The sequence below is a fragment of the Mesorhizobium sp. B2-4-3 genome (assembly GCF_006442815.1).
In the GTDB taxonomy this organism is placed as follows: domain Bacteria; phylum Pseudomonadota; class Alphaproteobacteria; order Rhizobiales; family Rhizobiaceae; genus Mesorhizobium.
This window is the reverse complement of the sequence record NZ_VFVL01000007.1, coordinates 168,467-211,622: the sequence shown is the minus strand read 5'-3', so window position 1 is coordinate 211,622 and position 43,156 is coordinate 168,467. Positions and strand designations below refer to the sequence as shown.

Genomic DNA, 43,156 nt, shown 5'->3' with positions numbered 1-43,156 from the left:
ATCGAAAGCTTGACCCCAGCACCGCGGTGCTCATGGTCGCCGAATACGCACGCCTGCGGTCTTCACCGGATGAGTACATTTCAGGTCGTTTCGACCTGAAATCATCCGGCTCTAGCACGGCACTACCAGCGCCTGCGCTTGGCGTTGTTCCGTGGAGAGGTCGCGCTCTGAGGTTACGCACCCGTCAGATGGTGAACTTCTTTACGCCAAGCGAACGTTTGAGTCTTGGAGCAACGAGGTGTGATCTGACCCATAAGTCGTGCACTTGCCTCCAGCGTTTCCGGGGGTTGTCACCTCGTCCGAGACCCATATGCTGAGACGATCCTGACCCAAAAGAGGCGAAATAATCCGCCAGTGACCCATAAGCGTGTTTAGGTCAGGTTGCTTTTCCTGCACGCAGCCTCTTGGCGGACTTCTTCGCCGCGACCGTAGCGGCGCTAGGCGTTCCTCGCCGACCAGGCACCTTGACGATTAGAACTCCCCACTCGGCTGCGTCCTTCATGAGATTCTCGACGCGTGTCTCGTACCACGTGTCCATATGTGCAGTCGTGACTTGATGCCTCGACAGGTCGAGAACAAGCATAACCCCGAGCTTCAGGTTCGTGATCTGGTACATGAGGGTCTGCTCGCCATACAACTCGAGGAGGCGGTCGAACGAAGCGTCCGTGAATTCCCGCTTCACCTCGATGGTCAGACGGTGTCGTCCATTGTCGTACCTTATGTCTGCCCGCCCCCCAGCCACACCCTTGACTTCGTCTTGGATCGGCAGACCCGATGATTTCCCGTGTCGAAGAAAGTCCTGCTGGAGATCCTTCTCGACTGGGAGATCGTCGCCGTGTCGAAACAGATACGCCGAGAATTTGTCCTGCTCGACAGACGAGTTGAGTTTGTGCTCCAGGAAGGTACCGAGGCCAAATACCAGCGCGTTGAAGTCGATACGCGCCCTTGGGCTTTTGTAGTCGGCAACGCCAGAAAGGCCGGCATCCACCCGTTCGAGCATTCTGATGACGGAAACGCTGGTGTGATCCTTGATCAGCGTGGCCCTATTTTCTGCGACCTCATCGAGCAGTTGGTTCGATGCGGCCTCGTCAGTGGCGCGTACCCTTTCTAGCAGCGCGGGGTCCAATGGGTGGGTGGAACCCGCGTCCGGAGGGAAACTTCCGTCCCCCCGGTAGACGCGCTCGATCGCCTCCTTCAAATCCCGCGTCAGATCCCCATCGAATTTTTCGGCGTGCCGGCGAAACCACACGGTCAAATGTTTCAGGTGATCGCGATTGCCGAACACCCGCGTTTCTATCTCTGGCCGTATGATGCGATCAATGCCGTGGGCCGACGTTCCGGCGAAGACGGACCTATTCGCTTCATAGGCGACGAGGAGATGCCTCTCGATCAAGTTGATGGCATCGAGCCAGATATCGTCCGCGGCGTGCTCGATGATGGCGACCAGGTTCCAGGACAACGATACGAGCGCGGCTATCTGGCTGGCTATCGCGCCGAGTATCGGGTTCGGCCGCCCCGCCAAGGAATATTCCGTGTAGGCGAATGCGTCCTGCTCGAGATTGGCGACCCTTTCTGCGAATGCTGTCGGGATGGCCCTTTCGTGGAAGCCGAGCAGAAGGTCGATCGAGTTCCTGAAGAGGCGGGCATCGTACCTGCTTTCACGTAGTGATGCCGCACGTTCGAAATCCGACAGTGCGATGCGCAGGTTCTCGATCACCGTGTCGGTATCTGATGCCTCGATGGCTCGCTGAAGCGACATCAGCCCCAGCTCGAAACTGACCTGATCTTCGGCACCTTGGATTTCGGCCATTCTGGCTAGAAACTGCGCCAGGGCTGGATTGCGCGACCTGGCCGACAGGATTCCGGCGATGCGCGCGACATGTGTAATATAAGTCGAATCGTCTTGTGGTTCTGTGTCGATGAGTTCCGCCTCGAGCCTAGTCAGCCGTCTTGCATCATTCCTTGCTAGGGCAAGCGCGCCCTTAAGCGCAGCATTCCTGAGCGGCACTGGTCGGCCGCGCTCGCTGGCGATTGCGAGGAGCTGCCGGAACACCTTGGTCCCGGCTAGACTGTCATCGAAGCTCAGGGCGAAAAGTCTGTCAGCGATGGCGTCAAGTTCCGGTCCTCGAGCGACGACACTCACGACATCGACTAGAAAGCCATCTACCTCGGCCCGGCGCGCGTCTCGGTAGGGAAGCACAAGTGCGACGAACTCGTCGGAGTATACGGACGCGCCATAGACAGCGCCCTGCTCAAGCACCCGATCGATTCCGCCGAATGCCTCCACGTCAGGGAGCACTCCCTTGCCGAGCAGTCCTTCCATGATGTCGTCGTGATGCATCTGCGCTCTACCAGAGGTATCCGTCCTCTCGATTCTCGACCACGTTACCGCAAGGCACATGGTCCAGGATGGCGTCGCTCTTCACGCCTGCGACGAAAATCTGAACGGTTGGCAGGCTGTCGGAAAGGCTGGAAAGGCCAACGACCATCTTCGCGACATCCTGCTTCACCACTTCGTTGTTGCCGACAGAGTCGATGAGAAGTACGCCGGGATGCCGGCCGATCCCGGTCTGCTCGGCGACCTGGATCATGGCAAGCGTCGCCGCCAGTTTCAGCCGCATCCTTTCACCAGGGGTGCTGTCGCCGAAGTTCTTCTTTCCCCCACGCATGTGCAATTCCATATGCGTGTTTCCCTTTAGCCGCATGCCTCGCAGATCGGTCAGGCCAAAGGCTTGGGCATATGTCACCGCCAGTTCCGAGACCTTACTGAGGACAGTGTCCTGTTCCTCTTCGTACATCGTCTTCGTGGCTTTGATTGCAGCCTCAAGAAGATCGGCCTCAGTCGTTTCGGCCTGCCGCTCCGTACCTGCCATGAGGGTGAGTTCCTCAATCTGAGCGTCTAGCTTAACGAGTTCGAGCCTCCCGTCCGGCGCTGACCGGAGTTCATCGAGCTGCTTTTCCAGCTGTTCCAAAACGCGCGCCTGCGCGTCCCTAGTCGCTTCAAATCCAGTGCTTTTCCGCCGTGCCTCGGCGAGACGCTTCTGGAGTTTGCCCGCGCCCTCTTTGGCAGATGTAACGTCCGCGACCAGCCGCTCTTCCACACCTGCGGTGCTGTCCGGTTCCAACCGTTCGGTCCGACCGCAGACGACGCAGTCATGGTTGCCATGTCGCGTTTCGCGGACCTCGGCGGTGTAGACTTCGTCGCAGCTTGGGCAGGATATCGGGTTCAGCCTGCGGAACACGTAACCTGCCGCCAGGTTCTCTCGGAATGCATTCAGTTCCCGAGTAGCTGCGGCTACGGCAGCCTCTGCGTGGCGGTGTTCGGCCTCGAGTTCTTCCACGACCGACACGTTTCGCCTGAGCTTGTCAGCGTAGGAAGCATACTCTGCTGTCGCCACGGCCATATCGGCCCGTAGCTTGCCCGCCGACGGTCTGCCGTCTGCTTCGGCCACGATGGCCTCGCGCTTCTTCTGGAGTTCGTTCAGACGGGTCCTCGCGGCATCTGAAACCTGCTTTGCCTGCCGCGCTTCCTGCTCGGTATCTATCCTGGCGCGCTTCTGCGCCTCCATGAGCTTTGCGCGAGTCGTGATCCAGGGAAGGCCAAGATACATCTGCATGGCTCGTGTCGCCTTGCCATGCGAGGTGTCGTCGCCTCCGAAGACCGCCTTTGGATCAGGGGAAATCCACATGACTCCGAAGAGCCAGTTCCAGCCATGGCGTTGATCGACACCCTTCCCGTCCCGTTCCGCGATCACCTCGAGCGGTTCCAGACCAAGCTCCGAGAGGAAGAAGCTGTCCATGGCCGCGACGAATCCGGCCGTGTCCGCAAATTCCGCCACCACGAACTCCCGGCCTCTCATCTGTTTGACGAGCAGGCCGGATCCGAGTTCCGCGTCAAGAAGACGAACCTCGTACTCGTCATTGTCCAGGCTGAAACCGAGCTTGAGGGTTCGAAACCAGCCGGACATGTCGGGGGGCAGGCTCCGCGTTCCAGTCAACGCCCATCGGATCATCGTGAGAAGAGATGTCTTTCCCTTGAGGTTCGCGTCCGACACGAAGGCGTGCATCCCGGGTTCAAGTCCGGAGCGCGCAAAATCGATGATCTTGGTTTCATAGTCGCCCGTCTTCTCCCCCGTGAAGGCGAGACTGCGGAGCTTGAGCCTTTTGGGAATGGCATGCGTCAGCTTCGGCTCGATTCCGAGCCGTTTCAGCAGCGCCTCGACATCACTCGCGGGCTTTCCCGTTTTCCTGGCGATCTCGGCAACCCATTGATCACGTGACAGCGCGCTCATGCTCTCAACTTCTCCAGCTTTGCCCGGACGGCTTCGGCGATTGTGGGAATTAGATCGTCGACCCGCGCGTCGTGGTATTCCTTGCGCTCGTGCTGCCGCTTCTTCAGCGGGCCGCCGCCCATGCCTCTGGATACGCGTAACACCAGTTTCGCCCGCGCCGCATACCACCCAAATACCGGGTGCTCGCGCAGTATTCGATCCCGTAAGTCGAAGGCAGCTTCTGAGAGCAGGAAGTGCTGGGGGCTTGCCGTCGGGTGCTCGATCGTGATCGCCTTGGTCAGCCCGGCGACCCCGAGCATGGTCAGCACCGTGTCCAGAGGCTCATAGGCACCGAAGTACCTGCGGAGCATCGGAATCGACCGCTCCGAAGGTTCGTTGTCATCGAAGATGGCACGAGCTGCATCAAGGAGGCTCAAGTCTCCTGTCTCCTCGTATTGCGCGACCAGCTCGTCGGCTAAGTAGTCAGGATACCTGATCCAGAAGTCGAGCGCCTGAAGTCTGGTCTCGCCTTCGAATCGGCGCGGGTATGCCGAACGCGTCGAAAGATCTCCGTTGTCGACGGAACCTTCAACCAATAGGAACAAAATGCGGACTGCGTCCCGGTACTCCGTATTGGCCATCTATGCCCCTCCCCGCACTACAGTAGGCGTCCGAGGCAATGGCAGTAAACCCCTGACAGTCCGCAGGCACCTCTAGGCGGGTTCCAGAAACCTCTGCTTGTTGGACTTCCGCTCCGGCAACTGAGTTCGGGCAAAGAGGGCCTCGGCATCAGCACGAGGGAAGAACTTCCGGTCCACAACGGGAGGGCCGAACGTTGCCTGAATCCCATGCGTATCCAAGAATGCGTTGAGGTAGTTCGCGCTTGTGCCAAGTTTCCCCGCATACTCGACCATCCGGGCGTTCTCACGGAAGAACCTTTCGGCCGAGTCCCGGTCGGCTAGCCAGTGGTGGCCTTCACGCTCTGAAACGATAGCTCCTGCCTTCAAGAGGGCGATGGAAACATCTTCCTTCACGCCGAACGTTGTTGCGACATCGCGGGCGGTCATCGTTGGCGTACGAGATCTCCTGTAGTCGGATCGCCGTCCGTTCACGTCCAGAATGATCGATGCCAACCCATGACTGTCTCCGATCTTGACGACGGTCAAGCGATCATCGAGCACTTCCGTGATCACCTTCGCCACTGGCATACAGAGCGACTTCGCGGCGAGTGGAATGCCCATGGAGCCTTCCGGCACGCCACCGTGACGGAGTTTCCCTCTTAGCCTCCCAAGAAGTGAGCCGGCAGCCTCGCGCTCCATCAGTGGTTTCACGCCCTTGCCTGCGACGAGCAAAGTGAGATGGCCTTCGGCGATGATCTCGTGGAGGACTCTCGGAGCGATACCGAGTTCGGCTTCAACAGCCTCGACGTCTACGGCGTTCCTGAGCTTTTCGATCAACTCGAGCACTGCCTGAGCATCCAGCTTCGTCGGCAGGCCGAGGCTCGTCTCGTGTGGCACGAGACCGTGCTGCTTGAGGATGTTCTTCATCCGGCTGGACGTGAAACCGCAGGCCGCCGCCGCTTCGGTGATCGTCATGAAGTCCTGCGAAACGATCTCGTTCAGGAGCGGACGATTTCTGCAAAGCGTGAGATGACGGTTCGCGTGGTCGCGCACCTCCCGCGACAGCGCTCCATTCAGTTTCTGCGGCTCCTCCTGGACCAGCCAGGTCATGAACTCATCGCCGTAAACCCGTCTCGATCCGAACTTGCCTTGCGGGACTTCCGCTGCCTCGACTGTCCGGTCAAGCAATGCCTGGAAGGACCGCGGGAAGTCCGCTAACGCGGCGAAGCCTTCCGACATGATCCTTCCGAGGCCGTGCTTCTTTTCGATCGCCCGCACGAGCAGATGCGGATCGAGCGCGAAATGCCCGACCCTCCTGATCGTATCGATGACTTCGATCAGCGGCAGGCAATCAAGCAAGGGCACGCTGATCGGCTCGACGCCCGTCAGTCTCCCGATCACGTACGCGTCGGCGGCGCATTCCTGATCGGACGCGGGAGCAGCCACTTGGTCCGCGAGGCTGCGGCGGCAACGGCAGAACGAGAAGCCGGTCCTGCTCTTCCAGCCGACCTTCTGGCCGCACACACACTGATCGATCAGAAAAAGGCGGTGTCGCGGGCAGGTCGCGACGAAGCGGATGTCCCACCACGCGAGATGGGCGCCGTGATCGGAGAGACAGGCGGGGCACCACTTGCGTCTGCCGACCGAGAAGTCATCGCTGCGGAGCACATGTCCAAGGACGCGCACCTTCTTCTGTGTCCGCTCGCTCGGGGTGGCATGAGCAACCGCGGCCAGGTCCGCAGCGGAAATCCGAGCGGCGTGGGAGACGGAGACCGCGGTCACCGCGTGGCCGCCGTAGGCTCCAAGGCTTGAGGCAACGCGAGGGAAATCGCCGGGCACGTTCCGTTCGACGGTTCGCGACAGCAGACTGTATGACGGCTCTTCGGGATGGTGGGGCACCCACAGGGGAAAGGCCGGGACCGCCGCCATTTCCTCGTCGGTGACCTTGCGATTTCTGGTCGAGACGCTCATTTCGAGAAACTTGCGCGTACGGGCCTCTCCTTCCGCTTCGAAAGGCCGGAATCCTCCTCGTAGATGTAGTCGACAGGCACGCCGAGGGTGTCCGGGCACTTGCCTCGGAAAGGATTGATCTTGATGCCGCGCCGCTTCAATTCGTCGAACCCCACGGCGAGGTGCTCGAGCGTCACGGTGGCGGCACCTTCGAAGAGCGCGTACTCCATTCCTTTCGCCACGAGATTCATGGTGATGCCGATCAGCCCGTCGGAACTCCTGTGCAGGCGTTCGGCAACGTCCACGTCATCCACGGCGGGCCGTCGTTGGAAGGGCATCTGATCGGCAACGGCCGTCAGGAAGTCGACGTAGTTGCCCTGGTCCTCCTCGTCGAACCAGTTGTACTCGGTCATGGGGAACCGAAGTGGCGACCTCCTGTTGAGTTGGGGGTTTACCTCCAAAGCCATGATCGCCGAGTCCAGCCCGGCAAAGACCATCTGGCAGCAATTGCTCGAAAGCAGGTCCTTCAGGATGTCGGCCGAGATATACTGGAAACGCTGGGTGCGCTGATCGATGAGGTGCTGCATCTCGTCGAGGATCAGCAGCTCGACCTTCTGCTCGCGCAGGTGATGGAGCACGTCCCGCATCAGAATGTCGGTGTCTCTCGCATTCGTTACAGGAAGTCCCATCTCGGACAGGATGCTGCGCAACAAGGCGGCCTTGTTCGCCTCCGGAGGGACCCTCACGTAGACGACGGGCCTGATCCAGCCGCTCTCGCCCTTGCGCGCAGGATATTGCCGTGCGTAGTACCTGAGCGTGTTCGACTTGCCCGAACCGCTCCTTCCCAAGAAGGTCATCACCCCGGCTTCTGCCGCAGGGCTCCTGTCCAATCCAGCGTGGATCGTGCGAAGGCGAAGGATTCCTTCACGGAACCGCTCGTGAGGAACCATGACCTTCCTTAGCTGCTTCACCAGCCCCGCGACTTCGTCAGGATTCCGGATCGGCCTATCCGCTCCGTGCTGCTTCAGAATGGCGGCGATGGAGTCCGGAACAGGCGAGAGGCCGCCCTCGGAACCAATGCCTTCATGCGTATGCTCATCCATCGATCACTCCCAGCTTTCTGCGCGGACGAGGCTGCACCGCAGCGGCGTACACCTGCGTGCCGATTGCCGATTCAGGTGCCAGGGATGCGGCCGGCTCAGGCTCCGCCATCGCGGATTCAGGTTTCGGCTCGGCCGCGGGCAGCGCTGGAATCGGCTTTCCGTGCCTGGCGGCACGCTCGTCGCCGACCTCCTCCTCCAACAGCGAACGCCGGGACTCCTCCTCGTCGTATTCTCCCGAATGGTCGGTCAGGTAAGACCGCCCCATGTTCAGGTAACGGGCGATCTTCACTTGACCGCCGTGTTTCTGCCGCTCGCCAAGCATCCGCTCGGCGATCTCGTTAAGCTGGGCTTTCGCGGTCAGAAGCTGGTTCATGGAAATCCTGCCCAACGGCGCGTCCTCCTTTGCAAACTGCTTGATGACGAGGTGCTGATGCTCGCTAAGTCCCCGAGCGTAATCCGGCCGGGTGCAGTACGCGGGCTCCGCGATGATGAGGCCGGGGCGGTCCGGGTCCTCCACAATCGCCCAGACCGGATCGATGTTAGCGGGATCGTACTTGATGGTGACGCCGTGCAGCTTGCCCTCGGTCGTCCCCTGGAGCTTTCGGAGCAATGTCATCCTCGGCGAGTTGTACTTGAGCCCGAAGATGCGAATGCCCTGCTCGTCGATGGTCCGGGTCTCGTACTTGCCGACAAGCAGCACGAGATCATCCCGGCGACGGGGAGGACGCACTGGCATGTCCTGTGTGGATTTCGCCCATGCCTCGTGCGGCGTCTTGCCGAGGCTGGTGTGGACCGTCTGGTGATAGACGTCGACGACCCAGTAGGTAAGCAGGAGGCGAAGCTCGTTCAGCGTGAGAAGGAGCTTGGCGCCTCGCATCCCTGAGCTTTCCGCGCGCTTCCTGGGGAGCAGTCCCAGGATGTCGCCAAGCTGTCCATGCTTCAGCGTTCCGATGAAACGCTCCACGTGCCCCTTCATCTGAGGCATCCCGGGAGGAAGCGGCAGAAGCGTCATGCCGAGGCGGTAGGCGGCGTCGCGCATATGCCCGGAAATGAAATCGGATCCTTGGTCGCACTTCACGTTGAAGGGAGTGCCGAACATGGGCCAATGGTTTCGGATCAGGGGCGTGCCGTCGGGGCGGAATCCAGTCCACGACAGGTCTTTCGGCATGACGGCGTGACGCAGGCACTGCGCAACGGTATCTCCGCTCGGCGGCATGAAGCCGATCTCCATCCCGAGGACGGCGCGGCTCGCCACGTCCAGCAGGAGGGACACCCACGGATAGCCAAGGGGCAAGCGTTTCTCGTCATCGACGACAAAGATCGGGAGAACGAAGTTGTCGATCTCGGTGATGCTCAGCGGCTTCCTCACCACAGGCCCGGAGCCGACCGTCCTGAAATAGGCCTCCCCCTGCTCCGGTCCGTAGATGCGGAGCGCGCGGTCATAGGCTGACCGACGGCGAACGGCTTTGACCACCATCGGATAGCTGACGAGTTCGTTCCAATCGATCCCGCCGCCTTCCAACCGAGGAATGGCTGACACGAACTCCTTGGTTCCGTCCGACATCTTCGTCGTCTTGGTGTAGCCCGTCAGGTCAGCGGGGACATTCTGCTTGGCGATCCTGATCGCCTCGTCACGGACCCAGGGCAGCGTTCCCCTCCCGGCATACTTGTTGTCGATAGCGTGCTCGATCGCATCGGCCACGAAGTCGGGCTTTCTCGAATGCCTGTTACCCTTCCTCGCGTGCTTGGGAATCAGCGAGGCCGGATTGCGACCCGACATGACGTAGCGCGCGTGGAGGCTCGCCAGCGTCGCCCCCTTGGGTCTCGCAACGCCCTTCGGAGCCTCGGTATGCGCGACGAGCGCTTCGAGCCGATCCCGCCGCTTGTTGAAGCCGGATGGATTGGCCCGCCTGTCCTCCTCGATCGCTTCTGCGAGGCGTTCATGGTAGGCGCGGATGGTGTCCCATTTGCCAGCGTCTTGGGGGCGCACCGAAGCGTATTCCGCCATGGGTCCGTCGATCAGTGCATCGCGATCGGCGCCCTCGCGGAACCAGCCGTTATCGAATCCTTGCCCGATCTGAATATCCGTTACGACGAAGGGAACCGTGTTCTCGCCGAAGGGGCGCACCCAGTAACCGTTCTGGTCCTTGGCGCGTCCCGAGATAATGCCCGGATCGCCGTTGACCGTCACCAAGGTGCCTGCCGGAAGGAGGACGGTGGTCATGCGGGCCTCCGTACGATGCTGTTCCTGCCGATTTCCTTGCCCATGTCGATCGACAGCACGCCAAGCCAGACAAGGTTCAGGACGGCAGCAAGAGCCTCGCCGAACGGCAAGCTGCTACGGTCCGCCACTTCGGCGGCAGTCATAGCGGAGCCGCCTTTGAAGAGGCGCTCGACACGGGCCTTGTTTTCCTGGGACACGTCCTCCCCCGAGTGCATGTAGACCAGGCGTGCATTATCCAGGCGAGGCTGAATCCTGAGTTTCGTTTTCGTGATATGCCTGAAACCAATTCCTCGTTGGGCTAACACGGCCTTAACGGCGGCATGCTTCCGCCTGTATTCAGTGGACTCGGCATCCTTCTCGGGGAGTACGTCAAAGTAGACGAATCCTTGCCGGGTTCTGATCGAGAACGCGGGCGTATGCTCGTGCCAGCAATCGCCGTCGAACCACTGGACGGGTTCTGGCCGGCTCCGAATCTCGAGCACCGCGGGATCGGCTTCCATGATCGTCAGGAAGTCGAGCTGCAGGTCGCCCCAGAAAGAGATCGAGTATCCGTTCCGGTAAGAAGGGAACGTTCCCGGCTCGGTCCACAGTCCGAGCGGACGGTCGTTGGCCGGGATCGGTTCCTGTTTCCGGTGAGGCACATTCGTCCGGCGTGTTTGATGTGCAGGAGAACCCGTGGCCTTGCGGCCACGCTTCCCGTCAGAGCAGCTGGCCATGTTGAGGGCGGGCATCACGCACCTCCCCTGCGCCGATCGGCAGCATCAGAGAGAGCGCGCGCGAAGGCTGTATCGAGACGACGACGGACGACGCGCGTCCGGTCGATCAGCTGCTTCAGGGAGTGGTCGAAGACATCCCGGGCGTTTCTCAAGTCGGCGGGATTGCCGACGTGGACGCGCGACCCGACATTCAGATCGTTATGTCGGAGCCCCTGTCATCGGAATTGCCGATGCGGTCCGCGATCAGACTGTTGGTGCGCTGGATGGGGACTCCGAACGGGACGGAATCCGGCGCCGCGCCAGGATGGCAGTCGTCGATGAAGTCGGTGATAGGCTGCTCATTGCGCATGACGTGCTCCCTTGTGTTCCTGATAGCTGAAACAAGGGACGGACCGGATCCGGGGCGCAGCCTCCGGCAGGTCATACCGATGGCTTATGTCCGTGCTTCGCGGCCGTCCCGCTTCGCTATCGATATGAGCTTCAAGGTCATCACATTCGGTCCTTTGCCCGGCATTTGTCGGGGATATGGCGTCTAGCAGGGAGATCCTGCCGTCGAGTGAACGGCACCCGTAAAATTGTTCGGATCCGATTTAATCCGATCGCAGTCCGGTAACCGACATCGATTGGCTGCGGAACATAAAGAGAACATGGAGCGGCGTCAACTGCTGCCGTACGGTACAGGATGGGGCACAGGGCCAGCACAGACCCAGCCGCTGCAGAACGCCTGTTCCGCGAGGCGAGCCTGGACGGGCCGGAAAGGGGCCCAGCCCTGACTGGGACTGCTGCTGGCGCAGGACGGGAGGGTCGTGGAGGGTGTGGAGTGCGTCAGGAAAGCCGCGACTTCAGGGATGCCTATGGCATGGAATGCCTTGGCCGACTTGGTCATCGCCGGCCATCCGGCTGACCCGAAACCGATGATCGACGCGCTTCTGGATGCACATGAAGGCGCCGATTCATTCGCGTCCGTCGCCCTGGCGCGCGTCATGCTGACTGAGATCGAGATCGACGGCTTTGACCCCGTCGCGCTGCTGTGCGAAGCAGCCGAAGTCGACAACCCGAAGGCCCAAGCCATCCTCGAAGAACTGGAAGACGAAATCGACGAGGATGATAGACTGCATGACATCCTTCCGCACATGGTGGTTCCTGACGGCATGAAGCGTCCGAAGCTGGTCCGGGATGCGCTGACTAGGGAAACCGGAATGCCGGCCGCGGTCGCGGAGACCATGACGGCGCGCTTTCACGGCTTTCTCGACTGGGGAAGGTTGAAGAACGCCGCCGAAGATCCACGGCGGCCGAAAGGGCCCTTCGACGAGGAGTGCGGCGCGCTTGTTTTCGACGAAAGACGGGAAATCCAGGCCGAGATCGCCGTCGTATTCGGATTCGCGGACGAAGGAACCGCCGCCGTCGCAGTGAGGCTGCTCTCCCCGACCTCGCGCAAGGGCAAGCCGTCCTTGCGGAGGCTTGGAGAAAGGCTTGAGGGACGGATGTTCCCCTTCGGCCCGAAAGAGCTGAGCGATCGGATGGAGGGCTTCCTCTCCTCCATGGGGTTCGACGGCGACATGGATGCCTTGCAAACCCTGTTCCCGATCGCCCCGGGGCTGCTATGAAGTGTGCTGGGTCGGCCTTGAAAACGAACCGGATACCGGCGGCTTATCCCTGTTCGTCCGGGACCTTCCAGACGTAACCTGGGATCCTTCCTTGCAGATCCCGATAGATGGATACTATTTCGTGGACGGTGCCAACATCTTGCATCTGCAGGTTTCCGATAGCTTCGGATTATCGGCCTCTGCAGGGCGGACCCGACTGCGGGATCTGCTCTTCGAGACAGTATAGCGCCGTGCTGACCGGGGATTGCGTACCCTAACATTTGCAATTACTAATTTGCGGTCGCAGGGCGCGCGGGGGGGAACTTCAATGACGCTTCCAACTTCAGTCGACTGGTCGAACGACGCCGGCATTTGCAAAGGGTTCAGCTACCGATACCAATCCATAAAGGGATCATGCTTCACGCCCGAGTCTATGGTCTCCGAGGACGAACTCAGCTACGAGACCGTTGCCCTCAAAACCGAGCGGACCATTCGCCTTATCGAGGACTCGGAAAGCCTGGCTCAGGCCTTGGGCGTCTCGGCCAGTGCGGCGTTCGCAACGCCAACGGGCATAGGTGGTAGTGCGACCGCCAGCTTCGCCCGGGATCATTCGTGCGATCAGAACAGCGTCTATGTCCTGGGCAGCCTCGAGGCGATCACCAGGCCCCAGAACCTGTCCGCCGCGCAGATAGGTTCACTGACTGTCGACCCGCGCGCGCTCACAAAGATCAAGACCAGTCCGATAAGCTTCTTTGATACCTTCGGAGAGTCGTTCGTCAGCGGCTGGGTTCGGGGCGCCTCCCTTCACGTCTTGCTCGAGCTCCAGTCCCACAGCGTGACCGACAAGATGAACTTGAGCGCGGAAGTGAGCGGCAACGCCGGTTCGTTCAGCGGAAGCGCTAAGTTCACCGGCCAGCTCGATGCGATCTCGAAGGGACGCAACGTCAATTTCTACATTCTCCAGACCGGCGGGCCGCGGAACCTTAACTGGTCCGACCCCACCGCGGCGACTATCTTGGCGAAGTTGGACGCGTTTGATAACGGCCTGCAGAGCGCCGACACTCACTTTCCCTTGCGAGCGACTTTAACGCCTTACCGAAACCTTCTTGCCTTCAACGAGGTTGATTTCGGAAACATCGACAACATCTTCTCGCAGCTCGAGAGCCTGGCCAAAGTCCGGCTCTGGCTCAACGACCGACTCGCGTTGCTCTCCTACATGAGCAAGTTCGGGACGCAATTCCTGTCCGCGCTGTCGCCAGCCCAGATCACTGCAGCACAGCGCACCTTGCTCGAGGGAAGTTCGTTCCTGGAAAAGGAGATGCGGCGTGTATCGCAGCTGTCCAGCTTGGCCTCTGCCGACTTCCAGTCGGAGGAGGACATCAGGGAACGCCCTGAACTCAAGCCAAGCATCGATCTTGTCGCAGGCCTGCCCCCGCGCTGGATGAAGCTACCGACATCCGCGAGCGATATCTATCGGATGATGTTCGACCCGGCGAGCAACCGGGCGCCTCCCGATCAAGAGTATCCCATCTTTCTCGACGCTAATGACTCGAGTTCGTCCGTCGACCTTTACTGCGTCTTCCCGAAAGACGGCTCGCTGCCGAGATCGTACATCACTCTACGCGCGGCCGGCGACGCGAATTCCTCCTACTGGCCGGCAAGCCCAAAATCGTCGAACGGCATTTGCTACTTCAGGCGCGGGGATTCGCTCAGGACGACATACACCAAGATTGCATTCGATCCGCAGACGATGCTCGTCGGACTTCAGGATACGACGTTCGCAACCACGAAGGGGACGAGCCTGCTGGACACGCGCGTCGGGAATGTGCAGGTCCAGACCTTCCATCACGCTGATTATGCGACCGCCTCCGCGAGCAACCACATGCGCGATGTCGAGCAGCAAGACCACAGGCCGTTCGGCACCGCGAACGTCGACCTCACCGGAACGCCGTTCCAGATCGATCCTTCGGTAGAATGGGGCGACGGCGGAAAGAGTGTTTCCTGGGCAACCACGGGCGGCTATGTCGAGAAGCCAGGACCAGCCAACATGTATCAGCGCTGCTCGGTTCAGGTCGGCGGAGCTCCCGCCAGCTTCTTCCCGCAGACCGGACTCAAACTTCGGAAGCTCCAAGTGAATCCGCCTTCCTCCGATAAGGCACAGGCGGGTTGAGCCATGAGCGTCGCCTTCAGCGACTTCGACAATACTGTCCCAAGCCAGAACCTGATTGGCACCGCGTTTACGGGACTGGGCTATAACAGCGGTCGCCTAGAGTTCCTGCCCGCCACCGAGCCGAAGGGGCAGGGGACGCATGACCTCGGGCATTTCCGGGCACAGCTCGACAACGTCCGCAGCCGCTTCAATCTCGACCAGTCCGAAGCAGCGCGCCGGATCTTCATTGACCTGTTCATTGCCGAAGCGCTCATAGGCGCTTCCCGCAATGCCATCGTTACCACCGAGTACAACATCTCGGCCGATCCGGCACGCCTCGGTCACGGGCGCCTCGATTATCTCATTTCCTCGATCGACTCCGCGAAGAAGGTGCCGATCTATTTCCCTTCGATCGTCATCGAAGCCAAGAAGGACTTGCTGAAACCCGACAATGCCACGCGAGAGAATGGACAATGGCAGCTGCTTTCCGAGCTGCTTACGCTGGTTCAGCTCAGCGGGAAGAAGAAACCGTTCCTGCCTCCGTTCCTGCGCGGCATCTTCACCGACGGCCGATATTGGAACTTCATCGAGGTCAGCCTCAACGACCCCAAAGGCAATCCCTATGTAATGCGGAGTGGAAGAATCGATATCGTCAATGCCAACAATCAGATCTCCGACAAAGCGACTGTCGTGCAGAATATCCTCCAATACTGGCTCGCCAACTACTCCGAACAGCGCACGGCTCTATCCCCTAAGATGTGAATTCCTTCCTTTCATCGTTCAAGGGCGCTCATTAACCAAGCCGTTCCCACAGGTAACATGGTGCGTTTCCGGGAAGGGCGATAAAGGTCTCTATCGGGCATGACCCGGGCCACGACGTGAGCGAGGCCGCCAGCGACACAGGCGTCGGCAGCCCGGCGGGAGCGGGCCGTCGTCAGGAACTGCAGCCCGCTCATGCCCGGCATGCGGACATCGACTATCGAGATGTCCGGCCGAGCCTGCGCGCGGTCTTTCAGGGCGGCCTTGCAGCTGATCGTCGGGAGGCAACGAGGCGGCCAGCCCATGCATCACCAGCGGGATTATCGCCCACCAGCAGTGCCGTCACGCAGGTTAAGCTCTCCCGCGATCGACGTCATCCGGCCAGTTGACGCCGAACTTTTTGTTCACTATACGTTCGCGCCCATGATCACGTACCTGCACCTCGCCCTCATACGCTGACCCGACTTCGCGACCGCCCCTCCGGCGGCCGCGCTCGCATGCGTATGACCGAGGACCAGACCGTGACCCGCACCTCCAGGAAATCCAAGACGACAACGACCCAAGGCATCCGCTCGCTCATATGCGCGGCTGCTGGCGCCTGACCGCGCCTTCTCCGTCAGTTTTCCGAATTCCATGACCGTGCCGGCTTGCCGCACGGACGACCGAGGTGTCGAAATGATCCGCTACCAGACCATCGAAGATGACGGGAGCCGCGCCTCTGCCGAATTCCGGCGCAAGCTCCTGAAGTCTTTTCCGCGCTTTCTTGCCTACTGCTCGATCATGCGCGCATGCCGCTCCATTCCGCAGTTCAGATTGGGGAAGCCCGTCATCGTCGGCCTTGTGGTCACAGACGGCACCGACATCGACATCTACGAGGACGCCGCCCGCTACGCAGCACACGGCCCCGCGATCATTTATGGCGGGGACGACGGCACCCTGGTTACGGCAAGGACTGCCGACCGAAAGAAGCTCGCCGACGAGATCGAGCTCTCGAAAGCGCTTTCCATCAAACGACGCATCGTTCTCGTCGCGGAGGATTCCAGCGGCGTGCCGGAACGCTTCCGGCTCGCCGCCGACGGGATCGTCCAGATCGGTCCCGTCATGCCCCGCCACGTCATCGCCGCTGCGAGACTCTGTCTGTCTCTGACGGTTTCGCAGGAGCAGGCAGAGTACATCGCAACGGTCCCGCTGCCGATCATCGTCGCCACCCTACGTCGAGGCAGGCCCGTCACCGCAGCCATCAAGCTGATGGAGGAAGCGACCGCCCCGAGGGCGAAGGACCTGTCGGCCCCGACGCTTGCGGACCTGCATGGCCTCGGCGAGGCGGGCGAATGGGGGCGCGAACTGGCGACCGATCTCGCAGACTGGAGAGCGGGCCGGATCAGCTGGGCCGACGTCGATCGCGGCATCTTGTTGAGCGGACCGCCCGGCACGGGCAAGACGACGTTCGCGGGAGCGCTCGCTCGCACCTGCGATGCTCACCTCGTCCTCGGCTCCCTGGGCCGCTGGCAGGCGAAGGGCCATCTCGGCGATCTGTTGAAGGCCATGCGCGGCGCCTTCGAGGAAGCCCGCAAGAACGCGCCTTCGATTGTCTTCATCGACGAGATCGACGCCGTCGGCGACCGAGAGAAGTTCCGAGGTGACAACGCGCGCTACAGCACAGAGGTGGTGGCCGCGTTGCTGGAATGCATCGACGGCGCCGAGGGACGTGAAGGCGTTATCGTGGTGGGGGCCTGCAATCACCCAGAGCAGCTGGACGCCGCGCTCGTCCGGGCCGGCCGTCTCGACAGACACGTCCGCCTTCCATTGCCGGACCTCAAGGCGCGCGAGGGTATCCTTCGTTGGCATCTCCAAGGGCAACTTCCGGATTCGGACCTGTCCGGCATCGCCACGGCTACTGAAGGCTGGAACGGCGCCTCGCTCGAGCAGCTCGTCCGCCAGGCACGGCGGCGGGCACGTCGTGGACGGCGCGAGATGGTTCTCGAAGACCTGTCCGCCGAGCTGCCGTCTCCCATTCCGATCCCACCGGAAATGCGTCGCCGCGCGGCTGTCCATGAGGCGGGACACGCCATCGTCGCGCTTGCGCTCCGGTCCGGCGAGATCGTTTCCGTCTCCGTCGAATGCTCCATCGTCCCGAACGATGGGGTTTTCCAGAACGGCGGCGGGGTCTTGTTCAAGGACAGGGGCATCAAGGAACGCACTCACGCGCAACTTCTCGACGGCATCGCCGTCAGGCTGGGCGGCATCGCGGCCGAGGAGGTCATCCTCGGAGAGCGATCAGCAGGCGGCGGCGGTGGCAGGGGGTCCGACCTCCACACCGCGACGCTTTCGGCGCTGGCCTTCGAAGCCTCTTACGGTCTGGGCGATGGCTTCGCGTACCTGGCGGGCGACGACGAGGAGGAACTGTTCTCGGCGCTGCGGATCGACCGTTTCCTGCAGACCCGTATCGACAAGTTGCTGGTGAAGCAGTTCCAGCGGGCGAAGCGGATCGTCGAAAGGGAACGGATGGAAGTGGAGAGGGTCGCGGAGGCGTTGCTTGCCAAGGGGAAGCTGTCGGCGGCCGACCTCAAAGAGATGATCGAGCAGCAGCCGCGGCTGAAATTTGTCGACGACACAGACAGGAAGGCGGGCTGATGAATATGATGTTGGCTCGGTGGCGCAGGTCGCTCGTGCCCTTCAACTCGATCTGCCGACAATCTATGCTGGACGGATGACGCTCGAAGAATTCACCGCTCAGCTTAACGCCACCACATTCTGGAAGGAATTTACGTTCTCACAGACGAGATTCTTCCCTCGCCCGAAGCAGCAAGTCGAATTGGCGGACGGGATCGTCAAGATCGGCTCATTGGCCCTCTTGTTCCAGCTTAAGGAACGGTCCCAGGAGACCGCGGACCCGGATGTTGAACGTCGCTGGTTCCAAGGGAAGGTTCTCAAGAAGGCAACTTCCCAGATCAAGGATTCATTGCGGTACCTCTCCGAGAACGAGGAAATCCGTCTCACGAACGGGCAGAGTCACGAGATCGTGGTGAAAGGAGCCGACTTACAGGATATCAAGAAGATCGTCGTCTTCCTCGCCGGACGTTCGCTGCCTCAGGATTGCTGGAAGACAAAATTCCACGTCTCGACCACAGCCGGGTTCATTCATGTCATGGCCGCGCACGACTATCTCGGGATCCTGAGAACCCTCCGCGTCCCCGACGATGTGCGTCAGTATTTGGAATATCGGGAGAACGTCCTCCCGCGACTGGAGCATGACGGGGTCGTTGTCGAGGAACCGGACATCATGGTCGCGTTCCTGTCGGAAAAGGACCTGCCCGAGCCTGGATTGCGGGAGAATATGAGCGCCTTCGTGCAGGACCTCGATGCATTCGACCTCACGTTCATCATGAGGGATCTCCATTCGAGGATCGTGAACCCGGACGGGAGCACGGATTACTACAGGATCTTGGAGGAGTTTGCCCGTCTCCCGAGAGGCTTGTGGCGCGAGGTAAAGACCAGGTTCGTCAAATCCTTAAGCGCCAGCAAAAGGGGGGAGGCCATTAGACCTTTCCGGTTGGCCTTCCCGAAATCGGACTGCGCCTTCATGATCGCAAGCTTGGATCTGGAATGGCCCGCAACGGGCGCTGACGGTCTCCGGATGCGAAACAACGCGGTGGCGATGTTCACCGAAGCGGCAAAGTACGACTTGAAGACCCAGCGCGGTGTGGGAATCCTGATGTCCCGAGACGGCGAATTTTTCCATATCGACTGGTGCTTCGTCGACGAGCCTTGGGCACCAAATGCCAAGATGGATGACCTGCTCGCGACTACATCACTTTTCAGACCCACTCGGGAGAGGATGGTAGACAGCTTTCTCTTCCAAGGCTGCGGCAGTCCCTAAGACAAAACTTATGGGTCAACAGCGAAACTTATCGGTCAGATCACAGAGGCTCAAATATCCAGATTGGCCACCGACAGCGCATTGTCCTGGATGAACTCGCGCCGCGGCTCCACCTCGTCGCCCATCAGCCGCGAGAACAGACTATCGGCATCGGTGGCGTCGTTGACCTTGACCTGCAGCAGCGAGCGCACATTCGGATCGAGCGTGGTTTCCCACAGCTGCTCGGCATTCATCTCGCCGAGGCCCTTGTAGCGCTGCATGGTCAGGCCCTTGCGGCCGGTGGCGAACACTGCGTTGAGCAGCGCCAGCGGTCCCGAAAGCAGCTCGGAGCTTTCCTTGCGGCGCAAGGTCGGCTGCTCGCCATAGACTTCCGCCAGTCGCGAGGCATAGCGGTCGAGCTGGCGCGCATCGGCCGAGGCGATCAGCCCGGCATCGAGCTGCACCACGTCCTTCACGCCGCGCACGGTGCGCTCGAACACATAGCCGCCCGAGCCGTCGTTGGAGGCCGACAGGCGCCCGGTCCAGCCGCGCTCGGTCTCTTCGGCGATCATGTCGAGCCGCCCGGCGACGCGCTCGGCCATCGCATTGGCGCGGCCGAGATCGGCAAGCACGTCTGCATTGAGGGCGCCGGCGATCGCCGCCTGCTCGACGACGCTGCGGTTGTAGCGCGTGTGCAGCCCGTTGATCAGCTGGCGCACGGCGATTGCGTCGTCGATGGCGCTGCGCAGATCCTGGCCTGTCCGCACCTCGCCGGAGGCGAGCGTCAGCGAAGCCTCGTCCAGTCCGGACCCGATCAGATACTCCTCATAGGCGCTTTCGTCCTTGAGGTATTGCGAGCTCTTGCCCCGCGTCACTTTGTAGAGCGGCGGCTGGGCGATGTAGAGATGGCCGCGCTCGATCAGCTCTGGCATCTGCCGGAAGAAGAAGGTGAGCAGCAGCGTGCGGATGTGGGCGCCGTCGACGTCGGCGTCCGTCATCAGGATGATCTTGTGGTAGCGCAGCTTGTCGGCGTTGAACTCGTCCTTGCCGATCGAGGTGCCGAGCGCGGTGATCAGCGTGCCGATCATGTCGGAGGAGAGCATGCGGTCGAAGCGCGCCCGCTCGACATTGAGGATCTTGCCGCGCAGCGGCAGGATCGCCTGGTTCTGGCGCGAGCGCCCGCCCTTGGCCGAGCCGCCGGCCGAGTCACCCTCGACGATGAAGATTTCGGACTTGGCCGGGTCGCGCTCCTGGCAGTCGGCGAGCTTGCCGGGCAGCGAGGTGACGCCGAGCGAGCTCTTGCGCGTGATGTCGCGCGCCTTGCGCGCGGCCTCGCGCGCGGCGGCCGCCTGGATCACCTTCTCGACCACCACCCTGCCTTCGCTCGGATGCTCTTCCAGCCAGGTGCCCAGCGCCTCGTTGACCAGGCTTTCCACGACCGGGCGCACCTCGGACGAGACCAGCTTGTCCTTGGTCTGCGAGGAGAATTTCGGGTCCGGCACCTTGACCGAGAGCACCGCGGTCAGGCCCTCGCGGCAGTCGTCGCCGGTCAGCGAGACTTTTTCCTTCTTGGTCTGGCCGGAAGATTCGCCGTAACCGGTGACCTGCCTGGTCAGCGCCGCGCGGAAGCCCGCCAGATGCGTGCCGCCGTCGCGCTGCGGGATGTTGTTGGTGAAGGCCAGCACATTCTCGTGGTAGCTGTCGTTCCACCACATCGCGACTTCGACGGTGATGCCGTCGCGCTCGGCGCGGATGGCGATCGGCGTCTCGATCAGCGGCTTCTTCACCCGGTCGAGATATTTGACGAACTCTTCCAGGCCGCCGTCGTAATGCAGCTCGTGGCGCACCAGGTCGGCATGACGCGCGTCGGTCAGCACGATGCGCACGCCGGAATTGAGGAAGGCAAGCTCGCGCAGCCGGTGTTCCAGCGTGCCATAGTCGAACTCGACCATGGTGAAGGTCTCGGCCGACGGGAAGAACGTGATCTCGCTGCCGCTGCGGCCCTCATAGGTGCCCGGCTGCTTGTCCTGCTCGTAGCTTCCGGTCACCTTCAGCGGCGCGTCGGCATTGCCGTGCGTGAAGCTCATCTCGAAGATCTCGCCGTTGCGGCGGATCTTGAGCTTCAGCCAGGCGGAAAGCGCGTTGACCACCGAGACGCCGACGCCATGCAGGCCGCCGGAAACCTTGTAGGAGTTCTGGTCGAATTTGCCGCCCGCATGCAGCTGCGTCATGATCACTTCGGCCGCCGAAACACCCTCTGAGGAGTGGATATCGGTCGGAATGCCGCGGCCATTGTCGATCACGGTGACGGAACCGTCGGGGTTGAGCGTCACCGAGACGAGGTCGGCGTGGCCGGCCAGCGCCTCGTCGATGGCGTTGTCCACCACCTCATAGACCATGTGATGCAGGCCCGAGCCGTCATCGGTGTCGCCGATATACATGCCCGGCCGCTTGCGCACGGCGTCCAACCCCTTCAAAACCTTGATGGAATCGGCGCCGTACTCGGCTTCCGCGCCAATGGCGCTTTCGGTCTGGTCGCTCATGAAAACCTGTCTGATTGATGCCGCTGATACAGCGCGGAAAAATGGCCCCGAATCGCGCCGTTTTGATGTCCTAGATATAGGCGCAAACGGCTGCTTTTCCAAGGTTTGCGGCCATTTTGCCGGCTTGGTGAGAAGCCTTTCATTTACCCCGAGCCGACGGACCGGCAAGCTGGCTGGGCGCGGGCCACATTGGGGATGGTCGCGGACCTGCTGGTCGGTCACATGGACGTCCGCTTCGTCGGACACTACATTCGGCGCTGTCAGCGGAGCATGCCTCATGGACACCAAGCCCGCCCCCTTCGTGCCGCCGGCGCCAACGCCGCGCACGAAGCCGCCTTCGACGCTGGAGATGATGCGCATCATCTACCGCAATCCGCTCGAATTGTGGGGCGAGCACACCTACAACGAGCCGTGGATTTCGATGACCGGCGTCGGCGGGCCGCTGGTGGTCGCCAACGATCCGGGCCTCATCCGCCATGTGCTGATCGACAACGCCAAAAACTACAAGATGGCGACCGTGCGCCAGCTGGTGCTGCGGCCGATCCTGCGTGACGGGCTGCTGACCGCCGAGGGCGAGGTCTGGAAGCGCTCGCGCAAGGCGATGGCGCCGGTGTTCACGCCGCGCCACATCTTCGGCTTCGCCGGGCCGATGCTGGGACGCACGCTGGAGTTCGTCACCCGCTACGAGGCCGGCGGCACGACCGATGTCGCCCACGACATGACGCTGCTCACCTATGACATTCTGGCCGAGACGCTGTTTTCCGGCGAGATCGCCGGCGAGCCGGGCAGCTTCGCCAGGGAGATCGACCGCCTGTTCGAGACCATGGGCCGAGTCGATCCGCTCGACCTGTTGCGCGCGCCGGAATGGCTGCCACGGCTGACCCGCATCCGCGGCCGCAAGACCATGGCCTATTTCCGCAACATCGTCGCCGGCACGGTTAAGATGCGCGAGGATCGGATGAAGCGCGATCCCGACGGCGTGCCGCAGGATTTCCTCACGCTTCTGCTGCAGGCCGAGGGTCCGGACGGGCTGACGCGCGCCGAAGTCGAGGACAACATCATCACCTTCATCGGCGCCGGCCACGAGACGACGGCGCGGGCGCTGGGCTGGACGATCTATTGCCTCGCCGGGGCGCCCTGGGAGCGCGACAAGGTCGAGCGGGAAATCGACGCCGTGCTGGCGCGCGAGCCCGATCCGACCAAGTGGCTGGATGCCATGCCGCTTACCCGCGCCGCTTTCGAGGAGGCGCTCAGGCTCTATCCGCCAGCGCCCTCGATCAACCGCGAGCCGATCGAGCCGGAGACCTGGAACGGGTTGTACATTCCGAAATACGCCGCCGTGCTGGTGATGCCCTGGGTGGTGCATCGCCACCGCAAGCTCTGGGACAGGCCGGACGCCTTCCTGCCCGAGCGCTTCCATCCGGAAAACCGCGACAGGATCGACCGCTTCCAGTACCTGCCCTTCGGCGCCGGCCCGCGCGTCTGCATCGGCGCCAGCTTCGCCATGCAGGAAGCGATCATCGCTCTGGCGATCCTGTTGTCGCGCTTCCGCTTCGATGCGACATCTCAGACCCGGCCTTGGCCGGTACAGAAACTCACCACGCAGCCGCAAGGCGGCCTGCCGATGCAGGTCTCCCGGCGGGCGTAGAGACTGTTCTAACGGTCGGCGATCGGCCGGCGCTGTTGGAACTGGCCGGCGGCCCGGAAGCGCCAGAGATAGCTGGGCAGGATGGTGGCGATCGCCTGCGGCTGGATGCCGAGGCCGGCAAGCGTCCTGGCGGCCTTGGCGGCTTCGTCCGAGACCACGTTGTGCTCGCGCAGCAGCAGCACCTGGTCCTTGGTCAGGAGCGGATTGGGCAGCAGCTGCAGGATCGACGCCTGGATGTTCGCCACCCACCACGGCACCGGCACCAGCAGCCGCCGGCGGTCGATGACCGCGAGCAGCTCTTCCATGCATTGCTTGAAGGTCAGCACCTGCGGGCCGCCGAGCTCGTAGATCTGGCCGCCCTTGACCTTGCCGTCGACCGAGCGCGCGATCGCTTCGGCGACATCGCCGACATAGACCGGCTGGTATTTCGTTTGCCCGCCGCCGATCAGCGGCAGGATGGGCGACAGGCGCGCCATGCCGGCGAAGCGGTTGAAGAAGCTGTCCTCTGGTCCGAAATTGATCGACGGCCGGAAGATGACGGCATCCTCTATCGTCTCGAACACCGCCTTTTCGCCTAGCGCCTTGGTGCGAGCGTAGTTGGACGGCGAATTGAGATCGGCGCCGAGCGCCGAGATCTGGGTGAGGCCGGCGCCGACCGAGCGTGCGGCCTCGGCGACGGCGCGGGCGCCGAAATCGTGCACGGCGCCGAATTTCTGGCGACCGGTCTCATGCAGGATGGCGACCAGGTTGACGACGTGGTCGGCGCCCTGCACGGCGCGGTCGACCGACCAGCGCACGCGCACATTGGCCTGCACCGGCTGGATCTGGCCGACATTGCCGAGCGGCTGCACATGGCCGGCAAGGTCGGGTCGCCGGCAGGCGACCCGGATGCGGTAGCCGCGCTTGGCGAGCGCCCGCACGACATGGCGACCGACGAAACCCGAGCCGCCGAAGACGACGACGAGCTTGGGGGTCTGCAGGATTTCGGTCATGACTGGCTCCGCGCGGATGCTTGGCTGAAGCCGTTTCTTAATCCGTTTCTCGCCAAAGGCAAAGAGCGACCGGAAGTCGCCGTCGGCTTGTTTTCGAACTTGTCCGGAATGCCGCCCCCACCGCATTTGGAGAAAACAGAAAACCCCGCCGAAGCGGGGTTTTCCGGGCAGTCCGCGCCGAAACAGGGTCCAACGAGGCGGCCTGACCTGAGACGGTATCAAGGTGGCGTGAAGCAAGCACGCCCGCCCCGCCCTGAACGCCCGGCGCGGCGCCGCCAACCGCGAGCCGTACGAGCCAACCAGGCGGCTCGCGGCGTGGGGTGCCGGATATGGGTCGTTGCAGGGCGGGAAAAGGTTCAGCCGCGCGTCTAGAGAAACCGTGCCCTCGTTGCGGGGCGCGGCTTGCTCAGGCCGAGTAACGCTCGGCGAACTCCGAAATGCGCTGCACCACCGCCCTGGACGTGGTGATGCCGCGCGCCTTTGCCTTCTCCGCGGCCTCGGCGCGGGAGCGGCCGGGGATATGCACGCCGTAGCGCCGCCGCAGCCGGTCGAGCTGGTCCTTCATACGCTGCTCGAAATCCGGATCGAGCAGCTTGGGCTCGATGGCCAGAACGAACAGGCCGGTGCCGGGGCTGTCCTGCCCGCCGGTGAACCAGGGCGCGTCGAGCGACCAGTTGGCGCCGGAAATGCCGGCGGCCAGCACCTCGACCATCAAGGCGATGTTGGCGCCGCGCTGGCCGCCAAAGGCAAGCATGGCGCCCTTCATCGCCGCCGCCGGATCGGTGGTCGGGTTGCCGCTGGCATCCAGCGCCCAGCCTTCGGGGATCTTCTTGCCGTCCTCGGCCGCCTTGCGGATGTTGACGAAAGCGGTCGCGCTCGACGACTGGTCGATGACCAGCGGCGGCCCGTCGGCGGCCGGCGACGCAAAGGACATCGGATTGGTGCAATAGACCGGCTTGACCGAACCTGAGCCGGCAAGCACCGCCGGCCCGTTGGTGGCGGCGAAGGACACCAGCCCCTGTTCGGCCAGCCGCCCGGTGAAATAGCCGAGCGCGCCGCACGTATAGGCGTTCTTCTGCGAGAAGATCGAGACGCCGAACAGTTTTGCCGCCTTGACCAGATCGTCGATCGTGCGGTCGAAGCCGGTATGGGCAAGTCCGCCGCGCGCATCCGAAAGATAGACGGCGAGCGCCGGTCGGGTGATCGCCGGATCGGCGTTGCCGTCGATACGGCCGGCTTCGAGCGCTTCCAGATAATCGATGAAATGCGACAGCCCTACCGTCGACAGGCCTTCGGCCTCCGCGGCGATGATCGAGGCGGTCAATGACTGCGCCGCTTCTTCGTTGGCGCCGGCGCCGAGCGCCGCCATCCGGCATAGGCCTGTTGCCTGGTCGAGAGTGAGTTGCATTGGCGGTGCCTTGGTGAATGGTGAATAGTGAATAGTCAGTAGTGAGTAGTCAGCGTGATGGGAAGCCGAGCCCCATGGCCATTCACCATTCACTACTTACTACCCGATCTTGACCGGAATCCGAGCCTCGATCCGACTGAAGACGAAGACCAGGATGCCGGTGATCGTCATATAGATCAGCGCCAAGAGCAGCAAAGGCTCATAGGTCAGGTAGGTGTCCTGGCGCACCTTGGAGGAGACGGCGAAGATATCGATGACGCTGATCGTCGCCACCAGCGGGGTCGACTTCAACTGCAGCACGGTTTCGCCGGTCAGCGTCGGCAGCGCACGGTAGAAGGCCTGCGGCAACCAGATGCGCTGGAAGATTTTCCAGCGGCTCATGCCGAACGCGCGGGCGGCCTCCAACTGTCCGCGCGGCACGCCGGCGAAGGCGCCGCGCATCACTTCACCTTCATAGCCGGCGAAGGAGAAGGTCAGCGCCACCACGCCATACGGCCAGGCTTGCCGCAGATACGGCCAAAGCCAGGATTCGCGGATCCACGGATATTGCGGAAAGATCGAGCCGAGGCCGTAATAGAGCAGCCAGAGCTGCAGGAGCAGCGGCGTTCCCCGGATGATGGTGCAGAAGACCTTCGCCGGTACCGAGAACCAGATCGGTCCGCCTGCCTGGGCGAGCCCGAGCGGCACGGCCAGCGCAAAGCCCAGCGCGCAGGTGACGGCGAGGATCCAAAGCGCCCGCCATATGCCCATCAGGCCCATTTCCCAATATTGCGGCAGCCAGTCCCAGCGCATGAAGAACGCGGCGCAGAAGACCAGCGCCAGCGCGATCAGGATCAGCACGATGCGGTGGGGTTTGAGCCAGATCGAGGCGCGCGCCGCCATGTTGATCGCGGAGGCTTCGGCGGACATCAGCGCGCCTCCCTGACGGAGGGCATGCCGCGCCGCGACCAGGCCTCGACGCGGCCGATGATCAGGTTGGAGAACAGCGAGAGCGCGAGATAGAGCGCGCCGGCCGCAAGATAGAAAAGAAGGTAGGCCTTGGTCACGCCGGCCGCCTGGCGCGTTGCAAGGGTGAGCTCGAAGAAACCGACGACGGCAAGCAGCGCGGTGTCCTTGGTGGCGATGAGCCACAGATTGGCGAGGCCGGGGATGGCGAAGGGCAGCATCGCCGGCACAGTGATGCGTCGCAGCATCAGGCCTGGCGACATCCCGTAGGCGCGGGCGGCCTCGATCTGGCCTTGCGGGATGGCGAGGATGGCACCGCGGATGACTTCGGTCGAATAGGCGCCCTGGACGAAACCCAGCACGAAAATGCCGGCCGCGAGCCCGCTGATGTCGACACGGCTGTAGCCGATCGCCGTCAGCACCTGGTTGATGAGGTCGGTGCCGGCGTAATAGAGCAGCAGGATCAGCACCAGTTCCGGCACGGCGCGCACGACGGTCGTGTAGACCGCGAGCAGGTCGCGCGTCACCGGGCCGCCATAGAGCTTGCCGAAGGCGCCGGCGGTGCCGATCATGAGGCCGAGGCAGGTGGCGCCGATGGCGATCTCGATCGAATGCAGAAGGCCGACCAGCAGCGTGCCGCCCCAGCCGGGCGCCACGGGCGACAGGAGTTCCATGATGCCGGCCGCGGAGGCCGGAAGAAAGACGTCGATCAGCTTCGCCCCCGGATTGCTGGCAAGCCACCGACGGCAAGGTCGGCGGCGCGCATGCGTGGCAAGGTCGGGCATGGCGCGGACGCCATGCCCTCACTCATTGCAAGAGGACTCAGTTCGACTGCGTGGCGCCGCCATAGATGTCGAAGTCGAAATACTTCTTCGAGATCTCGTCATATTTGCCGTTGGCGCGGATCGCCTTGATGCCGGCGTTGAATTTTTCCTTGAGCGCGGTGTCTTCCTTGCGGATACCGGCGCCGACGCCCGGTCCAAGCACCGCATCGTCCGGGGCCACCATTCCCTTCAGGTCGCAGCAGGCCTTGCCCTGGTCCGACTTCAGGAATTCGCCGAGCGCGATCGAGTCGGCCTGCACCGCGTCGATACGGCCGGCGGCCAGATCCTGGTTGGCCTCATCCTGGGTCTGGTATTCCTTGATCTCCTGCGCCCCGGTGAAATGCTTCTTGGCGTACACGGCATGCACGGTCGAGACCTGGACGCCGATCACCTTGCCCTTGAGGTCGTCCGGCGTGGCGCCGAACTTCTGGTCCTTCGGTCCGATGATCGCGGTCGGGGTGTTATAGTACTTGTCCGAGAAGTCGATCGTCTTCTCGCGCTCGGCGGTGATCGACATCGAGGAGACGATGGCGTCGATCTTCTTCGTCGTCAGCGCCGGGATGATGCCGTCCCAGGCAACCGGCGTGATGACGCAGTCGAGTTTCTCTTCGGCGCAGACGGCGTCGACGAAGTCGATCTCCCAGCCCACCCATTTGCCGCTGGCATCGGGCGAGGTGAAGGGCGGGTAGGGTTCGGCGGCGACGCCGATCTTGACCTGCTCGGCCTTGGCCACGCCGCCCATCGCCGCGACGCCAAGAAGCAGCGCGGCGGCGAATGTCTTCAGAACAGTCTTCATGTCAGGACTCCCAGTTTGTTGTTGTTCCCGGTTTTTCGCTCCGCTTGATGCCGGCACCTAGCCGACATTGCGGAGGAATTGCTTGAGCCTTTCGGATTTGGGCGCGCCGAACAGTTGTTCCGGCGGACCTTCTTCCTCGACCAGCCCGTTGTAGAGATAGACGACATGCGTCGCGACCTCGCGGGCGAACTTCATTTCATGGGTCACCAGCACCATGGTGCGCCCCTCGCGCGCCAGGTCGCCGATGACTTTCAGCACCTCGCCGACCAGCTCGGGATCGAGCGCGGAAGTCGGTTCGTCGAACAGCATGACGCGCGGATTGATCGCCAGCGCGCGGGCGATCGCGGCCCGCTGCTGCTGGCCGCCGGACAGGAAGGCCGGATAGACGTCGCGCTTTTCCGCCAGCCCGACGCGGGCGAGCAGCTTCTCGGCCTGGGCGATCGCTTCGCCGCGTTTGACGCCGAGCACATGCACCGGAACCTCGATGACGTTCTCGATCAGCGTCATGTGGCTCCACAGGTTGAAATTCTGGAACACCATGCCGAGCCGGGAGCGGATCCGCTCGATTTGCCTGCGGTCGGCCGGAACGGTGTGGCCGTGGCTGTCGGCCTTGAGCTTGATCTCCTCGCCATTGACCCGGATGATGCCGCTGGTCGGGTTCTCCAGGCAGTTGATGCAGCGCAACAGCGTCGACTTGCCGGAACCGGATCCGCCGATGACGGCGACCACCTCGCCGTCGCGCGCCGACAGCGAAACGCCTTTCAGCACGTGCAACTGGCCGAATTTCTTGTGCAGGTTTTCGACATGGATGGCTTCGGCTGCGCCGTTCTGCGCCTTGCCGGATTGGGCTGCGGCGGCTCCTGCCGCGCTCACCGGGTGGCCTCTATCTGGCCGATGGCAGGTCGTCGAACGTCTATCCGGCTAATCAACATACGCTGTATTGCCCGCTCCAGACTTCAGCATGGACCCGGCAGCGCGAGCCCGTCAATCCCGCTCATTACGGCACTTGCGGCCTTGTTGCGCAAGTGTATAAATAGCCTTTCATGAAATTTTCACGATTTTTTTCATCTTAAAAGGGCATCGATGAGCGCTTTCGGATCACAGTCCATGGCGGCGCCGCTACGGCGCGTTCTGATGCGGTCGGCGGCCAACGCCATGCGCGACGCCGACAGGGCCGCCTGGCACTATGGCCCGGGATTCAACCCGGCGAAGGCCGCTTCGCAGCATGCGCTGCTTGCCGAGCTGGTGGCGGCTTCCGGCGCCGAGATCGAATGGATCGAGGACACGGCCGACGGCCTTTCGGATTCGGTGTTCACGCATGACCCGTCGCTGATGACCGACCGCGGCGCGCTGATCCTGTCCATGGGCAAGCCATTGCGCGCCAAGGAGCCCTCGCTGCATGAGGAAACCTACAAGAGACTGGGCATTCCGGTCCTCGGCCGGATCGAGGCGCCTGGCCAGGTCGAAGGCGGCGACTGCGTATGGGTGGATGCCCGCACGCTAGCGATCGGGCGCGGTGTGCGCTCCAACCAGGAAGGCATCCAGCAGGTTTCCAACCTGCTGACGCCGCTGGGCATTTCCGTCTATGGCTTCGATCTGCCGCTGTGGCAGGGCGAAGAGGCATGCCTGCATCTGATGTCGGTGATCAGCCCGCTGGCCGACGACCTTGCCCTGGTCTATTCGCCGCTTCTGCCGGCTACGTTCTACCAGATGCTGAAGGCGCGCGGCATCCGGCTGGTCGAAGGCGACGCCGAAGAGTTCGCCGCTTCCAACGGCCTCAGCCTGAACGTGCTGCCGACCAGCCCGCACAAGGTCATCGCCGTTGCAGGCTTTCCCAAGACCAAGGCCGCGATGGAAGCCGCCGGCTGCACGGTTGATATATTCGAGGCGGACGCGCTCTGCATCGCCTGCGAAGGCGGGCCGACATGCCTGACGCGGCCGATCCTGCGCCAATGAATGCGCGCCGCAAGTTCCGCCGTGAGGGCGAGGAGCGGCGGCGGCAGGATCTGATCGACGCGACGCTCGACAGCGTGGCGGAATATGGCCTTCAGGGCGCTACCTTGCGCACCATCGCCTTGCGGGCCGGCGTCACCGCCGGGCTGATCCGGCACTATTTTCCAGGCAAGGAAGAATTGCTGCAGGAAGCCTATACGGCGCTGGTCGGCCGCATGACCGAGCAGGCGAAAGCGGCATTGGTCATGGAAGACGCCTCGCCGCGCCAACGCCTCGCGGCTTTCGTCACCGCCAACCTCAATGCGCCGATCATCGACCAGCGGGTGTTTTCGCTTTGGGCAACCTTCCTTGGCCGCGCCAATGCGGATCCGACGCTCGCCCGTGCCCACCGCGAAGGCTACCTCGGCTTCCGCAACGAGGTGGAAGCGGTCGTGGCCGAAGTGCTCGCCGCCGAGCGGCGCAAGCCGGATGCAGGCAAGCTGCGCCATCATGCCATAGCGATCAATGCGATCATCGACGGGCTCTGGATCGAAGGCTGCCTGGCCGCAGAGATGTTCTCGCCCGGCGAGTTGGCGGCGATAGGCGTCAAAGCCATAGAGGCCGAGCTCGGCTTGGCGCCAGAAAAGGGAGGAAACCAATGACCACCATCGGCGAGGCGCTGATCACGTTGCTCGAAGCGCATGGCGTCGACACCGTCTTCGGCATTCCGGGCGTGCATACGGTCGAGCTCTATCGCGGCCTGGCGCGCTCGAAGATCCGCCACGTCACGCCGCGCCACGAGCAGGGCGCCGGCTTCATGGCCGACGGTTATGCGCGCGCCGGCGGCCGTCCCGGCGTCGCCTTCGTCATCACCGGACCGGGGCTGACCAACACCATCACCGCCATGGGCCAGGCGCGCGCCGATTCTGTGCCGATGCTGGTGATCTCCGGCGTCAACGCAACCGATACGCTGGGCAAGGGGTTGGGCTTCCTGCATGAGCTGCCCGACCAGCGCGGTATGATGGAAAAGGTCGCGTTGTCTTCCGAGCGTGTCACCGAGGCCGGGCAGCTGCCGGGCGCTCTCGCCCGCGCCTTCGCGCTGTTTTCGTCGGAGCGGCCGGGGCCGGTTCATATCGAAATCCCCACCGACGTCATGGTGAGGCCCGCCGACGATATCGCGGCAGCGCTGAGCAACGCCGCGCCGCCCGCTCCGGCTCCTGCGGCGATTGCCGAAGCGGCAAAGCTCATCAAGGCCGCACGCCGGCCGCTGATCCTCGCCGGCGGCGGCGCAAGGAAGGCCGACGCGGCGCTGCGCCGTCTGGCCGCGACGCTTGGCGCGCCCGTCATCGAAACCGCCAATGCGCGTGGCCTGCTGCATGGTCATCCGCTGTGCGTGCCGGCGAGTCCCAGCCTCAAGGCAGTGCGTGCATCGATGGCGGACGCCGATCTGGTGATTGCCGCCGGCACCGAATTCGGCCCGACCGATTATGACGGCTATGGCGACGGCGGCTTCGTGCTGCCGCCGAACCTGATCCGTATCGATATCGGCGCCGACCAGATCGCGCGCCGGCCGGTGACGGTCGGCATCCAGGCGGATTGCGCCGAAGGCATCGAGGCTCTGCTTGCGGCGATCGGGCTCGGCCATGCCGCGGCAAGCGATGGCGAGGCTCGTGCGGCCGCCGCGCGCAAGGCAGCGCTGGCTGAATTGAAGCCCGAGTATTTGGCGCAGGTGCGCGCCGTGGAGGCGATCCGCGACGCGCTGCCGGGCGCCATCATCGTCGGCGACTCGACCCAGCCGATCTATGCCGCCAACCTCTATTACGACCACGACCGTCCGGGCGGCTGGTTCAACGCGGCGACGGGCTTCGGCGCGTTGGGCTACGGTCCGCCGGCGGCGATCGGCGCCGCACTTGCAGTGCCCGAGGCGCCGGTGGTGTGCCTCACCGGCGACGGAGGTTTCCAGTTCACCTTGCCGGAAATCGGCGCCGCGCTCGACGCCGAAGCGCCGGTGATCTTCGTCGTCTGGAACAACCGCGGCTATCGCGAGATCGAGACCTCGATGCTCGATGTCGGCGTCGAGCCGGTCGGCGTATCGCCGGCGCCGCCGGATTTCTGCAAGCTCGCCGAGGCCTATGGCATCGAGGCCGAGCGGCTGGCCGGGGCCGGTGGTCTTGCCGTGGCGCTGAAGCGCGCCCGGGCGGCCGGCAAGCCGCGCGTCATTGAAATCACCGTCGACTGAAAGACTGGTGCCTCTGCCGGCTGGCCCTTCCGGCGCCGGCAAAATGATGCCGCCTGCCACTGTCCGACGCATGCAAAGACGCTGCGCCTGCCATGTCGATATTTCAATTGAGTGACGACGCGAAAGGCGCGACGTTCGAGCCTGGGGCGGCATAACCCAAGATATAATCATAAAAAATGACAGGAGCGCTCGAAGTATGACGGAAACGCTTAACGGCAGGCATGTCGTGGTGACGGGTGGCACTGGGGCGCTCGGCGGCGCGGTTGTCGGTAGATTGCTGGAGCAGGGCGCGATCTGCCACGTGCCCAATGCCCACGCGGCGGCCCCGCCGCATTTTCCTTACGCAGCCCACGCCAGCGTGCATCTGGCGCATAATGTCGACCTGTCGGATTCGGCCAAGGTCGAAGCTTTCTACCACCAGGTGCCCGAGCTCTGGGCTTCGATTCACCTTGCCGGCGGCTTCACCATGGCGCCGGTGGAAAAGATCGAGTCGGCCTCCTTCGCCGAGATGATGGACACCAACGCCCGCACGGCCTTCCTGTGCAGCCGCGCCGCGGTGCGCTCGATGCTGGAGTCCAACACGGCCGGCCGCATCGTCAATGTCACGGCGCGCGCCGGGCTCGATCCGAGGCGCGGCTCCGGCATGGTCGCCTATGCCGCAAGCAAGGCGGCGGTCGCGGCGATGACGGTGGCCATGGCCGAGGAGTTGAAGGGCAAGGGCATCCTCGTCAACGCCGTGGCACCCTCGACGCTCGACACGCCCGCCAACCGCGCCGACATGCCCGACGCCGATTTCGCCAAATGGGTCAGCCTCGAAGCCGCGGCGGAAGCGATCGCCTACCTCGCCTCGCCTACCAACCAGGTCATGAGCGGCACGCTGGTGCCGCTCTACGGCCGGGCCTGAACTCTATCTCTTTGCTTTAAGCAATTCCGGACGGAAAACCGCGGACACTTTTCCTGGAATTGCTCTGATATGCCGACAAAAGAAAAACCCGCCGGATCGCTCCGGCGGGTTTTTGCTATTCGTCAGTTGAAGAGGCTTGGCTTAATTGCCCTGCTTCTTCAGCGCCGCGCCCAGGATATCGCCCAGTGAGGCGCCGGAGTCGGTCGAGCCGTACTGGGCGACCGCTTCCTTTTCCTCGGCGATTTCCAGCGCCTTGATCGAGACCTGCAGCTTGCGGGTCTTCTTGTCGAAGGCGATGACGCGGGCATCGACCTTCTGGCCGACGGTGAAGCGCTCGGGGCGCTGCTCGTCGCGGTCGCGCGAAAGGTCCGAACGCTTGATGAAGGTCTCGATGCCGCTGTCGACCAGCCGCACGTCCAGACCGCCATCCTTCACGCCGATGACCTCGCAGGTGACGACGGCGTTCTTGCGCAGCTCGCCGCTGGTGGCCGCTTCGCCGACAGCGTCACGGGCCAGTTGCTTGATGCCGAGCGAGATGCGCTCCTTCTCGATGTCGACGTCGAGCACCTGCGCCTTGACCACGTCGCCGCGGTTGTACTCTTCGATGACCTGCTCGCCCGGACGGGTCCAGTCGAGGTCGGAAAGGTGCACCATGCCGTCCACGTCGCCTTCCAGGCCGATGAACAGGCCGAACTCGGTCTTGTTCTTGACCTCGCCCTCGACCTGGCTGCCGACCGGATGGCTCGAGGCGAAAGCCTGCCACGGGTTTTCCAGCGTCTGCTTGAGGCCGAGCGAGATGCGGCGCTTGGCCGGATCGACCTCGAGCACCACCACGTCGACTTCCTGCGTCGTCGACAGGATCTTGCCGGGGTGCACGTTCTTTTTCGTCCACGACATTTCCGAAACGTGGATGAGGCCCTCGATGCCCGGCTCCAGCTCAACGAACGCGCCGTAGTCGGTGATGTTGGTGACGGTGCCCTTGATCTTCTTGCCGATCGGGAACTTGGTGCCGATATCCGACCACGGATCCGACTCGAGCTGCTTCATGCCGAGCGAGATGCGGTGGGTTTCCTGGTTGATGCGGATGATCTGCACCTTGACCGTCTGGCCGATGTTGAGGATCTCGGTCGGATGGTTGACGCGGCGCCATGCCATGTCGGTGACATGCAACAGGCCGTCGATACCGCCGAGGTCGACGAACGCACCGTAGTCGGTGATGTTCTTGACCACGCCTTCGACCACCTGGCCTTCCTCGAGGTTCTGCACGATTTCCGAACGCTGTTCGGCGCGGCTCTCCTCGAGCACGGTGCGGCGCGACACCACGATGTTGCCGCGGCGGCGATCCATCTTGAGGATCTCGAAGGGCTGCGGGTTGTGCATCAGCGGGGTGACGTCGCGGATCGGACGGATGTCGACCTGGCTGCGCGGCAGGAACGCCACGGCGCCGTCGAGGTCGACGGTGAAGCCGCCCTTGACCTGGTTGAAGATGACGCCTTCGACGCGCTCACCCTTGGTGAACTTCTCTTCGAGACGCACCCAGCTCTCCTCGCGGCGAGCCTTCTCGCGCGACAGCATGGCTTCGCCAAGCGCGTTCTCGATGCGCTCGACATAGACTTCGACGGTGTCGCCGACCTTGAGGGAGGATTCCTTGCCCTTGGCGCCGAATTCCTTCAGCGGCACGCGGCCTTCGACCTTGAGGCCGACATCGATGATGGCCATGTCCTTTTCGATCGCGGTGATCGTGCCCCGGACAACCTGGCCCTCGCCGGAATGGCCGGCGGTGAATGATTCTTCGAGCATGCTCGCGAAATCGTCGCGAGACGGATTAGCAGCTGACATTGTTTCTCCTGGAATGCTCCGCGCGCTGGCGGAGCGGGCGCCGTGGGTTAGCGTTGCGTGAGCCTGCCGGCGTTCCGGGCTGAAAGCCCTTGGCCGCTGTTCAGGCGGCAAGTCCGGCGCATGAAGAATGCTGGCAGGCTGGTTCGTGCCCGATATGGGTATTTTCGCCGCCAACGGCAATCGAAAAACCTGATCAGGCCTTGTTTCTCTTGGCAAGGACGTCGTCAACGATCGTCATCGCCGCCAGAAACGCGGCTTCTATAGCCATTTCGCTGGTATCAAGCAAGTGCGCGTCTGCCGCCGGCTTCAGCGGCGCGTCGGCGCGGCCCATGTCGCGCTCGTCGCGGCGCTCGATATCGGCAAGGATGGTGGCGAAATCGGCGCTGCCGCCCATGCTCTCGATCTCGGCCAGCCGGCGCTTCGCCCGCACCTGCGCGCTTGCCGTGACGTAGAGCTTGATGTCAGCGTCCGGGCACACCACCGTGCCGATGTCGCGGCCGTCGAGCACGGCGCCCGGCGGCGCTTTGGCGAAGTCGCGCTGCTTCTCGACCAAGATGCGCCGTACGGTGGGGATGACCGCGACCTTCGAGGCCGCCTCGCCCACCGCATGCGCCGAAAGCACCGTGCGGTCGAGGTTCGAGAGATTGACTTGGCGCGCCGCGGTTTCTGCCGCCGAGACATTGTCGAGCGGCAGGCCGAGTTCGAGCAGCTTATGGGCAACCGCGCGATAGGTGAGGCCGGTGTCGAGCAGGTTCAGCCGGTAGTGGTCTGCCAACCGCCGGGCGAGGGTGCCTTTGCCCGCGCCTGCCGGGCCGTCGATCGCGATGGTGAAGGTGTGGGTCATTGGCGGGCCGACATGAATAGAGGGCGCATAGAACAAGACGAGCGTCGCGATCCTTCGCGCCCCCCTCTGTCCTGCCGGACATCTCCCCCACGAGGGGGGAGATTGGCAGTTTTGTCGCATTGCTCAATCCTGCGACGTCGGCGATTGGCGAAAGCCGATGCGACAGCTGATCTCCCCCCTTGTGGGGAAGATGTCCGGCAGGACAGAGGGGGGTGCTGTCCCGCCAACGTCTCAGATCGGCTCAAGCTCATCACCCTCACTCGATCTCCGCGCCCAGCCCCTTCATCAACCCCATGAACTCCGGAAAGCTCGTCGCGATCATGTTCGCGTCGTCGATCGTCACCGGCTTCTCCGTCGCCAGCCCCATCACCAGGAAACTCATGGCGATGCGGTGGTCGAGATATGTCTTCACCGCCGTATCATGGCCGTTCGGATGCGCGCCGAGCCCCTTGCCGCCCGGTCTGCCGCGCACCGCGAGCGAAGCCTCGCCCTCGGCGCAGTCGACACCGTTGAGCTTCAGCCCGTTGGCCACCGCTGCGAGCCGGTCGGATTCCTTGACCCGCAATTCCTCCAGCCCCTGCATCAGCGTCTCGCCCTCGGCGAAGCTCGCGGCCACGGCCAGCACCGGATACTCGTCGATCATCGACGGCGCGCGCTCGGGCGGCACCACCACGCCTTTCAGTTCCGAGGAGCGCACGCGCAGGTCCGCCACGTCCTCGCCGCCGGCATTGCGCGGGTTGAGGATGTCGATCTTGCCGCCCATCTCCTGCAGGGTCAGAAGCAGACCGGTGCGGGTCGGGTTCATCAGCACGTTCTCGATTGTAATGTCGGAGCCCGGCACGATGAGTGCCGCGACCAGCGGGAAGCCGGCCGAGGACGGGTCGCCCGGCACAGCGATCGTCTGCCCCGTGAGCTTGCCCTGGCCCTCGATGAAGATGTGGCGCACGCCGCGCTCGTCGGTCTCGACGCTCAAATTGGCGCCGAAGCCCTTCAGCATCTTTTCGGTATGGTCGCGCGTCATCACCGGCTCGATCACCGTGGTGATGCCGGGCGTGTTCAACCCGGCAAGCAGCACCGCCGACTTCACCTGCGCGGAGGCCATCGGCACGCGATAGGTGATGGGCGCGGCGTGTTTCGGGCCGCGCAGCGTGATCGGCATGCGGTCGCCGGGCGCTGCCTTCAGCACCTGCACGCCCATCTGGCGCAGCGGGTCGAGCACGCGGCCCATCGGCCGGCCGGAAAGCGAGGCGTCGCCGATGAAGGTGGTCTCCATGTCATAGGTGCCGACCAGCCCCATGGTGAGGCGCGAGCCGGTGCCGGCATTGCCGAAATCGAGCGGGCCTTCGGGCTGCAGCAGCGCGCCGTTGCCGGTGCCGCGGATCACCCATTCGGCGCCCTTCTTTTCGATATGCGCTCCCATCGCTTTCATGGCGGCGCCCGTGCGCATCACGTCCTCGCCTTCGAGCAGGCCGGTGATGCGGGTTTCGCCGGAGGCGAGGCCGCCGAACATGAACGAGCGGTGCGAGATCGATTTGTCGCCCGGCACGCGCGCGGTGCCGGCAAGGGCAGGGGATTTGCGGGCCGTGGCTGGCTTAGCGGCGGCGGAATGAGACATCCTTGTCTTCCAAATGAAATGCCGGCTGGCCGGCTCGGTTCGTCATGCTGCGGCGGTCTCGTATCACGGTGCGTCGCAATGGTCATCCCCTTGCGCGAGGCCTTCGAATACGAGCATTTTACAATGCCGGCTTTTGGCTTTGACAGCGCTCAAAACTGCGGTTATGGGGTCCACTCTTTTATTGACGAGGCCTACTGTGGCAAAAGCTGAACTTGGCACCAAGCGTGTCGACCCCGAAACGGGTCGGAAATTCTACGATCTCAACAAGGATCCGATCGTCTCGCCCTATACCGGCAAGAGCTATCCACGCTCCTATTTCGACGAAGGCAAGATTTCCGCTGTCGAGGAAGATGAGGAAGTCGCCGAGAAGGAAGTGGACGCCGACGAAGAGGAAGGCGCCGAAGTCGTCTCGCTCGAGGAGGCCGATGACGAGGCCAAGGGTGGCGGCGACGATCTTCCCGATCTTGGCGATGATGAAGAAGATGTCGATCTTGGCGACGATGAGGACGACACCTTCCTTGCCGACGAAGAGGAAGAGGACGATGACGTCGCCGATATGATCGGCGTCGGCGACGACGATGACGAAGTCTGATTTCGTTTGCCGGCCATTTTGGCCTGTGACGAAAAAGCGGCTTTTCAAGGCTTGATCTTGACCGAAGGCGGCGCTAGAAGCCGCCAGCACTAAACGACGGCGCGGTTCCCAACCGCGCCGGATCTCTTCGCCGGAAACGGCGCCGGCTGACTGCCGGGAGTGGGGCCATAGCTCAGTTGGGAGAGCGCTTGAATGGCATTCAAGAGGTCGTCGGTTCGATTCCGATTGGCTCCACCAAACAGTCCTTCCTCAGCTGCTGCACGAACGGAAAACCGTCTCCTGGAATTGCCCTAACCGTGCTGGGCGCGGGTTCTGGCTGCTTTGCGCGCTGCCGCCGAACGTTCCGCGGCGCCTTTGGTCTGCGCGGCTTTCTTGGCCGCCGACGACCGCTCTTCGGCTGTGCGGCCGGATGCGGCGCTCTTGGCCTGTCGCGACAGGGCCTTGTGGGAGGCGGTGCTCTTAGGCTCGCCCTCAAGCACCTTCGACACCGCCTTCGACACCTTCGGCTGGCGCTTCGGCTTCCGTTCGCCCTGGCCTGCCTCGTAAGCATATTTGGCGCTCTTGCGCGTGCTCTCCTTCACATCTCCTCTTTTGGGGGGCGGCAGGTCGACGCCCGCGCGGCGCGCCTCCGAAAGGCCGATGGCGATCGCCTGCTTGGTGGAGCGGGCGCCGTGCTTGCCTTTGCGGACTTTGTCGATTTCCGCGTGAACGAATTCACCGGCCTGCGTGCTTGCCGACTTGCCTTCGCGCTTGTCCTTGCGCGCCTCTTCGATGGTTTTCTTGTCCGGCATTGTTTTTCTCCTCGTTCGAACGGGGGCATGATCGAATGCCGACAGGATGCGTCAGATCGCGCATCAGCGGCTTTCATATGTGCCGACGAGATCGGCAGTGGCGATCATATGCGGCTCCGCCTGGGCCAGAAGATTCGCGATTCCCTGTTCTCTGCCGATTTCCAGCGCCTCAACGTCGAGTGCTGAAAGGCGGAAGTGATAATGGTGAACGCCGTGCCCTTTTGGCGGCTGGGGACCGTCATAATGGGCATTGCCGAAGTCGTTCACGGCTTGGCGGAAGGTTTCCGGTCCGGCGGTGCCTTCCGGCAAGCGGTCTCGCCCGGCGGCAATGTCATAGACCGCCCAATGGCGAAACATGCCGCGCGGCGCATCGGGATCCTCGACGACGAGCAGGAAGCTTCTGGTCCCGGCCGGCGCGTTCTCCCACCGCAGGGGAGGAGACAAATTGCCTCCGTTGCGGACATAGGGCTCGGGAATGGTCTGCCCGTTTTCAAAGGCTGGACTCTCAAGCGTGAAAGCCATGGCTGGGACTCCGTGCACTTATCGCGTTCTTCTCGAAGGAATTCACGAACGATCTTTGCTCGGATCGGCGGAGCGCGCTCGCTACTGGTTTCTTTTGGAACGCGGGGCTTTGGCGGGAGTTCCAGCATCATGCCCCGCGACGGAGCGTCGATGGATGCTTGCAAGTGGAGATATCGTCCCTGGGAAAGCCGCTCCAACGGAAGCGAAACGCAGGTCGTATCCGCAAAACAAGCGCCCGAGGAAATCCCTATGCCGGTGGCCGCAACTAGGCTAAGGGGCTTCCTGTCAGAGGGATGCTTATGAGAATTCCGACTTTGGGTGGGAATCTGGCGCAGGGACCTGTTCGCTCCGGTCTGCTTGCGCGACAAAACAATCTCTTGCCGATGCTTTGCATTGCGGTCGCGCTTGCTGCTTGTCAATCGACTCCAGACACACAGCCTGTTGCTGGCTCGCAACCTGTTGCTGACCCGCAACCCGCTCCGGCCGCTGCTCCCGCTCCTGCTTCGTCGAGTTCGGCTGTGCTGGATGAGGCGGCTGCGGTCGTTCCCCCCGGCAAGGGCGTTCCGGCCAGATACGCCGCATTCTCCGGCATATGGGCAGGGCAGCTCAACGGCATGTATGACGGCAAGCTGGCGGTCCTGACCGTGTCTTCAGGCGGGCAGGTGACGGTCAGCTACGCATGGGGCGACCTGGCCGACAACAAGCCGGGTGTCGCCGACGGCTCCGGCAGGATCGTCGGCAACACGTTGAAGCTCGGACGTCTGCCGAACGGCGCCGACATCACCGCCACGATGCCGTCGCCGGGAACGCTCAACGTCACCTACGCGCTTGCCGGCCAGACCTATACCGGCTCGTTCGCCCGGGTCGGCCAGTGAGCAGGGTCAATCGCTAAGAACTCCGCTCGCTAAGATTAGGATTGAAGCGGGTCCTCGACGATTCGCACGCACATCGGCGTTCCGATTTCGATGGCATGGCCGGTGTCGGTCAGCCGGCCGCTCGTATCGTCGCGAGCGAAGATCGAGATCCGGTCGGCATTCTGGTTGGCCGAAAACAGGTGCTTGCCGGAGGGGCTGAGCGCGAGGTTGCGCGGCGTCGCGCCGCCGCAAGGCGTGAAATCGACCGGATCGAGCTTTCCCGACTGCTGATCGACAGCAAAAATGGCGACACTGTCATGGCCTCTGTTGGAGCCGTAGACGAAGCGCCCGTCGGGCGAGATCTGGATGTCGGCGCAGTGATTATGCGCGCGAGCCTCTCCTGGAACCGCCGGCTTGGTGTCGATCGGCTCGAGCCGACCTGAGGATTGGTCGAGCGCCAAGGAGACCACCGTCGAGTCCAGCTCATTCATGACGAAGACGAAGCGGCCGTTAGGATGCAGCGCGACGTGACGCGGCCCGGCACCGGGCGCGAGCGCCGAGGAAGCGAGCTTCACCAGCGTGCCGTTGGGCTCTATCCGGTAGGAGACCAGCTGATCGATGCCGAGATCGGCGACGATGGCAACGCCGCCCTCAACGGTTTCGGTGACGCTGTGGGCATGCGACCGCTCCTGCCGGTCGGCGTTGGGGCCGGTGCCGGAATGCGCCACGCTCGCCAGCGGCGCGGTCAGGCCGCCGTCGGCCGCGAAGCCGAACACGGCGACCGCCTTGTCGGGGCCGCCGCTTCCCATGCCGTAATTCGCGACCAGCAGCTTGCCGCCGTCGCGGGTGATCGTGTTGTGCGCGGCGATGCTGCCAAGCGACGGCTGCTTGTTGATATAGACGAGTGAATTCGTGGCGCGCTCGAAGCGATAGGCCGTGACCGTTCCCTCGCGCCAGGCGAAGACTTCCGAATTGGCATAGATGCGCGTCCCGTCCGGCGTCACCGACAGGAAGGTCGGGTTGTCGACCTCGTCGGTCTCGGCAAGCTTTTGCACGGCAAGCGTCGCCTCGTCGAAAGCGTAGACGCCGAGGCCGACGCCGCGCGCGCCCTGGAAATAGGGAGCCTCGCGGTTGAGGCTGCCGACAAAGACAAGACAGGCGCTTTGCATCGATCTTCCTCCCATCGCCGGCGCTGCTGCGCTCGTGCCGGCTGTCAAAAATTTCGCCGATCATCGCTTGCAAGGCAATCCCATATGTGAAAATATTATTCACAAAAGAAAATTGACGGGAGGAAAGCGACATGTGTCTCGCCATCCGGCATCGTGCCCGGAACCGCCTTGCAGGCCGCGCCGGAAGCTTCCGGAGAGGATCATGAGCGCATTCGCGCCGACCGTCGGCGTCGCCTCGACTCATCCTGCCGACATGCCTGAGGCGCATGCCGATATCCCCGTCTGGAATTCGGAAAACTGGTTCTACGAGGACTGGCAGGTCGGCCACAGAATCCGCTCGCTCCGCCGCACCATCGCCGAGGGCGAAAGCCATATGTTCAATGCGCTGGTGCTGGACATCCATCCTTACGTGCAGGACCAGATGTTCGCCGAGAAGGAAGGCATTTTCGGCCGGCGGCTGGTGGCGGGCGCCTTCGTCTTTTCGGCCGGACTCGGCCTGGTCGCCACCAATTGCATCAACGCCTTTTCCTATGGCTATGACAAGCTCAGATTCATCAAGCCGGTCTTCATCGGCGACACCATCTATTCGATCCGAACCAACCTCGACAAAAAGCCGCGCTACCAGGAGATGGGCCTGATCCGCGCCAGCTATGAAGTCTTCAAGGGTGAAGGAGAGCTGGTGCTCTACTGCGAGCATCTGCAGACGGTGAAATACAAGAACCCGGCCGATTTCGTCGGCAAGACCGAGAAGTGAACCGTGGCCGCTGACAAAGAACTTCCACTGACCGGCCTCGTCGTCATCGACATGAGCCAGTTCCTGTCGGGACCCTACTGCTCGCTGCGCCTGCTCGACCTTGGCGCGCGCGTCATCAAGATCGAGCGGCCCGATGGCGGTGACCTGTCGCGCCGGCTCTATCTCAGCGACACCGAGATCGGCGGCGATTCCACCATTTTCCACGCCATCAACCGCGGCAAGGAGAGCCTCGCCGTTGATCTCAAGAACGAGGCCGATCTCGCCATGCTGCGCGCGCTGATCGCCAGGGCCGACGTGCTCATCCAGAATTTCCGGCCGGGTGTCATCGAGCGGCTCGGCCTCGACTACGAGCATGTGAGAACGATCAACCCCCGGCTCGTCTACGCCTCGATCAGCGGCTATGGCGAGGACGGTCCCTGGGTCAAGCGCCCGGGGCAGGACCTGCTCGCCCAGGCTCGTTCCGGCGTGATGTGGCTGAACGGCGACGAGGAGCAGGGGCCTGTGCCGTTCGGCTTGGCGATCGCCGACATGCTGGCGGGTGCGGCCTGCGCGCAAGGCATCCTCGCCAAGCTGGTGCGGCGCGGCATCACCGGTGAGGGCGGCCATGTCGAGACCAGCCTCCTCGAGGCGCTGATCGATTTCCAGTTCGAGGTGCTGACCACGCATCTCAACGACGGCCGTCGCCTGCCGAAGCGCTCGTCCTTCCGC

35 protein-coding genes and 1 tRNA gene (1 of these 36 only partly in view) are annotated in these 43,156 nt (G+C 63.0%); 15 read left to right on the top strand and 21 right to left on the bottom strand.

Translation table 11 applies throughout. The features are described 5' to 3' along the window. Window positions 1-376 precede the first annotated feature (376 nt). The 8 genes from FJ956_RS10410 to FJ956_RS30470 form a co-directional block, all read right to left on the bottom strand. Window positions 377-2,341 carry a hypothetical protein gene (locus tag FJ956_RS10410; RefSeq protein WP_140683969.1) on the bottom strand — a complete coding sequence of 655 codons (1,965 nt, stop codon included), beginning with the start codon at window positions 2,339-2,341 and terminating at the stop codon, window positions 377-379. A gap of 7 nt (window positions 2,342-2,348) precedes the next feature. Beyond that, complete coding sequence (locus FJ956_RS10405) at window positions 2,349-4,292, bottom strand: hypothetical protein (RefSeq protein WP_140781964.1); 1,944 nt, start codon at window positions 4,290-4,292, stop codon at window positions 2,349-2,351. Then, a complete protein-coding gene (locus FJ956_RS10400; protein WP_140683963.1) occupies window positions 4,289-4,912 on the bottom strand; it encodes a hypothetical protein in 624 nt (207 codons plus the stop codon). Before FJ956_RS10400 ends, FJ956_RS10405 begins: the two co-directional genes overlap by 4 nt. A 72-nt stretch (window positions 4,913-4,984) precedes the next feature. Beyond that, window positions 4,985-6,862, bottom strand: coding sequence for a TniQ family protein (locus tag FJ956_RS10395; RefSeq protein ID WP_140781963.1), 1,878 nt, complete (start codon window positions 6,860-6,862; stop codon window positions 4,985-4,987). After that, window positions 6,859-7,944: a TniB family NTP-binding protein gene (locus FJ956_RS10390; RefSeq protein WP_140683959.1), complete on the bottom strand. Its 1,086-nt coding sequence runs from the start codon at window positions 7,942-7,944 to the stop codon at window positions 6,859-6,861. Before FJ956_RS10390 ends, FJ956_RS10395 begins: the two co-directional genes overlap by 4 nt. Further along, window positions 7,937-10,168, bottom strand: a complete 2,232-nt coding sequence (locus tag FJ956_RS10385; RefSeq protein ID WP_140683957.1) for a Mu transposase C-terminal domain-containing protein — start codon at window positions 10,166-10,168, stop codon at window positions 7,937-7,939. Before FJ956_RS10385 ends, FJ956_RS10390 begins: the two co-directional genes overlap by 8 nt. Further along, window positions 10,165-10,899, bottom strand: a complete 735-nt coding sequence (locus FJ956_RS10380; protein ID WP_140683955.1) for a hypothetical protein — start codon at window positions 10,897-10,899, stop codon at window positions 10,165-10,167. The genes FJ956_RS10385 and FJ956_RS10380 overlap by 4 nt, the downstream gene beginning before the upstream one ends. Before the next feature lie 175 nt (window positions 10,900-11,074). Next, window positions 11,075-11,233, bottom strand: coding sequence for a hypothetical protein (locus FJ956_RS30470; RefSeq protein ID WP_181170372.1), 159 nt, complete (start codon window positions 11,231-11,233; stop codon window positions 11,075-11,077). A 505-nt stretch (window positions 11,234-11,738) separates the two neighbouring features. Between FJ956_RS30470 and FJ956_RS10375 the strand changes: the two genes are divergently transcribed. The 5 genes from FJ956_RS10375 to FJ956_RS10350 all read left to right on the top strand — a co-directional run bounded on the left by FJ956_RS10375 (window position 11,739) and on the right by FJ956_RS10350 (window position 19,258). Then, complete coding sequence (locus tag FJ956_RS10375) at window positions 11,739-12,491, top strand: hypothetical protein (protein ID WP_210243609.1); 753 nt, start codon at window positions 11,739-11,741, stop codon at window positions 12,489-12,491. 307 nt (window positions 12,492-12,798) lie between these two features. Continuing rightward, window positions 12,799-14,640 (top strand): hypothetical protein, encoded by a 1,842-nt coding sequence (locus tag FJ956_RS10370; protein ID WP_140781962.1) that lies wholly within the window; start codon window positions 12,799-12,801, stop codon window positions 14,638-14,640. A 3-nt stretch (window positions 14,641-14,643) separates the two neighbouring features. Then, entirely contained in the window at window positions 14,644-15,381 is a 738-nt protein-coding gene (locus FJ956_RS10365) for a hypothetical protein (RefSeq protein WP_140683949.1), read from the top strand. 672 nt (window positions 15,382-16,053) lie between these two features. Next, on the top strand, window positions 16,054-18,012 hold the full coding sequence (locus tag FJ956_RS10355; protein WP_181170371.1) for an AAA family ATPase: 1,959 nt from the start codon (window positions 16,054-16,056) through the stop codon (window positions 18,010-18,012). Between the two features lie 76 nt (window positions 18,013-18,088). Beyond that, the gene (locus tag FJ956_RS10350; protein ID WP_140683942.1) at window positions 18,089-19,258 is read left to right on the top strand and encodes a hypothetical protein; all 1,170 of its coding nucleotides are present in this window, start codon (window positions 18,089-18,091) and stop codon (window positions 19,256-19,258) included. A 50-nt stretch (window positions 19,259-19,308) separates the two neighbouring features. On the opposite strand, the gene gyrB is transcribed toward FJ956_RS10350, so the two are convergent. Beyond that, entirely contained in the window at window positions 19,309-21,780 is a 2,472-nt protein-coding gene (gene gyrB, locus FJ956_RS10345; protein ID WP_140683939.1) for a DNA topoisomerase (ATP-hydrolyzing) subunit B, read from the bottom strand. Between the two features lie 277 nt (window positions 21,781-22,057). On the opposite strand from gyrB, the gene FJ956_RS10340 reads away from it, so the two are divergent. Further along, window positions 22,058-23,428 carry a cytochrome P450 gene (locus tag FJ956_RS10340; protein WP_140683935.1) on the top strand — a complete coding sequence of 457 codons (1,371 nt, stop codon included), beginning with the start codon at window positions 22,058-22,060 and terminating at the stop codon, window positions 23,426-23,428. A gap of 8 nt (window positions 23,429-23,436) precedes the next feature. On the opposite strand, the gene FJ956_RS10335 is transcribed toward FJ956_RS10340, so the two are convergent. The 6 genes from FJ956_RS10335 to FJ956_RS10310 form a co-directional block, all read right to left on the bottom strand. Beyond that, window positions 23,437-24,420 (bottom strand): complex I NDUFA9 subunit family protein, encoded by a 984-nt coding sequence (locus tag FJ956_RS10335; RefSeq protein WP_140683932.1) that lies wholly within the window; start codon window positions 24,418-24,420, stop codon window positions 23,437-23,439. Window positions 24,421-24,826: 406 nt separating this feature from the next. Continuing rightward, a complete protein-coding gene (locus FJ956_RS10330; RefSeq protein ID WP_140683929.1) occupies window positions 24,827-25,828 on the bottom strand; it encodes an Ldh family oxidoreductase in 1,002 nt (333 codons plus the stop codon). Between the two features lie 99 nt (window positions 25,829-25,927). Continuing rightward, window positions 25,928-26,737, bottom strand: coding sequence for an ABC transporter permease (locus tag FJ956_RS10325; RefSeq protein ID WP_140683926.1), 810 nt, complete (start codon window positions 26,735-26,737; stop codon window positions 25,928-25,930). Continuing rightward, window positions 26,737-27,447, bottom strand: a complete 711-nt coding sequence (locus FJ956_RS10320; RefSeq protein WP_181170374.1) for an ABC transporter permease subunit — start codon at window positions 27,445-27,447, stop codon at window positions 26,737-26,739. The genes FJ956_RS10325 and FJ956_RS10320 overlap by 1 nt, the downstream gene beginning before the upstream one ends. 148 nt (window positions 27,448-27,595) lie before the next feature. Then, the gene (locus FJ956_RS10315) at window positions 27,596-28,393 is read right to left on the bottom strand and encodes a transporter substrate-binding domain-containing protein (protein ID WP_140683920.1); all 798 of its coding nucleotides are present in this window, start codon (window positions 28,391-28,393) and stop codon (window positions 27,596-27,598) included. Window positions 28,394-28,450: 57 nt separating this feature from the next. Further along, window positions 28,451-29,266, bottom strand: a complete 816-nt coding sequence (locus FJ956_RS10310) for an ABC transporter ATP-binding protein (protein ID WP_140683917.1) — start codon at window positions 29,264-29,266, stop codon at window positions 28,451-28,453. 210 nt (window positions 29,267-29,476) lie between these two features. On the opposite strand from FJ956_RS10310, the gene FJ956_RS10305 reads away from it, so the two are divergent. The 4 genes from FJ956_RS10305 to FJ956_RS10290 all read left to right on the top strand — a co-directional run bounded on the left by FJ956_RS10305 (window position 29,477) and on the right by FJ956_RS10290 (window position 33,468). Continuing rightward, entirely contained in the window at window positions 29,477-30,349 is an 873-nt protein-coding gene (locus tag FJ956_RS10305; RefSeq protein WP_140683913.1) for a dimethylarginine dimethylaminohydrolase family protein, read from the top strand. Then, on the top strand, window positions 30,319-30,987 hold the full coding sequence (locus tag FJ956_RS10300) for a TetR family transcriptional regulator C-terminal domain-containing protein (protein WP_140683911.1): 669 nt from the start codon (window positions 30,319-30,321) through the stop codon (window positions 30,985-30,987). The genes FJ956_RS10305 and FJ956_RS10300 overlap by 31 nt, the downstream gene beginning before the upstream one ends. Continuing rightward, window positions 30,984-32,564, top strand: a complete 1,581-nt coding sequence (locus FJ956_RS10295; RefSeq protein ID WP_140683909.1) for a 5-guanidino-2-oxopentanoate decarboxylase — start codon at window positions 30,984-30,986, stop codon at window positions 32,562-32,564. Before FJ956_RS10300 ends, FJ956_RS10295 begins: the two co-directional genes overlap by 4 nt. A gap of 196 nt (window positions 32,565-32,760) precedes the next feature. Then, window positions 32,761-33,468, top strand: coding sequence for an SDR family NAD(P)-dependent oxidoreductase (locus tag FJ956_RS10290; protein WP_140683907.1), 708 nt, complete (start codon window positions 32,761-32,763; stop codon window positions 33,466-33,468). 141 nt (window positions 33,469-33,609) lie between these two features. Here the strand turns inward: FJ956_RS10290 and rpsA are convergent, their stop codons facing one another. From rpsA to aroA, 3 genes are all read right to left on the bottom strand, one after another. Continuing rightward, complete coding sequence (gene rpsA / locus FJ956_RS10285; RefSeq protein WP_140683905.1) at window positions 33,610-35,307, bottom strand: 30S ribosomal protein S1; 1,698 nt, start codon at window positions 35,305-35,307, stop codon at window positions 33,610-33,612. A 193-nt stretch (window positions 35,308-35,500) separates the two neighbouring features. Next, entirely contained in the window at window positions 35,501-36,151 is a 651-nt protein-coding gene (gene cmk, locus FJ956_RS10280; protein WP_140683903.1) for a (d)CMP kinase, read from the bottom strand. 256 nt (window positions 36,152-36,407) lie between these two features. After that, a complete protein-coding gene (gene aroA / locus FJ956_RS10275; RefSeq protein WP_140684744.1) occupies window positions 36,408-37,766 on the bottom strand; it encodes a 3-phosphoshikimate 1-carboxyvinyltransferase in 1,359 nt (452 codons plus the stop codon). Between the two features lie 196 nt (window positions 37,767-37,962). Between aroA and FJ956_RS10270 the strand changes: the two genes are divergently transcribed. Both FJ956_RS10270 and FJ956_RS10265 read left to right on the top strand, forming a co-directional pair. Next, complete coding sequence (locus FJ956_RS10270; protein ID WP_140650589.1) at window positions 37,963-38,358, top strand: TIGR02300 family protein; 396 nt, start codon at window positions 37,963-37,965, stop codon at window positions 38,356-38,358. Between the two features lie 161 nt (window positions 38,359-38,519). Continuing rightward, window positions 38,520-38,595, top strand: a tRNA-Ala gene (locus FJ956_RS10265). A gap of 53 nt (window positions 38,596-38,648) precedes the next feature. Here the strand turns inward: FJ956_RS10265 and FJ956_RS10260 are convergent. Continuing rightward, complete coding sequence (locus FJ956_RS10260) at window positions 38,649-39,149, bottom strand: DUF6496 domain-containing protein (RefSeq protein WP_140684745.1); 501 nt, start codon at window positions 39,147-39,149, stop codon at window positions 38,649-38,651. Window positions 39,150-39,212: 63 nt separating this feature from the next. Then, a complete protein-coding gene (locus FJ956_RS10255) occupies window positions 39,213-39,671 on the bottom strand; it encodes a YbhB/YbcL family Raf kinase inhibitor-like protein (RefSeq protein ID WP_140684746.1) in 459 nt (152 codons plus the stop codon). Between the two features lie 518 nt (window positions 39,672-40,189). On the opposite strand from FJ956_RS10255, the gene FJ956_RS10250 reads away from it, so the two are divergent. After that, window positions 40,190-40,546, top strand: coding sequence for a hypothetical protein (locus FJ956_RS10250; RefSeq protein WP_246672241.1), 357 nt, complete (start codon window positions 40,190-40,192; stop codon window positions 40,544-40,546). A gap of 35 nt (window positions 40,547-40,581) precedes the next feature. Here FJ956_RS10250 and FJ956_RS10245 read toward each other — a convergent pair whose 3' ends face one another. After that, the gene (locus FJ956_RS10245; protein WP_140684747.1) at window positions 40,582-41,694 is read right to left on the bottom strand and encodes a lactonase family protein; all 1,113 of its coding nucleotides are present in this window, start codon (window positions 41,692-41,694) and stop codon (window positions 40,582-40,584) included. 202 nt (window positions 41,695-41,896) lie between these two features. On the opposite strand from FJ956_RS10245, the gene FJ956_RS10240 reads away from it, so the two are divergent. Together FJ956_RS10240 and FJ956_RS10235 are read left to right on the top strand one after the other, a co-directional pair. Beyond that, on the top strand, window positions 41,897-42,448 hold the full coding sequence (locus FJ956_RS10240) for a MaoC family dehydratase (RefSeq protein WP_140684748.1): 552 nt from the start codon (window positions 41,897-41,899) through the stop codon (window positions 42,446-42,448). A gap of 3 nt (window positions 42,449-42,451) precedes the next feature. Beyond that, a protein-coding gene (locus tag FJ956_RS10235) for a CaiB/BaiF CoA-transferase family protein (RefSeq protein ID WP_140684749.1) crosses the window boundary here: on the top strand, window positions 42,452-43,156 show its 5' portion. 456 nt of this gene lie beyond the right edge of the window; 705 of the gene's 1,161 nt are visible here — the first part of the coding sequence; its start codon is at window positions 42,452-42,454; its stop codon lies off the right edge, out of view.

Excerpts from the sequence above, each read along its gene's own strand:
- FJ956_RS10410 (WP_140683969.1), bottom strand. The coding sequence starts at position 2,341 with ATGCATCACGACGACATCATGGAAGGACTGCTCGGCAAGGGAGTGCTC.
- FJ956_RS10405 (WP_140781964.1), bottom strand. The coding sequence starts at position 4,292 with ATGAGCGCGCTGTCACGTGATCAATGGGTTGCCGAGATCGCCAGGAAA.
- FJ956_RS10400 (WP_140683963.1), bottom strand. The coding sequence starts at position 4,912 with ATGGCCAATACGGAGTACCGGGACGCAGTCCGCATTTTGTTCCTATTG.
- FJ956_RS10395 (WP_140781963.1), bottom strand. The coding sequence starts at position 6,862 with ATGAGCGTCTCGACCAGAAATCGCAAGGTCACCGACGAGGAAATGGCG.
- FJ956_RS10390 (WP_140683959.1), bottom strand. The coding sequence starts at position 7,944 with ATGGATGAGCATACGCATGAAGGCATTGGTTCCGAGGGCGGCCTCTCG.
- FJ956_RS10385 (WP_140683957.1), bottom strand. The coding sequence starts at position 10,168 with ATGACCACCGTCCTCCTTCCGGCAGGCACCTTGGTGACGGTCAACGGC.
- FJ956_RS10380 (WP_140683955.1), bottom strand. The coding sequence starts at position 10,899 with ATGCCCGCCCTCAACATGGCCAGCTGCTCTGACGGGAAGCGTGGCCGC.
- FJ956_RS30470 (WP_181170372.1), bottom strand. The coding sequence starts at position 11,233 with ATGCGCAATGAGCAGCCTATCACCGACTTCATCGACGACTGCCATCCT.
- FJ956_RS10375 (WP_210243609.1), top strand. The coding sequence starts at position 11,739 with ATGGCATGGAATGCCTTGGCCGACTTGGTCATCGCCGGCCATCCGGCT.
- FJ956_RS10370 (WP_140781962.1), top strand. The coding sequence starts at position 12,799 with ATGACGCTTCCAACTTCAGTCGACTGGTCGAACGACGCCGGCATTTGC.
- FJ956_RS10365 (WP_140683949.1), top strand. The coding sequence starts at position 14,644 with ATGAGCGTCGCCTTCAGCGACTTCGACAATACTGTCCCAAGCCAGAAC.
- FJ956_RS10355 (WP_181170371.1), top strand. The coding sequence starts at position 16,054 with ATGATCCGCTACCAGACCATCGAAGATGACGGGAGCCGCGCCTCTGCC.
- FJ956_RS10350 (WP_140683942.1), top strand. The coding sequence starts at position 18,089 with ATGACGCTCGAAGAATTCACCGCTCAGCTTAACGCCACCACATTCTGG.
- gyrB (WP_140683939.1), bottom strand. The coding sequence starts at position 21,780 with ATGAGCGACCAGACCGAAAGCGCCATTGGCGCGGAAGCCGAGTACGGC.
- FJ956_RS10340 (WP_140683935.1), top strand. The coding sequence starts at position 22,058 with ATGGACACCAAGCCCGCCCCCTTCGTGCCGCCGGCGCCAACGCCGCGC.
- FJ956_RS10335 (WP_140683932.1), bottom strand. The coding sequence starts at position 24,420 with ATGACCGAAATCCTGCAGACCCCCAAGCTCGTCGTCGTCTTCGGCGGC.
- FJ956_RS10330 (WP_140683929.1), bottom strand. The coding sequence starts at position 25,828 with ATGCAACTCACTCTCGACCAGGCAACAGGCCTATGCCGGATGGCGGCG.
- FJ956_RS10325 (WP_140683926.1), bottom strand. The coding sequence starts at position 26,737 with ATGTCCGCCGAAGCCTCCGCGATCAACATGGCGGCGCGCGCCTCGATC.
- FJ956_RS10320 (WP_181170374.1), bottom strand. The coding sequence starts at position 27,447 with ATGGAACTCCTGTCGCCCGTGGCGCCCGGCTGGGGCGGCACGCTGCTG.
- FJ956_RS10315 (WP_140683920.1), bottom strand. The coding sequence starts at position 28,393 with ATGAAGACTGTTCTGAAGACATTCGCCGCCGCGCTGCTTCTTGGCGTC.
- FJ956_RS10305 (WP_140683913.1), top strand. The coding sequence starts at position 29,477 with ATGAGCGCTTTCGGATCACAGTCCATGGCGGCGCCGCTACGGCGCGTT.
- FJ956_RS10300 (WP_140683911.1), top strand. The coding sequence starts at position 30,319 with ATGCCTGACGCGGCCGATCCTGCGCCAATGAATGCGCGCCGCAAGTTC.
- FJ956_RS10295 (WP_140683909.1), top strand. The coding sequence starts at position 30,984 with ATGACCACCATCGGCGAGGCGCTGATCACGTTGCTCGAAGCGCATGGC.
- FJ956_RS10290 (WP_140683907.1), top strand. The coding sequence starts at position 32,761 with ATGACGGAAACGCTTAACGGCAGGCATGTCGTGGTGACGGGTGGCACT.
- rpsA (WP_140683905.1), bottom strand. The coding sequence starts at position 35,307 with ATGTCAGCTGCTAATCCGTCTCGCGACGATTTCGCGAGCATGCTCGAA.
- cmk (WP_140683903.1), bottom strand. The coding sequence starts at position 36,151 with ATGACCCACACCTTCACCATCGCGATCGACGGCCCGGCAGGCGCGGGC.
- aroA (WP_140684744.1), bottom strand. The coding sequence starts at position 37,766 with ATGTCTCATTCCGCCGCCGCTAAGCCAGCCACGGCCCGCAAATCCCCT.
- FJ956_RS10260 (WP_140684745.1), bottom strand. The coding sequence starts at position 39,149 with ATGCCGGACAAGAAAACCATCGAAGAGGCGCGCAAGGACAAGCGCGAA.
- FJ956_RS10255 (WP_140684746.1), bottom strand. The coding sequence starts at position 39,671 with ATGGCTTTCACGCTTGAGAGTCCAGCCTTTGAAAACGGGCAGACCATT.
- FJ956_RS10245 (WP_140684747.1), bottom strand. The coding sequence starts at position 41,694 with ATGCAAAGCGCCTGTCTTGTCTTTGTCGGCAGCCTCAACCGCGAGGCT.
- FJ956_RS10240 (WP_140684748.1), top strand. The coding sequence starts at position 41,897 with ATGAGCGCATTCGCGCCGACCGTCGGCGTCGCCTCGACTCATCCTGCC.